General features: G+C 68.1%; 47 protein-coding genes (1 of these 47 only partly in view). 30 read left to right on the top strand and 17 right to left on the bottom strand.

All coding sequences use genetic code 11. The features are described 5' to 3' along the window. Together AC1Q6E_RS27010 and AC1Q6E_RS27005 are read right to left on the bottom strand one after the other, a co-directional pair. Window positions 1-849: the 5' portion of an alpha/beta hydrolase gene (locus tag AC1Q6E_RS27010; protein ID WP_492573893.1), read on the bottom strand. 129 nt of this gene lie to the left of the window's left edge; 849 of the gene's 978 nt are visible here — the first part of the coding sequence; its start codon is at window positions 847-849; its stop codon lies off the left edge, out of view. Further along, complete coding sequence (locus AC1Q6E_RS27005; protein ID WP_296560373.1) at window positions 846-1,838, bottom strand: Bug family tripartite tricarboxylate transporter substrate binding protein; 993 nt, start codon at window positions 1,836-1,838, stop codon at window positions 846-848. The genes AC1Q6E_RS27010 and AC1Q6E_RS27005 overlap by 4 nt, the downstream gene beginning before the upstream one ends. Before the next feature lie 123 nt (window positions 1,839-1,961). Here AC1Q6E_RS27005 and AC1Q6E_RS27000 point away from each other — a divergent pair, with 123 nt between their 5' ends. Next, the gene (locus AC1Q6E_RS27000; protein WP_492573892.1) at window positions 1,962-2,951 is read left to right on the top strand and encodes a LysR family transcriptional regulator; all 990 of its coding nucleotides are present in this window, start codon (window positions 1,962-1,964) and stop codon (window positions 2,949-2,951) included. On the opposite strand, the gene AC1Q6E_RS26995 is transcribed toward AC1Q6E_RS27000, so the two are convergent. Together AC1Q6E_RS26995 and AC1Q6E_RS26990 are read right to left on the bottom strand one after the other, a co-directional pair. Next, window positions 2,917-4,098: a Rieske 2Fe-2S domain-containing protein gene (locus AC1Q6E_RS26995; protein ID WP_492573891.1), complete on the bottom strand. Its 1,182-nt coding sequence runs from the start codon at window positions 4,096-4,098 to the stop codon at window positions 2,917-2,919. The genes AC1Q6E_RS27000 and AC1Q6E_RS26995 overlap by 35 nt on opposite strands. A gap of 22 nt (window positions 4,099-4,120) precedes the next feature. Further along, window positions 4,121-5,140 carry a Bug family tripartite tricarboxylate transporter substrate binding protein gene (locus AC1Q6E_RS26990; RefSeq protein WP_492573890.1) on the bottom strand — a complete coding sequence of 340 codons (1,020 nt, stop codon included), beginning with the start codon at window positions 5,138-5,140 and terminating at the stop codon, window positions 4,121-4,123. A gap of 170 nt (window positions 5,141-5,310) precedes the next feature. Here AC1Q6E_RS26990 and AC1Q6E_RS26985 point away from each other — a divergent pair, with 170 nt between their 5' ends. After that, window positions 5,311-5,913 (top strand): MarR family winged helix-turn-helix transcriptional regulator, encoded by a 603-nt coding sequence (locus AC1Q6E_RS26985; protein ID WP_492573889.1) that lies wholly within the window; start codon window positions 5,311-5,313, stop codon window positions 5,911-5,913. A gap of 7 nt (window positions 5,914-5,920) precedes the next feature. Here the strand turns inward: AC1Q6E_RS26985 and AC1Q6E_RS26980 are convergent, their stop codons facing one another. Beyond that, window positions 5,921-6,808, bottom strand: coding sequence for a LysR family transcriptional regulator (locus tag AC1Q6E_RS26980; RefSeq protein ID WP_152792445.1), 888 nt, complete (start codon window positions 6,806-6,808; stop codon window positions 5,921-5,923). A gap of 90 nt (window positions 6,809-6,898) precedes the next feature. Here AC1Q6E_RS26980 and AC1Q6E_RS26975 point away from each other — a divergent pair, with 90 nt between their 5' ends. The 6 genes from AC1Q6E_RS26975 to AC1Q6E_RS26950 all read left to right on the top strand — a co-directional run bounded on the left by AC1Q6E_RS26975 (window position 6,899) and on the right by AC1Q6E_RS26950 (window position 13,347). Then, a complete protein-coding gene (locus AC1Q6E_RS26975; RefSeq protein WP_492573888.1) occupies window positions 6,899-7,654 on the top strand; it encodes an SDR family oxidoreductase in 756 nt (251 codons plus the stop codon). A 13-nt stretch (window positions 7,655-7,667) separates the two neighbouring features. Beyond that, on the top strand, window positions 7,668-8,876 hold the full coding sequence (locus AC1Q6E_RS26970) for a 2-methylaconitate cis-trans isomerase PrpF family protein (RefSeq protein WP_492573887.1): 1,209 nt from the start codon (window positions 7,668-7,670) through the stop codon (window positions 8,874-8,876). A 27-nt stretch (window positions 8,877-8,903) separates the two neighbouring features. Beyond that, window positions 8,904-9,887 carry a tripartite tricarboxylate transporter substrate binding protein gene (locus tag AC1Q6E_RS26965; protein ID WP_152792442.1) on the top strand — a complete coding sequence of 328 codons (984 nt, stop codon included), beginning with the start codon at window positions 8,904-8,906 and terminating at the stop codon, window positions 9,885-9,887. 116 nt (window positions 9,888-10,003) lie between these two features. After that, complete coding sequence (locus AC1Q6E_RS26960) at window positions 10,004-11,179, top strand: ABC transporter substrate-binding protein (RefSeq protein WP_492573886.1); 1,176 nt, start codon at window positions 10,004-10,006, stop codon at window positions 11,177-11,179. Between the two features lie 67 nt (window positions 11,180-11,246). Then, window positions 11,247-12,179, top strand: coding sequence for a LysR family transcriptional regulator (locus AC1Q6E_RS26955; RefSeq protein ID WP_152792441.1), 933 nt, complete (start codon window positions 11,247-11,249; stop codon window positions 12,177-12,179). 106 nt (window positions 12,180-12,285) lie between these two features. Then, the gene (locus tag AC1Q6E_RS26950; RefSeq protein ID WP_492573885.1) at window positions 12,286-13,347 is read left to right on the top strand and encodes a Rieske 2Fe-2S domain-containing protein; all 1,062 of its coding nucleotides are present in this window, start codon (window positions 12,286-12,288) and stop codon (window positions 13,345-13,347) included. A gap of 17 nt (window positions 13,348-13,364) precedes the next feature. Here AC1Q6E_RS26950 and AC1Q6E_RS26945 read toward each other — a convergent pair whose 3' ends face one another. The 8 genes from AC1Q6E_RS26945 to AC1Q6E_RS26910 form a co-directional block, all read right to left on the bottom strand. Then, window positions 13,365-14,615: an MFS transporter gene (locus AC1Q6E_RS26945; RefSeq protein ID WP_492573884.1), complete on the bottom strand. Its 1,251-nt coding sequence runs from the start codon at window positions 14,613-14,615 to the stop codon at window positions 13,365-13,367. A 56-nt stretch (window positions 14,616-14,671) separates the two neighbouring features. Next, the gene (locus AC1Q6E_RS26940) at window positions 14,672-15,415 is read right to left on the bottom strand and encodes a peptidylprolyl isomerase (protein ID WP_492573883.1); all 744 of its coding nucleotides are present in this window, start codon (window positions 15,413-15,415) and stop codon (window positions 14,672-14,674) included. Between the two features lie 10 nt (window positions 15,416-15,425). Continuing rightward, complete coding sequence (gene narI, locus AC1Q6E_RS26935; RefSeq protein WP_492573882.1) at window positions 15,426-16,115, bottom strand: respiratory nitrate reductase subunit gamma; 690 nt, start codon at window positions 16,113-16,115, stop codon at window positions 15,426-15,428. After that, on the bottom strand, window positions 16,108-16,776 hold the full coding sequence (gene narJ / locus AC1Q6E_RS26930) for a nitrate reductase molybdenum cofactor assembly chaperone (protein WP_492573881.1): 669 nt from the start codon (window positions 16,774-16,776) through the stop codon (window positions 16,108-16,110). The genes narI and narJ overlap by 8 nt, the downstream gene beginning before the upstream one ends. After that, window positions 16,773-18,317, bottom strand: coding sequence for a nitrate reductase subunit beta (gene narH, locus AC1Q6E_RS26925; protein ID WP_492573880.1), 1,545 nt, complete (start codon window positions 18,315-18,317; stop codon window positions 16,773-16,775). The genes narJ and narH overlap by 4 nt, the downstream gene beginning before the upstream one ends. Window positions 18,318-18,333: 16 nt before the next feature. Continuing rightward, entirely contained in the window at window positions 18,334-22,083 is a 3,750-nt protein-coding gene (locus AC1Q6E_RS26920) for a nitrate reductase subunit alpha (protein ID WP_492573879.1), read from the bottom strand. A 314-nt stretch (window positions 22,084-22,397) separates the two neighbouring features. After that, the gene (locus AC1Q6E_RS26915; protein WP_492573878.1) at window positions 22,398-23,564 is read right to left on the bottom strand and encodes an ABC transporter substrate-binding protein; all 1,167 of its coding nucleotides are present in this window, start codon (window positions 23,562-23,564) and stop codon (window positions 22,398-22,400) included. Then, on the bottom strand, window positions 23,561-24,616 hold the full coding sequence (locus tag AC1Q6E_RS26910; RefSeq protein ID WP_296560399.1) for a Rieske 2Fe-2S domain-containing protein: 1,056 nt from the start codon (window positions 24,614-24,616) through the stop codon (window positions 23,561-23,563). Before AC1Q6E_RS26910 ends, AC1Q6E_RS26915 begins: the two co-directional genes overlap by 4 nt. A 206-nt stretch (window positions 24,617-24,822) precedes the next feature. Between AC1Q6E_RS26910 and AC1Q6E_RS26905 the strand changes: the two genes are divergently transcribed. Continuing rightward, a complete protein-coding gene (locus tag AC1Q6E_RS26905) occupies window positions 24,823-25,569 on the top strand; it encodes a GntR family transcriptional regulator (RefSeq protein ID WP_296560401.1) in 747 nt (248 codons plus the stop codon). A 21-nt stretch (window positions 25,570-25,590) separates the two neighbouring features. On the opposite strand, the gene AC1Q6E_RS26900 is transcribed toward AC1Q6E_RS26905, so the two are convergent. Beyond that, window positions 25,591-26,115, bottom strand: coding sequence for a GlcG/HbpS family heme-binding protein (locus AC1Q6E_RS26900; protein ID WP_152792437.1), 525 nt, complete (start codon window positions 26,113-26,115; stop codon window positions 25,591-25,593). 41 nt (window positions 26,116-26,156) lie between these two features. Further along, a complete protein-coding gene (locus tag AC1Q6E_RS26895; RefSeq protein ID WP_296560404.1) occupies window positions 26,157-27,131 on the bottom strand; it encodes a tripartite tricarboxylate transporter substrate binding protein in 975 nt (324 codons plus the stop codon). 119 nt (window positions 27,132-27,250) lie between these two features. On the opposite strand from AC1Q6E_RS26895, the gene AC1Q6E_RS26890 reads away from it, so the two are divergent. Further along, window positions 27,251-28,174, top strand: a complete 924-nt coding sequence (locus AC1Q6E_RS26890) for a LysR family transcriptional regulator (RefSeq protein ID WP_492573877.1) — start codon at window positions 27,251-27,253, stop codon at window positions 28,172-28,174. A 21-nt stretch (window positions 28,175-28,195) separates the two neighbouring features. Here AC1Q6E_RS26890 and AC1Q6E_RS26885 read toward each other — a convergent pair whose 3' ends face one another. Beyond that, the gene (locus AC1Q6E_RS26885; RefSeq protein WP_152792434.1) at window positions 28,196-28,630 is read right to left on the bottom strand and encodes a MarR family winged helix-turn-helix transcriptional regulator; all 435 of its coding nucleotides are present in this window, start codon (window positions 28,628-28,630) and stop codon (window positions 28,196-28,198) included. Window positions 28,631-28,694: 64 nt separating this feature from the next. On the opposite strand from AC1Q6E_RS26885, the gene AC1Q6E_RS26880 reads away from it, so the two are divergent. From AC1Q6E_RS26880 to AC1Q6E_RS26795, 18 genes are all read left to right on the top strand, one after another. After that, complete coding sequence (locus AC1Q6E_RS26880; RefSeq protein ID WP_492573876.1) at window positions 28,695-30,527, top strand: chloride channel protein; 1,833 nt, start codon at window positions 28,695-28,697, stop codon at window positions 30,525-30,527. Between the two features lie 3 nt (window positions 30,528-30,530). Next, window positions 30,531-31,697 carry a D-alanyl-D-alanine carboxypeptidase family protein gene (locus AC1Q6E_RS26875; protein ID WP_296560407.1) on the top strand — a complete coding sequence of 389 codons (1,167 nt, stop codon included), beginning with the start codon at window positions 30,531-30,533 and terminating at the stop codon, window positions 31,695-31,697. An 87-nt stretch (window positions 31,698-31,784) separates the two neighbouring features. Continuing rightward, a complete protein-coding gene (locus AC1Q6E_RS26870) occupies window positions 31,785-33,398 on the top strand; it encodes a sensor domain-containing diguanylate cyclase (RefSeq protein WP_492573875.1) in 1,614 nt (537 codons plus the stop codon). 82 nt (window positions 33,399-33,480) lie between these two features. Continuing rightward, entirely contained in the window at window positions 33,481-34,725 is a 1,245-nt protein-coding gene (locus tag AC1Q6E_RS26865) for an MASE1 domain-containing protein (protein WP_492573874.1), read from the top strand. An 8-nt stretch (window positions 34,726-34,733) separates the two neighbouring features. Then, window positions 34,734-36,050: an HdeD family acid-resistance protein gene (locus tag AC1Q6E_RS26860; protein WP_296560413.1), complete on the top strand. Its 1,317-nt coding sequence runs from the start codon at window positions 34,734-34,736 to the stop codon at window positions 36,048-36,050. Between the two features lie 240 nt (window positions 36,051-36,290). Beyond that, entirely contained in the window at window positions 36,291-36,578 is a 288-nt protein-coding gene (gene groES / locus AC1Q6E_RS26855) for a co-chaperone GroES (RefSeq protein ID WP_087781765.1), read from the top strand. Between the two features lie 62 nt (window positions 36,579-36,640). Next, window positions 36,641-38,296 (top strand): chaperonin GroEL, encoded by a 1,656-nt coding sequence (gene groL, locus AC1Q6E_RS26850; RefSeq protein WP_152794115.1) that lies wholly within the window; start codon window positions 36,641-36,643, stop codon window positions 38,294-38,296. A gap of 162 nt (window positions 38,297-38,458) precedes the next feature. Continuing rightward, a complete protein-coding gene (locus AC1Q6E_RS26845) occupies window positions 38,459-39,439 on the top strand; it encodes a GNAT family N-acetyltransferase (protein WP_492573873.1) in 981 nt (326 codons plus the stop codon). Window positions 39,440-39,829: 390 nt separating this feature from the next. Next, on the top strand, window positions 39,830-40,303 hold the full coding sequence (gene bcsD, locus AC1Q6E_RS26840; RefSeq protein ID WP_152794119.1) for a cellulose biosynthesis protein BcsD: 474 nt from the start codon (window positions 39,830-39,832) through the stop codon (window positions 40,301-40,303). Window positions 40,304-40,310: 7 nt separating this feature from the next. Next, window positions 40,311-40,712 carry a hypothetical protein gene (locus AC1Q6E_RS26835; RefSeq protein WP_492573872.1) on the top strand — a complete coding sequence of 134 codons (402 nt, stop codon included), beginning with the start codon at window positions 40,311-40,313 and terminating at the stop codon, window positions 40,710-40,712. Window positions 40,713-40,747: 35 nt separating this feature from the next. Further along, the gene (gene bcsA, locus AC1Q6E_RS26830; protein WP_296559722.1) at window positions 40,748-42,958 is read left to right on the top strand and encodes a UDP-forming cellulose synthase catalytic subunit; all 2,211 of its coding nucleotides are present in this window, start codon (window positions 40,748-40,750) and stop codon (window positions 42,956-42,958) included. Beyond that, window positions 42,955-45,249: a cellulose biosynthesis cyclic di-GMP-binding regulatory protein BcsB gene (gene bcsB, locus AC1Q6E_RS26825; RefSeq protein ID WP_492573871.1), complete on the top strand. Its 2,295-nt coding sequence runs from the start codon at window positions 42,955-42,957 to the stop codon at window positions 45,247-45,249. The genes bcsA and bcsB overlap by 4 nt, the downstream gene beginning before the upstream one ends. 17 nt (window positions 45,250-45,266) lie before the next feature. Next, complete coding sequence (gene bcsZ / locus AC1Q6E_RS26820; RefSeq protein WP_152794125.1) at window positions 45,267-46,490, top strand: cellulose synthase complex periplasmic endoglucanase BcsZ; 1,224 nt, start codon at window positions 45,267-45,269, stop codon at window positions 46,488-46,490. Continuing rightward, on the top strand, window positions 46,466-50,803 hold the full coding sequence (locus AC1Q6E_RS26815) for a cellulose biosynthesis protein BcsC (protein ID WP_492573870.1): 4,338 nt from the start codon (window positions 46,466-46,468) through the stop codon (window positions 50,801-50,803). Before bcsZ ends, AC1Q6E_RS26815 begins: the two co-directional genes overlap by 25 nt. A 40-nt stretch (window positions 50,804-50,843) precedes the next feature. Then, window positions 50,844-51,506, top strand: a complete 663-nt coding sequence (locus AC1Q6E_RS26810; RefSeq protein ID WP_152792760.1) for an SGNH/GDSL hydrolase family protein — start codon at window positions 50,844-50,846, stop codon at window positions 51,504-51,506. Then, on the top strand, window positions 51,503-52,156 hold the full coding sequence (locus tag AC1Q6E_RS26805; RefSeq protein ID WP_152792761.1) for an alginate O-acetyltransferase AlgF: 654 nt from the start codon (window positions 51,503-51,505) through the stop codon (window positions 52,154-52,156). Before AC1Q6E_RS26810 ends, AC1Q6E_RS26805 begins: the two co-directional genes overlap by 4 nt. 33 nt (window positions 52,157-52,189) lie before the next feature. Next, the gene (locus tag AC1Q6E_RS26800) at window positions 52,190-53,599 is read left to right on the top strand and encodes an MBOAT family O-acyltransferase (protein ID WP_492573869.1); all 1,410 of its coding nucleotides are present in this window, start codon (window positions 52,190-52,192) and stop codon (window positions 53,597-53,599) included. Then, on the top strand, window positions 53,599-54,741 hold the full coding sequence (locus AC1Q6E_RS26795; RefSeq protein ID WP_492573868.1) for an alginate O-acetyltransferase AlgX-related protein: 1,143 nt from the start codon (window positions 53,599-53,601) through the stop codon (window positions 54,739-54,741). Before AC1Q6E_RS26800 ends, AC1Q6E_RS26795 begins: the two co-directional genes overlap by 1 nt. 22 nt (window positions 54,742-54,763) lie before the next feature. Here the strand turns inward: AC1Q6E_RS26795 and AC1Q6E_RS26790 are convergent, their stop codons facing one another. Continuing rightward, on the bottom strand, window positions 54,764-55,687 hold the full coding sequence (locus AC1Q6E_RS26790; RefSeq protein WP_296558358.1) for a Bug family tripartite tricarboxylate transporter substrate binding protein: 924 nt from the start codon (window positions 55,685-55,687) through the stop codon (window positions 54,764-54,766). A 209-nt stretch (window positions 55,688-55,896) separates the two neighbouring features. Here AC1Q6E_RS26790 and AC1Q6E_RS26785 point away from each other — a divergent pair, with 209 nt between their 5' ends. Together AC1Q6E_RS26785 and pyrF are read left to right on the top strand one after the other, a co-directional pair. After that, entirely contained in the window at window positions 55,897-56,289 is a 393-nt protein-coding gene (locus AC1Q6E_RS26785) for a diacylglycerol kinase (protein ID WP_152792765.1), read from the top strand. 87 nt (window positions 56,290-56,376) lie between these two features. Further along, complete coding sequence (pyrF, locus tag AC1Q6E_RS26780) at window positions 56,377-57,204, top strand: orotidine-5'-phosphate decarboxylase (protein ID WP_296558343.1); 828 nt, start codon at window positions 56,377-56,379, stop codon at window positions 57,202-57,204. Window positions 57,205-57,450 lie beyond the last annotated feature (246 nt).

The following is a 57,450-nucleotide window of genomic DNA, read 5'->3' as shown; positions in this document are numbered from 1 at the left end:
GGCGGCCGCAAAGCCGCGGATGCGGGCGCGCATGCGCGGCCAGCGAGGATCGGTGTCCATGTTGTCGCCCATCACGATCAGCGTGGGAACGCGGTAAGGGCGATGCGACTCCAGCGCGGGGATGCTGGCCGGCTCCAGCGCCACCACGGCCCTCACCAGATCCGGACGCGCGTGGGCGGCGCGCAGGCCGAACACGCCCGCTTGCGAATGGCAGACCACGATGGCCGGGCCGGTCTTCTCCAGCAGGGCCAGGTAGCCCGCCAGCACGGCCGCGTCGGTGCGGGTCCAGCGGGGCACCATCTGGCGCACCAGGCTGTCGAAGGCCTCGACCGGAAAGCAGGTGTTCGCATAGGGCCGCGACGAACGTTGCCCCGCCTCGCCAGGCTGGCCGATGCGGAACCGCTCGTAGATGTCCTCGGCGGTCTGGATGACGGGCGCCTCGGGCCAGACCTCGGGCACGCGGGCAAAGCCCGAGCGCCCGCGCTCGACGGCATCGCACAGATAACAGTCCCAACCGCGCCGCACGAAGTAATGCAGCCAGCCGGGCCGTCCGTCCGGCGTCGTCTCCCAGGCCGCCCCCGTCATGCCGCCGCCGTGCCAGAACAGGATGGGCGGCCGATCCGGCGCGGGGTCGGCCAGGAAGTACTGCGCGTACATCTGCTCGACCCGGTAGTGGCCGTTGGGGTCCACCCGCACGGGCTGCCCGCCTTCGGCCATCAGCAGCTCGCGCGGCGGCAGGCCCCGCAGTTCGATCTCGCGTCCGCCGACGTGGAAAGCGCCCATGTCGCGCAGCCGCAAGGGGCCGGCACGCCCGGGCCGGGCATCGCCGGCGGCTGGCTCCCTGCTCATTCCGCGCGGATCTTGTTGGCCTGGATGATGGCTTTCCACTTCTCGTTCTCGCCTGCGATGAACCGGGCCAGGTCCTGGCGCGAGCCCGGCGCGACGTCCACGCCCAGTTGCTGCATCCGCGTCCGCACGTCCGGCGCCTTCAAGGCCGCCACGAAGGCCTGGTTCAAGCGGTCCAGCACCGCCTCGGGCGTGCGCGCCGGCGCCATGATGCCGAACCACGGGGTGATCAGGAAATCCGGCACGCCCGCCTCGGCGAAGGTCGGCACGTCGGGGATCGACGGCGAACGCTTCTCGCTGGCCACCGCCAGCGCGCGCAGCTTGCCCGAGCGGATGCTGGGCAGCGACGCGGGCAGGTTGTCGAAATACATGTCGACCTGGCCGCCCAGCAGGTCGGCCGCGACCTGGCCGGCCCCCTTGTAGGGGATGTGCGTGAGCTGGATGCCGGCCTTGGTGTTGAGCAGTTCCGTCGCCAGATGGGCCGAAGTGCCGATGCCGGACGACGCCGAGTTGAGCTTGCCGGGGTTGGCCTTGGCATAGGCGATCAACTCGGCCACCGACCTGGCCGGCACGCCGGGATTGACGACCAGCACGCTGGGCACGGTGCCTATCATGGCCACCGGCGAGAAATCCTTGACCACGTCATAGGGCGCCGGCGTGTACAACGAGGGCGCGACCGCGCAGCCGAACGCGCACATCAGCAGCGTGTAGCCGTTCGGCTCGGCCCGCGCCACGGCCTGGCCGCCGATGTTGCCGCTGGCGCCGACCCGGTTCTCGACGATCAGGGGCTGGCCCAGCGTCCTGGACAGGGTCTCGCCCAGCACCCGCGCCAGGATGTCCGGCGTGCCGCCCGGCGGATAGGGCACGACCACGGTAATGGGCTTGGCGGGGAAGTCAGCGGCGGTGGCGCCGCCGGCGGCGATGACGGCAAGGCCGGCGGCCAGCGCCGCGGCCCGGCTGCGGACGCGCGCCGCGTGCGGGATGGGTTGCATCGATGTCTCCTGTATGGCCTGTGGGCGGCCGGATGCGGGGCACTATATCCAGCCCCACGCCCGCCGGGCCAATGCCGGGATCGCAAGACACCCATACCATTATTGCTATAGTCTTTCCCCATCATGACCACCAGGCATACCACCACCGACCGCGCCAAGCTGCCCAACCTGCGGCGGATGGACATGAACGCGCTGCTGACCTTCGACGCGCTCATGAAGACGCGCAGCGCCACCGCGGCGGCCGCGCTGCTGCACAAGACCCAGCCGGCCATCAGCCGCGAGCTGGCCCGGCTGCGGCGCACGCTGGACGATCCGCTGCTGGTGGTGACCAAGGGCCGCTTCACGCCCACCGAACGCGCGCTGGAACTGCATGCCGTGGTGCGCGACGCGCTGGACCGCATCGAACACGCGCTGAGCCCGCCCGAGGCCTTCGATCCCGCCGGCGCCACCGGCACCGTCAACATCGGGACCGGCGCCCACATCGAACTGCTGCTGGGCGCGCCACTGCTGCAGCGCCTGCGCGCGGCCGCGCCGCGCCTGGTCGTGCGCTTCCAGTCGGTACACGGCGACTTCATCCCGGACGACCTGGACGCGGAACGCATGGACATCGCCATCGGCCTGTTCAGCGAAGTCCCCCGGCGCTTCCATTCCATGCGGCTGTTCGCCGACCGGCGGGTCTGCCTGCTGTCGGCCGCGCATCCCATGGCGCGGCGCAAGCGCCTGTCGCTGGACGACCTGGAACGGATCCAGTGGTTCGCCTTCGCGCAGATGTACGGACGCCCCACCAACTTCGACCGGCTGCTCAAGCCGCGCCATCGCGACCTGGCGTTCTCGGCCTACCTGTCGGGCTTCGGCATCACGCCCTACGTGCTGCTGGAAACCGACTACGCCACCACCCTGCCCGCCTGCGTGGCCGAGGTTCACCAGCGGCACTTTCCGCTGGCCACGATCGAACTGCCCGAGCCGCTGCGCGACATCGAGTTCTTCATGGTGTGGTCCAAGCGGCAGCACACCTCGCCCCTGCATACCTGGGTGCGGGGCGAGATCCTGCGCGTGCTGGAGGAAAGGACGGGGATCGCTATTCCAGGAAATTCCCCGCCGCGAAGACGATAGGCGGCGCCTCGCGGTCGAAGCCCACCCCGATGGGGTCGCCGCCGGCCGCCACGATCTCCAGTTGCTGCTTGAACATGCGCCGCAACAGGACCAGTCCGCGATCCGACGTCGCCAGGTTTTCCTCCGAATGCCAGGCGATCGGGCCCTGGCTGACCTGCGCCTCATAGTCCCCCGGCATGCGCTGGTGCTCCGCCTCGGTCAATTCTTCCCACAGCTTGCCGTTCATGCGCGACCTCGAACGCGCGATGTCGCCTTCGCGGCGCACCCGGCCCGCCGTATAGATCCGGAAGCTGGTGTCGTCGATGGGCAGCACCCAGCCCAGCGACTCCACGGTGCCGTAGTAGGCCAGCCTGGGGCTGGGGATCACCCGCAGCGTGGGCAGCGCGGCCTCGCCCACGCGGCGCAGCGTCTTGCCGTCGTCCAGCCGGCGTACCGCCGTGGCGCTGACGCCCGCGTCCGTGTAGTCGAACGCGACCTCGGGCATCACCCCCATCTGCGGCACGAACTGCGTGCCGCTGAAGCTCGAATGCAGGATCACGACGTGGAAGGGATCGACCACGTTCTCGAAGTGCTGGAGCCAGTTGCACGGGATGATCTGCGGGCCGCCTCCGCCTATGCTCTGGTCGTTGGCCTCGATGAACTCGCCCTCGGCCAGGTCCTCCAGCGCGGCATAGCGCGGCAGGACCGGCCGCCTGACAGGCGGCCCCATGTAGGCGAAGATCAGGCCGTAGCGCTCCTCGACGGGATACCACGGCTGGCGGATGCGGTCACGCGACAGGCCGCCCTGCGGCTCGCAGGGCTGGTCGGTGCAATGGCCTTGCACGTCGAACAGCCAGCCGTGGTAGCAGCAGCGTATGCCGCCGTCCTCGACGCGGCCGTAGTACAGCGAGGTGCCCCGGTGGGCGCAGTGCGGATACAGCAGCCCGGGCCGTCCCTGGCCGTCGCGGAACAGGATCAGGTCCTCGCCCAGTACGCGCACCTTGCGCGGCACTTCGCTGGCATCGGCCGACACGCCGATGGGATGCCAGTAGCGGCGCAGCAGCTCGCCCATGGGCGTGCCGCGCCCGACCTGCGTCAGCGTGGCGTTGTAGGTGGCGGGTTTGCGCTCGTAGGCCGTGCCGGCATCCGGCTGTGTCGTGGTCGTCATGGTTCGTCCTCGTGTCCTGGGTTCAGTTCTTCAGCGTCACCCCGGCAGCGTCCACCAATTGCTTGAAGCGGACGTAGTCGGCGCGGGCATTGGCCGTGAATTCGTCGGGCCGGTTGGCCACCGGCTGGAAGCCGATGTCGACGATGCGCGTGCGCACATCGTCCGTGCGGGTGGCCGCCTGCAGGCTGGCCACGAGCTTGTCGCGCACGGCGGGCGGGATGCCGGCGGTCGCGTAGGCGCCTATCCATCCTTCGAGCTCGAAGCCCTTGAAACCCTGTTCGAGAAACGTGGGAACGGCCGCGAGGATGGGCGCGCGCTGCCGCCCCGGCACGCCCAGGACCTTCATCTTTCCCGCCTGCGACATGTTGCGGGCGGTGCCCGGATTGGCCCAGGCCAGGTCCAGCCGGCCCGCCTCCATGTCCTGGTGGGCGATGGACTCCGTCTTGTAGGGCACGTGGATCAGCCCGGGGATGGCCTCGTGCCTGAGCAGTTCGCCGAACAGGTGGGCGATGGTGCCGGTGCCCCAGGTACCGTAGGTCAGGCTCGGGTGTCTTTTGGCATAGTCCGCCAGTTCGGCCAGGTTCGAGTACGGCGCCGAAGCGGCGGCCACCAGCACCGGGCCCGAGCCGATGGCGAGCTGGGACAGCGGCTGGAAGTCCCGGGCCGCGTCGTAGGGCAGTTTGTCGTGAAGAATGGGATTGTTGATATGCGTGGTCTGCAAGGTGATGAGCAGCGTATAGCCGTCCGCCGGCGCCTTGGCGACCGCATCGGCGGCCAGGATGCCGCTGGCTCCCGGCTTGGGGTCCACCACCACGGGCTGGCCCCAGGCCTGCCGCAGCTGTTCGGCGTAGGCCCGGGCCAGCAGGTCGATCGGACTGCCGCCCGGGCCGTAGGGAATGATGCGCACCGGGCGCGCGGGAAAGCCATTCGCGCCCGATGGCTGGGCATGGGCGGCGGCCGAGAACAAGACGAGCGCGGCGGCGGCGAGCCCCCGCGCGGCGACGCCGGCGCGGGCTTGCCAGCCAAGGCGGATACAGGACATGGTCGTCTCCTCCGGGCCTGGGGCGCGATGATCCGCCACGGCCCTATTTATATGCAATAGCAACGATATTTAAATTAACGATATATCATTGCATTGTCAACGATATGCAAAATCGATCCGCCGCGCGCGGCCACCCCCTATCATTGGCCTTTCGCCTTCCTGCCCGTACCATGCCCGCCGCCAAGAAGAAGCTCGCATCCTTCAAGACCCTGCCGGCGTTCCAGCTCGAGCGGCTGGCCGCGCTCGTAGCCAGCCGCAACGAACTGCGGCACCAGCGCCGCTTCGGCCTGCGCAGCGTCGAATGCCATGTCCTGGGCATCGTCGGCGCGCAGGCGCCCATTTCGCTGCGCCGGCTGTGCGCCGAACTCGGGTTGGACAAAAGCCACGGCAGCCGCCTGGTCGCCCGGCTGGAAGAGCGAGGATTACTCGAGCGCTGCGACGATCCCGCCGACAAGCGCTCGTTCTACCTGCTCCTGACGCCCCAGGGCATGGACATGCATGCGCACATCCATGCCGACGCCGTCGAGCGCAACGCCGAATGGCTGGAGGGACTGCCTGTCGCCCGGCGCGGCGTATTCCTCGAATGCGTCGCGCAATTGACGGCCCATTCCCAGGCCATACTGGCGCGGGAAGAAGCCGCGGCGGGGCAGCCGCCCGCCACCCGTCGGGATGACGGAGACACGATCGAGACCCGGGGGCTCCTGCTGGTTGAACGCACGAAGTTGCAACAGCTGCACGCGCAACTGGCGGAGCTGCTGGCCCGCGACAAGTAGCCCGGTCTCAACGCTTGCCCGCCATCCGCGGTACGCACTCGACGAAGCGGTCAGCCATCATCGGCTTGGACTGCGGTCGCCAGATCACCGAGATGTCGAGCGTAGGCAGAGTGCGAGGCGTCACCCGGCAATACCGCACTCCCCGGAACGCCGCGCGCCGCACCGAGCTGGGCATCAGCGCGACGCCCAGCCCCGCGGCCACGCACGACAGCATCGTCAGGCCGCGCTGCGCCTCCTGCACGATCAGGGGTTCGATACCCTCGCGCCGCAAGGCATACAGCGTGCGCGCCCGTACGGCGCCTTCCGTCTCAGGAGCGAGGATGAGGCCCCTGCTGGAAATCGCTTCGAGCGTAACCTCGTCCTCGCCGGGAGCGAATCCCTCGGGCACGACGGCCAGCAGGGGCTCGCTGGACACCAGTACGGCGCGAACCAGGCGGGTGGAAGAAATGGGTGAGCGGGTAAAGCCGACATCGATATGCCCTTCGCGCAGCGCGGCCAATTGCTCGGTGCTGTTGATCTCCCGCAGGTCCACCGACACATTCGGATAGCGTGCCCGGAACGCGGCCAGCGTGCGCGGCATGACTTCGTACAGCGCCGAGCTGATGAAACCCACGACGACGCGGCCGGACTGCCCCACGGCCAGCCGCCGGCCCATCGCTGCAAGCCCTTCCACCTGCGCGAGCACCTGGGCGGCCTCGTCCAGCCACAGGCGACCGGCGTCAGTCGCGATCACGCCGCGCCGGGAGCGCTTGAAGAGACGCATGCCCAGGGCTTTCTCAGCCTGGCTCAACGCCAGGCTGAGCGCGGGCTGCGCGATGCCCAGCCCCAGCGCTGCGCCACTGATGCTGCCCGCCTTGTCGATCGCGACCAATTGCCTGAGCGTCTTCGATTCCATAATTTCTTTTATATAGATCTATATTCTTTCAATTATGCAAAAGACGATTGCCGATGACTACTATCGCAACACGAACGACAAGGAGAACGCATGGATCTGCAGTTGCGCGACCGCACCGCGGTCGTCACGGGCGCCAGCCAGGGGATAGGAAAGGCCACGGCCATGGGCCTGGCCATGCAGGGGGTACGCGTCGCCCTGGTGGCGCGGCGCCGTCCTTTGCTGGAAGAGATCGCCGACGGCATCACGGCCGCCGGAGGTCCCGCCCCATTCATAATCGAGGCGGACCTCTACCAGGAGACCGCGGTCGAGCACATCGTACGGTCAACCCAGTCGGCCTTCGGCCATATCGACATCCTGGTCAATGCGGGCGGCGGCAGCCGGCCGCTGGATTTCGACGCCGGTCCCGACCTGTGGCTGGAGGGCATGACACTGAACTTCTTTCGCCTGCGCGAACTGACCCAGACCGTCGTTCCCGGCATGCGCGAGCAGCGATGGGGACGCGTGGTCAACATCACCGGCACGTCCGAACCGAAGATACTCAATGCAGCCTTCAGCGCGAAGGCCGCGGTGCACGTCTGGGCCAAGGGCCTCTCGCGCCTGGTCGCCGCGGATAACGTCACGGTCAACTGCCTGCAGCCCGGACGCATCCGCAGCGAACAGATGAAACTGCGCTACCCCACCGTGGAAAGCGAGCTGGAATTCGCGCGGCACGAAATCCCCGCCGGCCGTTTCGGCGAGGCCGAAGAACTCGCCAACCTGGCGGTGTTTCTCTGCTCTGCACGCGCGGCCTACATCACCGGCACGGTCATCCCGGTCGACGGCGGCATGTCCCGCTACGCCTTTTGACGACGAGGCAACCATGACCAGCCATGCTTCCGACCGTGGCGACACCGGCTGGTGGCAGCGGGTTCGCCGGCGGGGCGACCAGGTCGGCATTCCCTGCGTGTTCATGCGCGCGGGGACCAGCCGCGGCGCATTTCTGCGCGAGGAAGACCTGCCCAACGGAGCCGCGTTGCGCGAGAAGCTGATACTCGCCATCTACGGCAGTCCGGACTTCCGCCAGATAGACGGCTTGGGCGGCGCGACCTCGCTCACCAGCAAGGTCGCCATCGTCGGACCGCCGACCCGGCCCGACGCGGACGTGGACTACACCTTCGGGCAGGTCCGCATCGACGAGGCCCGTGTCGACTTCAAGGGCAACTGCGGCAACATCTCGTCAGGCATCGGCCCCTTCGCCATCGAGGAAGGCATGGTGCCCGCCACCTCCCCGGTCACGGCGGTGCGCATCCACCTGACCAACTCAAGCGCGCTGCTGGTGGCCGAGGTTCCCGTGGCCGACGGCCTCTGCCCGGTACAAGGAGACGCTCAAGTGGCTGGCGTTCCGGGGCGCGGCGCCCCCATCATGCTCGATTGGGCCGACGTGAGCGGCACCCTCGGACGCGGATTGTTGCCCACCGGCCAGGCATGCGAGCGCCTGCCCACGGCCATCGGCGAGATCGACGTCTCCATCGTCGACGCCGGCAACGTGACCGTTTTCGTCCGCCCGTCCGTCTTCGGCTTGCGCGCACCGGACTTCGCCACGCAGCGCCTCGATGCCGAGGCGCTGCGGCGCATCGAAGCGGTCCGCCATGCCGCCGCGCTGCGCCTGGACATGGTCGAGCAGGGCCAGCGGGCGGCGGACGTGACGCCCACCATTCCCAAGCTGTACATGGTCGCCGCACCCTGCGACTACATCGACGCCAACGGCCTGCCCGTCGCCGCCGAGGACCATGACCTGCTGGGTCGCGGCATGAGCATGGGCATGCCGCACGCCGCCTATGCCGGCACCGTGGCCGTCTGCACCGGCGCGGCGGCGCTCATCGACGGCACGCTGGTGAATGAAGCCGCGCGTCCCGCCCGCCTGTCCGGCGGCGGACTGCGCATCGGGCACCCCATGGGCATTCTCGAAATCCACGCCCGGGTCGACCAGACCGGCCCTTTCCCGACACTGGAACGCGCGGCGGTGGTCCGTACCGCGCGGCGCATCATGGAAGGCATCGTCTACGTACCGCTGAATCGATTGGCCTGACCGGAAAATCCGGCTGGAGGAGACATCATGAACCCAAGCAAGCGCAAGACTCTGTTCCTTGCGGCGGCAGTAGCCGCCTCGTCCCTGCTCAACGCACCGGCCATGGGCGCGGATGCCTACCCCGACAAGCCGATCCGCATGGTCGTGCCGCTGCCGCCAGGCGGCGGGGGCGACTTCCTGGCCCGCCTTCTGGCGGAACACCTGAGCAAAGAACTGGCGCAGACCGTCATCATCGAAAACAAGGGCGGCGCGGGCGGCAGCATCGGTGCCCAGTACGTGGCCCAGGCCGCGCCCGACGGTTATACGCTGGTGTTTGCGTACACCGCCTCGCACAGCATCAATCCGGCCATCTCGAAACTGCCCTATGATCCGCTGGCGGATTTCACCCCCGTCGCGCTGGTGGCGCTCGCGCCCAACATGCTGGTCGTCAATCCGGGCGTACCGGCCAAGTCGGTCAAGGAACTCATCGCACTGGCCAAACAGCAGCCGGGCAAGCTGCGCTACGCGTCGGCCGGCACCGGCAGCGCGCCGCACATGTCGGGCGAACTCTTCAACCACATGGCGGGCACTTCCATGGTCCATGTTCCCTACAAGGGTTCCGGGCCCGCCATGAATGACGTCATCGCGGGCCATCTGGAATTGACCTTCGCGAGCCTGCCCGCGGGTCTTCCCCACGGCAAGTCGGGCGCGGTCCGCATGCTGGGCGTAACCGGCGCCAAGCGCGCATCGCTGCTGCCGGAGTTGCCGACCATCGCCGAATCGGGGCTGCCCGGTTTCGACACTGACCAATGGTACGGCGTGCTGGGTCCGAAGGGCCTTCCGGCGAACGTGGTCGCAACGCTCAATCGCGCGATAGCTGCCGCGCTCGAATCCCCCGACCTGCTCGACAAGGCGTCCAGGCAAGGGTTCGAGATCGTGCCGAGTACGCCAGAACAACTTGCCCAGCACATGCGGGCGGAAACGGCGAAGTGGAAGAAAGTGGCCGCCGACGCCAATATCCAGATCAACTGAGCCTGCCATTTCGGTGATAAATGCCGAGTATTTACGGTATTCGTTAGATCCGCCGCGGACCGGGTGATACCGTTTCCTGGACCGGCCTTGCGCCGACCAGCACAACGGAGACAACCATGCCCATGAAAACGCTCAAGGCGGCCGCACTCGCGTTCGCCGCCGCCTGTCTGCTTCCCGCCGCGGCCGCCCAGCCCCCCATCAAGATTGGTTTCCTGGGTGAGTTCTCCGGCCCCCAGGCCGGGCTCGGGCAGGACATGTACGACGGTTTCATGCTGGGCATCAAGCAAGGCGGCGGCCGCCTGGGCGGCGTTCCGGTAGAGGTCCTGCGCGAGGACACCCAGCTCAAGCCCGACGTCGCCGTCCAGGTCACCCGCAAGCTGATCGAGCGCGAGAAAGTACCCATCATCGCGGGCATTACGTTCTCGAACATCATGATGTCGGTCCAACCCCTGGCCACACGGCGCGAAGTCTTCGTGATCGGGACCAATGCCGGCCCCTCTCCCATCGCCGGCGAAAAATGCTCGCCCTACCAGTTCGTGGTGTCGCGCCAGGGCGACCAGCAGGCCGAAGTGCTGGGCAAGTACGCCACGCAGAAGGGCTACCGGCGCGTGATGCTGCTGGCTCCCAACTACCAGGCGGGCAAGGACGTGCTCGCGGGCTTTCGCCGCTACTTCAAGAACGAGGTGGTCGACGAGATCTACACCCCCTTGGACCAGTTCGATTTTTCGGCGGAACTGGCCCGCGTCTCGGCACAGAAACCGGATGCCGTGTTCGCGTTCTATCCCGGCAGCCCGGGCGTGAACTTCGTCCGGCAATATCGCCAGCTCGGCCTGGCCGACAGCACGCCGCTGATGTCGGTCGCGGTGGTCGACGGCGTGTCGCTGCCGGCACTGCGCGAAGCGGCGCTCGGCGTCTTGCTCGGGAGTACCTGGGGCCCCGACCTGGCCACCGAGGCCAATCACAAATTCGTGGCGGCCTTCGAGGCAGCCTATGGCCGGACGCCGTCCGAATACGCCGCCACCAGCTACGACGCCGCGCGCCTGCTCGATTCGGCCATCGGCGTTGTCAAGGGTAACGTTGCCGACAAGCCCGCCTTCATGGCGGCGCTGAAGGCCGCCCGCTTCGAGTCCATCCGCGGCGACTTCAAGTTCGGCCACAACCACTTCCCCATCCAGGACCTGCACGTGTTCCAGGTGGCACGCGACGAAAAAGGGCGGATCGGCCTCAAGACCGTGGAAACCCCGATGAAGGCCGCGCAGGATGCCTATCACAGCGGATGTACCATGCGGTGACCGTGCTCCTGCCCTGGCGAGCCTGTCCCGGCGGCCGGACACGCTTGCCTTCGAGGTAGCCCCGGTCATGAACCTGAACACCCTGGATCTGAATCTCCTGCTGGTTTTCGAAGCCGTCCTGCGTACCGGCAGCACGACGCTGGCCGGCGAACAATTGGGCCTGACGCAGTCGGCCGTCAGCAATGGATTGCGGCGGCTGCGCGCCGCGTTCGACGACCCGTTGTTCATCAAGACGCCGCAGGGCATGAGCCCGACACCCACGGCGGAGCGCCTGGCCACGCCGCTGCGTGAAGGGCTGGACCGCATCAGGCATGCGGTGGAAGATCGCGAGGATTTCATTCCTTCGATGGCGCAGCGCCGTTTCGTCCTGTATGCCAGCGATACCGGCCAGCGCGTCTTCCTGCCTCGCCTGCTGGCGCGGCTGCGCCGCGACGCGCCAGGCGTGCAATTGATCACGCACCAGGTGCCGGCGCGAGACGCGCCGCCGCTGATGGCCAGCGGAGAGATCGACCTGGCCCTGGGCTTCTTCCTGCATTTCCAGGCGGGGTTCTATCGCCAGAAGCTGTTCAGCGACCATTACGTGTGCATGGTCTCGGCCGACCACCCCGCGATCCGGGACGACCTGACGTTGCGGCATTACCTGCACGCGCCCCACGCGGTGTACCGCCCCGCGGTCGGCAGCCACGCCTTCTTCGAAGACGTCATCGACAAGCTGTTCTCGGAACAGGATGTGCAACGGCAAGTGGTGCTGCGCGTCACCCATGGCCTGGGCCTGCCGGAGATCATCGCCGGCACCGACATGCTGGTGGCCGTTCCCGCCAGCCTGGCGCAGGCCTGCGCGGGCAGCCCAGGCGTGCGCTTCCTGCCGCTGCCGTTCGACGCGCCGCCGGTCGACATCACCCAGCAGTGGCATGAACGCTTCCACCGCGACCTGGGCCACGCCTGGCTGCGCCGGACCATCGCGGAACTGTTCCAGGACGGCGGCGCGCCGCCTGCCTGAACGCCGGCATTTGCAGCGGGAATCCGGAGTATTTCCACTATTCGTTGGCCGCGGCGGCGGCGCGCCGGTAGCGTGATGGCTTTCCACCGTTCACGGAAACACCGCCATGTCCGCGTCGTCCACTTCCCCCCTCATCCGCAACGCCTGGTATGCCGCCGCGACCTCGGCCGAGGTCGGCCGCACCCTGCTGGGACGCCATCTGCTGGGAACGCCCGTCGTGCTGTACCGGACCGAGGCCGGCGAACCCGTCGCCCTGCTTGATGCCTGCGCGCACCGGCAGTTCCCCTTGTCGCGCAGCGCGCTGGTGGGCGACGACATCCGCTGCGGCTACCACGGCTTCACGTTCGCCAGCAGCGGCGAATGCGTCCACATCCCCTCGTCGCCGCGCATCCCGCGCGACGCGCGCGTCCGGCGCTTCCCGCTGGTCGAACGCCACGACATGCTGTGGATATGGCCGGGCGATCCCGCGCTGGCCGATCCCTCTCGCATCCCCGACTGTCCGTGGCTGGACGGCTCGGCCAAGGTCTCGTACTACGCCCACCTGCGCGCCCACTATCAACTGCTGATCGAGAACCTGCTGGACTTCTCGCACGTGCCCTACGTCCATCACGACCAGCAGGGGCATCCGGAACTGGCCCGCGTCATCCCCCGCGCGCGCGAACACGGCGACACGGTGGTCAGCACGCGTGTCATGCGGGAATCCAGCACCCCGCCGCTGTGGTCGGACGTGATGGGACTACCCCTGGGCGCGTCCATGGACCATGACCAGCGCTTCGAATTCCGCGCCCCCTCCGCCGTCTGCATCCGCCAGGCCGTCTGGGCCTCGCAGGATCCCGGGCAACGCTACCCCTTCTCGACCACCCACTTCATGACGCCCGACGGCTGCGGCGCCACGCACTACTGGTCGTGGGTATCCCTGGAATGGGAAGGCGTGGATCCGGCCACGCTCGAACGCATGGACCGCGGCGCCCGGGAAGTGGCCGACCAGGACGTGGTCGCGCTGGAAGCGCAACAGGCCCTGCACGATCGCCTGCGGGACGGCGCTGTGGCCCATGGTGTCGTCAGCGTTCCCTTCGATGCCGGCTCGCTGCTGACCCGCCAGGTGTTGGTGCGCATGGCGGAGCGGGAACGCGAAACGGCGCCCGAGCCGCGTTCGGCCGCCTCCTGATGCGATGGGCGCGGCGCCTACCGGGACGGCGCCGCGCCCACGACCTCGCCCGAGATCTGCACCCGCCGGACCTCGGACAGGTACATGATGATCAGCGATACCCAGACCACGCCGTAGAGCAGCATGAAGCAGCTCGACCGCACACCCACGAGGTCGGCCAGGAAGCCGAACATCAGCGGCAGCAGGAAGCCGCCCAGGCCACCCGCCAGCCCGACCATGCCGGACACCAGCCCCATGTTCTCGGGGAAGTCGTCGGCCACGTACTTGAAGGTGGACGCCATCCCGAACGCGAACACCATGCCCAGCACGAACAGCAGCGCGGTGAACAGCCATATGGGCAGGTAGATGTGCAGGTTCGCGCTGCCGTCTATCGTCTTAATCACCAGCGTGGTGTCAGGGTAGGACAGCAGGAACAGGCAGATCCAGGCCACCCACAGGCACCACCAGGTCGTGTCGTGGGCACCGAAGCGGTCGGCCAGCACGCCGCCCACCGCGCGCAGCACCGAGCCGGGCAGCGAAAACCCGGCCGCCAGCCCCGCCGCCATGGCCAGCGACAGCCCGTACTCGGCCTTGAAGTACTGCGGGACCCACAGCGACAGCGCCGTGAAACCACCGAAGGTGATCGAGTAATACTGGCAGTACTTCCAGACCTTGGGGTTCCGCAGCACGCCAAGCGACTCGCGCAAGCCCGCGCCCTTCTTGCCCGCGCCCGGGTCCGGCTCGGCGGCCAACCAGAAGATCGCCGCGGTTGCCAGCAGCGCGACGGCATAGATCCGGGGTACCGTGCGCCAGCCGTACTGTTCCAGCAGCACCGGCGTCAGGAACAGGTTCACCGCGGCGCCCACGGTCCCGGCGCCGAAGAATCCCATCGCGAAGCCGCGCCGCTCGGGCGGAAAGAAGCGCGCGACGTAGGGCGTGCCCACCGCGAACGAAGCGCCCACGAGGCCCAGGAACAGCCCGATCGCCAGGAACTGCCAGAGTTGCTGGGCATAGCTGACGAAATAGACCGGCACCGCGCAGACCAGCAGCAGCACGGTCATGACGATGCGCCCGCCGAACCGGTCGGTCCATATTCCCAGCGGCAGGCGGAACACCGCGCCGGTCAGCACGGGCGTGGAGGTGAGCAGGCCGAAGCGGAAGGCATCCAGGCCCAGTTCCTCGCGTATCTGTATGCCCAGCACGCCGAACATCATCCACACCACGAAACACACCATGAAGGCCAGGGTGCTGGCATACAGCACCGAATACGCCTTGAATGGAGTCGTCATGAGCATTCTCCCGATCGACGGCCCGCCCCGTCCGGCGCCTGCGTTCCAACCACGCGCTATTGCAGCAGCGGCGAATCCGCCCCCTGCATCTCCAACCCCTTGATGTCGGCCTGGCCCACGAGCCATTGCAGATACTGGTGGGTGGCGCGGCGCTCGCTGGCGGCCTGCAGCCACTCGGCGATGCGCGCGTGCGCATCCTCGAAGGCCAGCTTGCGGCCCGGATCCCGGGCGCCGGTGCGCACGATGTGGAAGCCGTACCGCGTCTCGACCAGCCGGTCGCGCAGCGTGTGGGCTGGCATGGCGAACACCTCGGCCTCGAACTCGGGCACCGTCTCGCCGCGCCGCACCGCGCCCAGCGCGCCGCCGGCGGCGGCCGAGGGGCAGTTGGAGTATTGCCGCGCCATGCCGGCGAAGGCCGTCGGCCCCGCCTGCGCCAGGGCCTGCAGGATCTCGCCGGCCCGATGCCGCAGCATCGGCGCGCGGATGCCGGGCGTCAGCTGGAACAGGATGTGTTCGACCTCGACCCACGCATCGACCACGAAGCGCTCGCCGTGGGTGTCGTAGTAGCGGCGGCAGGCGGCCTCGTCGGCTTGCGGCGTGCGCACCTCCGCCGCCAGCACCGCCCGCACCGCCTCGTCTCCTTCCGTGCCGACGCCCAGCGCGCGGGCCCGCTGCACCAGCAGTTCCCGCAGCACCAGTTCCTGCGCGGCGCTTTCCATGGGATCGCCAGCCTCCTGGTGGCGCCGGGCTTCCGACGCCAGGTTCGCCTCGTCGATGACGACGCCGTTGACCAATATCATGTCGTCCCCCTCATCCGCGCGGCCGCACCAGTTGCCAGGCCCGCCCCAGGTAGGCGACCGAGCCGAATCCGCTCCACACGTGCACCAGCCGCGTGAACGGGAAGATCGCGAACAGCGTCATGCCCAGCACCATGTGCACGTGGTAGATGGCGGGCGTGCCCGCCATGGCTTCGGCAGCGCCGCCACGGAAGGTCACGATGCGCTGCGCCCACTCGCCCAGCGCGATCATGACGGCGCCGTCCTTGTGCTGCATCGAGGTCAGGATGGACAAGAGCCCGAGCGCCAGGACGACCAGGATCCAGACCAGGGTCAACCAGTCAGAGAAGCGCGAGGTCGCCGCGATGCGCGGCTCGGACCAGCGCCGCCAGATCAGCAGCAGCAGCCCCGCCAGGCAGACGAGCCCGAGGATGGCGCCCACGACGATCGCCATCGTCTGCTTGAACGCGGTGGAGACACCCATCGCGTGGTAGACGGCGGGCGGCGTCAGCAGGCCGACCAGGTGCGTGAAGAACAGCGAGATGATGCCGATGTGGAAAAGATTGCTGCCCCAGCGCAGCGTACCGCGCTTGAGCAACTGGCTGGAATCGCTCTTCCACGTGTACTGCCCGCGTTCGAACCGGGCCAGGCTGCCCAGCAGGAAGATCGCCAGCGCGATGTAGGGATAGATGGCGAAGAAGAAGTGGTGCAGGTAGTCACCCATGGTTTCCTCCCTTGCTGGGCCCGCGCGCCGCGCGCCGCGGATCGGATGCGTGGAAGCGCACCGGCTGCGGCTGGCCGTGCGCGCGCAGGGCAGGTTCGGTCAGGCCGGCATCGGGCCCGAACGTGACCATGCCTTCCTCCAGGTCGCCCTCGGGCGGCTCGGGCAAGGCCTGGGGCTGGACGTCGGTCAGGCGCCGCAGCACGTCGAAGACACGGGCATACGGACTGCCCGCCGCGTCGAGCTTTTCGCCGATGCGGGCCAGCACGTGGATGGCATCGCCCAGCAGGGCCGCCGCCTGCGGCGCGGGCAACTGGCCCAGGAACTCCAGGAACATCGGCACGTAGTCCGGCAGTTCCCCGGGCCGCGGCTCCAGGCCATGGCGCAGGTATTCCTCGCGCAGGTTCACCATGGCCTGCCCACGGTCGCGCGATTCGCCGTGGACGTGCTCGAACAGGTGCAGCGAATGGGCCGGGCGCCGGTCGAAGGTCGCCACGTACTCCTCCTGCAGCGCGATCAGGTCGGCCTTGCCTTCCATCATCGCGAACAGCGGCGCCAGCGTGGCGGCATCGGCCGGCGTCAGCGCCGACCGCAGTTCGGGCAGCGCCGCCACCATCTCGGCCTCGGGATAGGCCAGCAGGGCGGAAAGCACGGTATAGGTCATCGGCTGCGCTGCACTTCCATGAACGTCACCGGCTGCTCCGCGCGATCCCGCGGCGGCGCGCCGAACAACGAGGTCTGCGAGACGCCGTTCGAACAGCCGTCGCCGAAGGTAAAGCCGCAGGAGCCCTTCAGGTCGAAAGCGTTCTCGGCGTACTCGCGATGGGCGGTGGGAATGACGAAGCGGTCCTCATAGTTGGCGATGGCGAGGTAGCGGTACATCTCCTCGACCTGGGCCAGGCTCAGCCCGACCTGGTCCAGGATGTCGCGTCGCTCCTGCCGGTCCACCGTGCGCGCCCGCATGAAGGCGCGCATCGCCAGCAGGCGCTCCAGCGCCAGCGCCACCGGCGCCTCGTCGCCGGCCGTCAGCATGTTGGCCAGGTAGCGCAGCGGGATGCGCAGCGACTTGACGTCGGGCAGTTCGCCGAAGGAACCCATCTGCCCGCTGTGGGCGGCGGACTGGATGGGGGACAGCGGCGGCACATACCAGACCATGGGCAGCGTGCGATACTCCGGATGCAGCGGGAACGCGATCTTCCACTCCACCGCCATCTTGTAGGTGGGGGACACGCGGGCCGCGTCCAGCCAGGACTGCGGCACCCCGTCGGCCAGCGCCTGCGCGGCGACGGCGGGGTCGTGGGGATCCAGGAACACGTCCAGCTGGGCCTGGTACAAGTCCTTCTCGTGCTCGACCGCCGCCGCCTGCTCGATGCGGTCGGCGTCATACAGCAGCACGCCCAGGTAGCGGATCCGCCCCACGCAGGTTTCCGAACAGACGGTGGGCTGGCCCGCCTCGATGCGCGGATAGCAGAAGATGCACTTCTCGGCCTTGCCGCTGTGCCAGTTGTAATAGATCTTCTTGTAGGGACAGCCCGACACGCACATGCGCCAGCCGCGGCACTTGTCCTGGTCGACCAGCACCACGCCGTCCTCCTCGCGCTTGTAGATCGAGCCGGACGGACAGCTCGCCACGCAGCTGGGGTTCAGGCAGTGCTCGCACAGGCGCGGCAGGTACATCATGAAGGTGTTCTCGAACTGTCCGTAGATCTCTTTCTGGACGTCCTCGAAGTTGTAGTCCTGGGAGCGCTTCGCGAATTCCCCGCCCAGGATTTCTTCCCAGTTGGGGCCCCATTCGATCTTCTCCATGCGCTGCCCGGTGATGAGCGAGCGCGGCCGGGCGGTGGGCGCGGCCCGCTGTTCCGGCGCCGATTGCAGGTGGTCGTAGTCGAAGGTGAAGGGCTCGTAGTAGTCGTCGATCTCGGGCAGGTTGGGGTTGGCGAAGATGTTCGCCAACAGCTTGAGCTTGCCGCCCTGGCGCGGCTCTATCCTGCCGTCCGGGCGGCGGCGCCAGCCGCTGTTCCAGCGTTTCTGGTTCTCCCAGTCCTTGGGAAAGCCGACCCCGGGCTTGGTCTCGACATTGTTGAACCAGGCGTATTCCACCCCCTGCCGCGAGGTCCAGACGTTCTTGCAGGTGACCGAACAGGTATGGCAGCCGATGCACTTGTCCAGGTTCAGCACCATCGCGATCTGCGCGCGGATCTTCATCGTCGTCTCCCGTTGCCTAGCGAGTTGCCTGGGCGGCGGCCGGCGTGTCGAGCCAGTCGACCCGGGCCATCTTGCGAACGATCACGAACTCGTCGCGGTTCGAACCCACCGTGCCGTAGTAGTTCAGGCCGTACGAGAGGTGGGCGTAGCCGCCTATCATGTGCGTGGGCTTGAGCACGATCCGCGTCACCGAGTTGTGGATGCCGCCGCGGGTGCCGGTGATTTCCGACCCCGGCGTGTTCACGATCTTCTCCTGGGCGTGATACATCATCGTCATCCCCTGCGGCACGCGCTGGCTGACCACCGCGCGCGCCACCAGCGCGCCGTTGACGTTGTATGCCTCGATCCAGTCGTTGTCGGCGATGCCGGCCTTGGCCGCGTCGATCTCGGACATCCAGAGGATGGGCCCGCCCCGCGACAGCGTCAGCATGAGCAGGTTGTCGGTGTAGGTCGAATGGATGCCCCACTTCTGGTGCGGGGTCAGGAAGTTCAGCACCAGTTGCGGATTGCCGTTGTCGCGCGGGGCATCCAGCATGGGCTGGATGGAACCGGTGTCCACGGGCGGGCGGTAGGTGCACATGGCTTCGCCGAACGCGCGCATCCATGCATGGTCCTGGTAGAGCTGCTGCCGGCCCGTCAGCGTGCGCCAGGGAATCAGCTCGTGCACGTTGGTGTAGCCGGCGTTGTAGCTCACGTGGTCGGACTCCACGCCCGACCACGTCGGCGACGAGATGATCTTGCGCGGCTGCGCCTGGATGTCGCGATAGCGGATCTTCTCGTGCTCGCGCGGGGCCGCCAGGTGGGTGTGGTCGCGCCCCGTGACGGCGGACAGCGCCTCCCAGGCCTTGACCGCCACCTGGCCATTGGTTTCGGGGGCCAGGGTCAGGATGGCCTCGGCCGCGTCGACGTCCGTGTCGAGGCGCGGCAACCCGTGGCTAGGGCCGCTTTCGTCCACCGCATAGTTCAGTTGCGCAAGCAGGTCGCACTCGCTGTCCGCGTTCCACGAGATGCCCTTGCCGCCCACGCCCAGCTTGCGCGTCAGCGGGCCGAGCGAGGTGAACTGGCGGTACAGCTCGGGATAGTTGCGCTCGACCACGGTCATCGACGGCATGGTCTTGCCCGGCACGGGCTCGGTCTCGCCCCGCTTCCAGTCGCGCACGCCGTAAGGGTCGCCCAGTTCGCCCGGCGTGTCGTGCTGCAGCGGCGTCAATACCAGGTCCTGCGCGGGCGGCAGCTCGTCCCGCGCGATGCGCGCGAAGGCCGCGGCGATGCCCTTGTAGATCTCCCAGTCGCTGCGCGATTCCCAGACCGGATCCACCGCCGCCGACAGTGGATGGATGAAGGGGTGCATGTCCGAGGTGTTCAGATCGTTCTTCTCGTACCAGGTGGCGGTGGGCAGCACCACGTCGGAATACATGCAGGTGGTGGACATGCGGAAGTCCAGCGTGACCAGCAGGTCGAGCTTGCCCTGCGGGGCCTCGTCGCGCCAGGCCACCTCGTCGGGTTTCTGCTGGCCGGTCTCGCCCAGGTCCTTGCCCTGCACGCCGTGGCGCGCACCCAGCAGGTGCTTGAGGAAATACTCGTGCCCCTTGCCCGAGGAGCCCAGCAGGTTGGAGCGCCAGACGAACATGTTGCGCGGGAAGTTGTCGGGATGGTCCGGGTCTTCGCAGGACATCCTCAGGCGTCCGTCGCGCAGCGCCTGCACCGCGTAGGCCTCGGGCTCCTGACCGGCCGCGCGCGCGGCCCGGACGACCTCGAGCGGATTGGTCTGCAACTGCGGCGCGGACGGCAGCCAGCCCATGCGTTCGGCGCGCACGTTGAAGTCGATCATGGTCCCCTGGAACTGCGCCGCGTCGGCCAGCGGCGACAGCAGGTCCTGCACCTTCAGCTTCTCGTAGCGCCACTGGTCGGTGTGCGCATAGAAGAACGAGGTGCCGTTCATGTGCCGCGGCGGCCGGGCCCAGTCCAGCCCGAAGGCAACGGTGGTCCAGCCTGTCTGCGGCCGCAGCTTTTCCTGGCCGACGTAATGGCACCAGCCGCCGCCCGACTTGCCCACGCAGCCGCACATCACCACCAGGTTGATGATGCCGCGATAGGCCATGTCCATGTGGTACCAGTGATTCAGGCCCGCGCCCAGGATCACCATGGACCGGCCCTGCGTCTTGTCGGCGTTGTCGGCGAACTGACGCGCCACCGTGACGACATCGTCGCGCCGCACGCCGGTGATGCGCTCCTGCCAGGCCGGCGTGCCGGGCACGTCGTCATCGTAGGACGCCGCCACGTTGCCGCCGCCCAGGCCACGGTCCAGCCCGTAGTTGGCCATCAGCAGGTCGTACACCGTGACCACCAGCGTCTCGCCCTCGCGGGTCGCCACCCGCCGCGCCGCCATGTTGCGCACCAGGACCTCGTCGTGGTCGGTGCCCTGGAAATAATCGTGCAGGGCCCCGCCGAAATAGGGAAAGGCCACCGGCACCACGTCGTCGTGGCTGCCGACCAGCGACAGACGCAGGCTGACATCGCCGCCCGAAGCGTCGCGGGATTCCAGGTTCCACTTGCCCTGGTCGCCCCCCTCCTTCTGGCCCCAGCGAAAGCCCACCGACCCCAGCGGCGCGACCAGCCGCCCCGAGTGTTCGTCGATGGCGACCGTCTTCCAGTCCGGATGATTGCCCTGGCCCAGTGCGTCGGGCAGGTCCGCCGCCCGCAGGAAGCGTCCGGCCACATGGCGGTCGCCGTGGCGCTCCAGGCACACCAGGAAGGGCATGTCGGAATACCGGCGGCAATACTCGCGGAAATACTCGCTCTTGCCGCCCAGGTGGAATTCCTTGAGGATGACGTGCCCCATCGCCAGCGCCAGCGCGGCATCGGTCCCCTGCTTGGGATGCAGCCAGATATCGCCGAACTTCGAGCCTTCCGCGTAGTCCGGGAAGATCGACACGATCTTGGCGCCGCGGTAGCGGGCCTCGACCATGAAGTGGGCGTCGGGCGTGCGCGTCTGCGGCACGTTCGAGCCCCACATCATGATGAAGCTGGAGTTGAACCAGTCCGCGGACTCGGCCACGTCGGTCTGCTCGCCCCAGGTCTGGGGGCTGGACGGCGGCAGGTCGCAATACCAGTCGTAGAAGCTCAGGATGGTGCCGCCCAGCAGCGAAAGATAACGGCTGCCGGCCGCGAAGGACACCATGGACATCGCCGGAATGGGCGAGAAGCCGACGACCCGGTCGGGGCCGTAGCGCTTGACGGTATACGCGTTGGCGGCGGCCACCAGTTCGTTGGCCTCGTCCCAGGTCGTGCGCACGAAGCCGCCCAGGCCGCGCATGGACTTGTACTCGGCCGCCAGCGCCGGCGTGGTGCAGATGTGTTCCCAGGCCTGCATCGGCGCCATCGTCTTGCGCGCCTCGCGCCACATGCGGGCCAGGCGGCCGCGCAGCATGGGGTACTTCAAGCGGTTGGCGCTGTACAGATACCAGGAGTACGACGCGCCGCGCGAACAGCCGCGCGGCTCATGGTTGGGCATGTCCGGCCGCGTGCGCGGGTAGTCGGTCTGCTGCGTTTCCCAGGTAACGATCCCGCCCTTGACGTAGATCTTCCAGGAACAGGAGCCGGTGCAGTTCACCCCGTGGGTCGAGCGCACGATCTTGTCGTGCTGCCAGCGGTCCCGGTAGGCGTTCTCCCAGCTCCGGTCCTCGCGGACGACGGCGCCATGGCCGTCCGAGAACGACTCCCTGGTCCGGCTGAAATACTTGAGACGATCGATCAGATAACTCACCCCGGCACCTCCAGACGTCATCGACGGCCACCGCCCGGTTGGGCGGAACGGCAAGGCGGAAGGTGGGAATGCGCTAGGAAGGCGGCGTTGCTTCGGCGCTCCGGGCGGGGCGGGAAGGAACGGCAAGGCGTATGCGCGGCGGGAAAAGCCCTGGACTGCTGGCGCCAGGCACTGGCGCCCCCTGCACCCGAGAAGAGATCATGGGAAATCTTCCTGTCTCGTTGGCGGCATGCGCCGCACGATGGTAGCGCGGGAACTACGTTAACAAGTGTTTCGGCCGATAGTCAACGACGCGCGACTATCAGCCGGGTGGTTCAATCCATCCGGCACTCCTGCGCGAAGGAGTCGCGGCTGCGCTCGAAGATGACGCCCTTGCTGGAAAGCGCGGCCTTTCCATCCGCCCCCTTGACCACGTCCACCCGGTAGAACGGCGAGATCGGGAACTGGTTGGTGTTGAACGCGAAATACCCCCGCACCGACTGGAAGTCCGCTTCCTTCAGGGCCACGCGGAACGCCGCCTTGTCCTCGACCTGGCCGCCGGTGCGGCGCAGCGCCGAGGCGATCAGGCGCGCGGCATCGTAGGACTGGGCCGCATACAGGGAAGGCTCGCGTCCGTACTTCTTGCGAAAGGCCTCGGCGAACGCGCGATTCGCCGCATTGTCCAGGTCCGGCGCGTAGGGCGAGCTCGTGACCGCGCCCAGCGCCAGCTCGCCCAGGGCCGGCAGCGTGGAGCCATCGATGGTCGAGACCGAGATCATCGGTATCTTCGCCATCAGGCCGGCCTGCTGGTACTGCTTGGTGAAGTTCACCCCCATGCCGCCCGGATAAAACGTATAGATCGCATCCGGCCTGGCCGCGGCCAGCGTGGAGATCTCCACTGAATAGTCCGGCTGGTTCACCCGGCTGAAGGCCTCGCCCAGGATCTCGCCCTTGTAGGTGCGCTTGAACCCTTCCATGGCGTCCTTGCCCGCCTGGTAGTTGGGCGCCAGCAGATAGACCCGCTTGAAGCCCATGCGGTTGACCAGTTCGCCGGCCGCCTCGTGCAACTGGTCGTTGTTCCACGACGTCGAGAAAAAGAAGGGCGAACAACCCTTCCCCGTAATGGGCGTCGGGCCGGCGTTGGACCCGATCAGGAAGACCTTGCCGGACGTGATGGGCCGATGCACGGCCATCATGACGTTCGAGAACACGATGCCGGTCACGATGGGGACCTGGTCCCGCACCAGCAACTGGCGCGCGATCTGCACGCCCTTCTCCGGCTTCATCTCGTCGTCCTCGCGCAGGACCTTGACCTCGACGCCGCCCAGCCGGCCGTTCTCCTGGTCCACGGCCAGCATGAAGCCGTCGTACTGGTCGGCGCCCAGCGCCGCGCCCGGGCCCGAGAAGGTCGACAGGAAACCGATCTTCACCGGTGCCGCCGCGGCCGCGCCGCAGGCGAACAGCGCGGCCAGAACGAGGGATCGCGATACGTGCATGGTCATGCTCCTGGAGTGTGGCCGGCTTCGGCCTGGGTTTCCGCCGCGATCATCCGCTTGACCGCGCGCCGCATGTGGATCCGGGCCGCGTCCGAGACGATATCGATCAGGCCCTGTTCGCCGCGGTCGGTCAGCATGGCCTGCTGCGCCTCGACGATGGCCTTGTCTTCGCGGAACGCCGTGTCGATCTCGTGGAACAGCGCGTCGGTCGCGCCGGGGTCGTCCTGCCGGTAGCCATTGGCCGCCGACCAGAAATAGAAGCAGGTGGTCTCGGTTTCCGGCGTCAGCCCGTGGAAAATGCGCAGCGAGAAACCCGGCTGGTCGCGGTTTTCCACCGCGCCCTTGCCGCTGTCTATGCCGCCCGTCCATTGCAGCACCGTGCCCGGCACGATGTACCGGAACTCCATCCACCGATCGATGCGTTCGGCCAGGGACACCGCCTTGGTGTAGGTGGGAGGTGGCGCGGAGTCCATCAGCCAGCGGATGAAGTGCAGGCCGTCGTCGGCGGGTGTAACCGTCATCCTGGCCTCGACGTGCGCCTTGGGATTGCCGCCTATGGTGTTCTTGTGGACGAACGCAAGATGGGTGAGATCCATCAGGTTGTCCACCAGCAGCATGGAACTGGCCTTGACGTGATAGACCTGGCACTTGTGCGGCCAGGCGGCGTGATCGTTGTGGAAGGGATAGGAGACGATCCTGGCGGGATCGGCCTGCTCCGGCTCGCCCATCCATATCCACACGAGTTCGTCCCGCTCGACCACCGGGAACGACTGCACCCTGGCCTTGGGCGGGATCGAGGCCTGGCCGGGAATCCGGACACAGGTCCCGGCCGCGTCGAACACCATGCCGTGATAGCCGCATTCCAGGCCCTCCGGCACGACCTGGCCGAACCGCAGCGGCGTGCCGCGATGGCAGCAGCGGTCGAGCAGCGCGGCCACCTTGCCCGTGCCCGGATCCCGGAACAGCACGACGGGGACGCCGCACAGGGTGCGGGAGAAGGGCGCGGCCTCCACCTCGCTCGCCCAGGCGGCAACGTACCAGGCATTCTTGACGAACATTTCGCCTCCTTCGGCGGACGATGAGGAAATTTTCTATGGATTCATGTTCCTGAATTCTCAATTAGCGTATACGTAAATCTTTGATAAAACAATTTTTTGCTTATTTTTTAAGCATAAACCCCTATTAACGTATACTCAGCGTATTCAAAAATCGAGGCTAGAAGGTTCTGCACCATAATTGCGGCTTCCCCGCCCCCTGCGCTCACATGGACATCGATCCCAACCTGTCGCAAACCGAAAGAGCCGTCTACGGACTGCGCGGCCTGATCGTGCAAGGCAAGCTCAAACCCGGCGACCGGGTGCTGGAGCAGGCACTGGTCGACGCCTTCGGCGTCTCGCGCACGCCGGCCCGCGCCGCCATGCAGCGCATCAGCGAGGAAGGGCTGATCTCGCTCCTGCCCTCGGGCGGCTATGTGGTGTCCAGCTTCACGGAAGACGACGTGTTCGACGCGATCTCGATCCGCGGCACGCTGGAGGGCATGGCGGCGCGCATGGCCGCCGAGAAAGGCGCGCCGGCGCGCGTCCTCAAGGCCATGCATGAATGCCTGGAAGAACTGGATGCGGTGGTGGGATCGCCAGACGTGGCTGCGCGCCAGAACGACTACGTGGTCCTGAACGACCGGCTGCACGATCTGATCTGCGGCGCCGCGCAAAGCCCCATGGTGGCCCGGGCGCTCCAGCGGCTGGTGGCCATTCCGTTCTCGGTCAACAACTCGTTCACCGACGTTCCCGCGTCGGCCGAGGCCAGTGTTCGGGACATCCTGCGCAGCGCGCAGGAGCAGCACCGCAACATCGTCGACGCCATCGAGAACCGGGAGGGAACGCGCGCGCAGGCGCTGATGATCGAGCACTCGCGCTCGACGTGGAAATACCTCAACCTGATGCTGCACCTGCCCGAGCCGGTCTCGTTGCCCGGCGGGCTGGAAGCCGCGCTGCGCGCCCGCCGTACCTGAGGCGGACGCGGCGGCGCCTGCCTACAGGGCGCGGTCGCCCAGGCCCACCTTGGCGTAGATCTCGTTGACGTGCCGCTTCACGTCCTCCGGCGTGTCATCGGTCGCGGGCTTGTGCGCCCAGCCGGCCTTCTCGCGCGCGTAGCGCCCGATGACCTCGTCCTGGTCCGAGGTCGCGCCGCTGATGCCGTAGGCGCCGACCATCTCGTCGCCCTTGAATACCGGCGCGCATCCGCCCGAGGCCACGATCTGGCCGTTGGTGAACACGGAGGCGTTCATCAGCATCTGCGGATTGCGCTCCTTGAACCACTGCTGGATGATCAGCCCGTCCTGGAAGCGCGGGCTCATGGAGCGGAACGCGGCCACGGTATAGGCCTTGCCGCGCGCCGTGTCCGGAGTGATGAAGCCCGCGTCGTCCATGCGTTCGAGCGCGATCAGGTGCCCTTCGGCGCTGACGATCGCGATCGACACGGGCACGCCCATCTCCAACGCTTTCTCTTGCGCGGCGCGCATGAACTCCCGGCATTCGGCCAGTTGGATTCTTGCCATGCTTGTCTTGCTCCTGTGGTGATGATGAGGCCCGCCTGGGGCTATTCCAGCTTGACGCCCGCCGCCTGCATGACCTCGGCCCACTTGTCGACCTCGGCGCGGATGTAGCGGGCGGTTTCCTCGGGGCCGGCCTTGACCGGTTCGATGCCCTGCGCGCGGAACTGCGCCCGCAGATCCGGGGTATCCAGCGCGGACTGGATGGCCGCGGACAGCCGCTGCCTGACCGCCTCGGGGGTGCCCGCCGGCACCGCCAGGCCGAACCAGACGGACGTATCGAAGTCCTTCAGGCCCAGCTCCGACAAGGTCTTCAGGTCGGGAAGCGCGGCGATGCGGTGCTTGCTGGCCGCCGCCAGCGCCACCAGCTTGCCCGACTGGATGTGCGGCAGGGCGGTGGACGCGGGCGCGAACATGATGGCGACCTGGCCGCCCAGAAGATCCGCCATGGCCGGGGAACTGCCCCGGTAGGGCACGTGCAGCAGCTGCACGCCCGCCTTGTTGGCGAACAGCTCTCCCGCCAGATGCGGCGAGGTGCCGTTGCCCGACGAGGCGAACGTGATGTCGCCCGGCCTGGCCTTGGCCGCCCGGATCAGATCGTCCACCGACTTCAGGTTGCGGGAGGGATGGGCGACCAGCACGTTCGGCACGTTGCCGACCAGTCCCACCGGGGCGAAGCTCTTGACCACGTCCACCAGGCCGGGATTGCGCGAACTGGAGTTGATGGCGTTGGCGATGGTCACGACGAACAGCGTATAGCCGTCGGCGGGAGCATTGGCGGCGGCGCGCGCCGCGATGTCGCTGCTCGCGCCCGGCCGGTTCTCGACCACGACGCTCTGGCCCAGATCACTGGCCAGCCTGCCCGCGATGAGGCGCGTGCCCACGTCCGTGGAACTGCCGGGCGGAAAGCCGACAAGTATCTTGATCGGCTGCGACGGGTACTTGTCCTGCGCGCCGGCCGCCGCCGGCACGCACGCGGATGCGGCCACGCAGAACGCGGCCAGCCATGTGCGGTGATTCATCGTGTCTCCCTGGACCGGGGCCGGTCCGCCCGGCCGCTCTCATGCTGAATGGCCGTATTACACGATCCCGCGACTTATAATTCAAACGAATATTTCTTATCCAGAAATGAGTTGATCTCATGAATTTGACGGTACGTCAGTTGCAGGCCTTCGTGCTGGTCGCGCGGCTCGGCAGCTTCACCAAGGCGGCCCACGCCATGCACGTCACGCAGTCCGCGCTCAGCCTGCTGGTCCGTGAACTGGAAACGGGACTCGGCACGCGGCTGGTCGACCGCACCACGCGCAGCGTCAGCGTCACCGCCGTCGGCCGGGAGTTCCTGGCCAGCGCCGAGCGCATCCTGGACGACATCGGCCACGCCATCGCCAACGTCGACCAATGGGTGGCGCATCAGCGCGGGCGCGTGGTCGTGGCCGCCCCGCTGGTACTGTCCGGCACGCTGCTGCCGCCGCTGGTCGCCGACTTCAGGGCCAACCATCCCGGCATCGAACTGGTGTTGAAAGATTCGCTGCCGGACGAAGTCCTGCCGCAAGTGCGCAGCGGCGCCGCCGACCTGGGCATAGGAACGTTCCGGCGCACCGAGGCCGAGCTGCAGCACACGCAATTGTTCGAGGAATCGCTGGTCGCGATCTTCCCGGTGGACCACCCGTTCGCTCGCGAGCGGCGCCTGCCATGGCGCCGGCTGGAACAGGAGCGCGTGCTGACGCTGCCGCGCGGCAGCGTGTTCCGCGAACTGGCCGAGCGAGGCTGCAACGCGGCGGGCATGACGCTCGATCCCGCGGAGGAAGCCACCTACGTCGGCACGCTGATCGGACTGGTGTCGGCCGGGCAAGGAGTGGGCATCGTGCCCGGCTACGCGACCGCCCTGGCCGACCAGCGCATCATCGCCTGGAAGTCGCTGCACGATCCCGTCGTGCGGCGCGAGGTCTCCATCGTGCATCGCGCCACCGTGGCGGTCTCGCCGGCGGCCCAGGCCTTCATGGCGTTCGTCCTCGCGCATGCCGGCATCCGGCGGCTGCGCCGCGCCGCTTCCGCCAAGGATTGAACGACAACGACGGCGAGCCGCTCAGCCCGGCTCGCCGTCGTCGAACCGCGCGAGCAGCCGGGTCAACAGAGGCTTGATCGCCCGCAGTTCCTCCAGATGCGACGCCGACAGATCCTCCAGCAATTGCTCGGCATGCACCGTCAGGACCAGCCGCACCTTGCGGCCGTCTTCGGGATCCGCCATGCGCGCGACCAGATCCATGCGCACCAGGCGGCCGGCAAGCTCGGCGGCCGAATGCGGCCGGATCAGCAGGCGATCGGCGATCTCCCCCACGTACAGTCCGTCGCGCCCCGGCGCGCCCTTGATCGCGAGCAGCGCCTGGTGCTGCTGCGGCGCCAGGCCGATCGCATGCGCAGCGTCTTCGCTGAACGCGATGAACCGGCGCAGCGCATAGCGGAACTCGGCCAGCAACGCATAGTCGGCCGTCGACGGGCGAGGGCCCGAAGCGCGCGGCAAGGAGGGATTTTTCTTCACCGGCGCATTCTAATATATATCGTGATACGATATATATGGCGCCCTCATGTCCGAGGCGTCTCGTCCCTCCCCCTCCTTCATCATGTCTCATTCCGTTCCCTCTTCCCGGCTCGGCGATTTCACGACCGACCGCCGAGTCCTGCTGCTCATGGCCCTGGCCACGGTCATCGGCCTGTGCAGCGTCGGCGCCGCCTGGCTGCTGCTGCGGCTGATCACGCTCTGCACCAACCTCGCCTACCATGGCCGCCTGTCGCTCGAAGACCTCCCCATCGCCGGCGCGCCGCTGGGCTGGACCTCGGTGTTCGTGCCCGTGGCGGGCTGTCTCATCATCGGTTTCATGGCGCGCTATGGATCGGAGAAAATCCGCGGCCACGGCATCCCCGAAGCCATGGAGGCCATCCTGATCGGCCGCAGCCGCATCCAGCCCAAGGTAGCGGTGCTCAAGCCGCTGTCGTCGGCGGTATCGATCGGCACCGGCGGTCCGTTCGGCGCCGAAGGGCCCATCATCATGACGGGCGGCGCCATCGGCTCGCTGCTGGCGCAGATGGTCCACATGAGTTCGGCCGAGCGCAAGACGCTGCTGGTGGCCGGCGCCGCGGCGGGCATGACGGCCATCTTCGGCACGCCCGTGGCGGCGCTGCTGCTGGCGGTGGAACTGCTGCTGTTCGAATGGAAGCCCCGCAGCTTCCTGCCGGTGGCCGTGGCCGCCGTCGTGGCCGCCGCCATCCGTCCGCTGTTGATGGGCGCCGCGCCGCTGTTCCCTTACGTCGGCTCGGTCGATGTCTCGGCCGCCCACGTGCTGGCCTTCGCCGCGCTCGGCATCGCCGCGGGCCTGGGGTCGGGCGTGCTGACGGCGCTGGTCTACGCCGCCGAGGACGGCTTCGCCAGACTCCCCCTCCACTGGATGTGGTGGCCCGCCCTGGGCGGTCTCGTCATCGGGCTGGGTGGCCTGATCGAACCCGCCGCGCTGGGCGTGGGCTATGACAACATCCGGCACCTGCTGGCCGGCGACCTGGCGCTGCACGCGGTGCTGCTCCTGCTGGCGGTCAAGGTCGTCATCTGGGCCGTGGCCCTGGGCTCGGGCACCTCGGGCGGCGTGCTGGCCCCGCTGTTGATCTTCGGCGGCGCGCTGGGTGCCCTGGCAGCGCCCTTCATGCCGGAGGCGGCGCCCGGCTTCTGGGCCCTGCTGGGCATGGCGGCGATGATGGGCGGCACCATGCGCGCGCCGCTCACCGCCACGCTGTTCGCCGTGGAGCTGACCGGCAACTTCGGCGTGATGGTGCCCGTGCTGACCGCCTGCGCGTTTGCCTACGGCGTGACGGTGCTGCTGCTCAAGCGCTCCATCCTGACCGAAAAGATCGCCCGCCGCGGCCATCACGTGACGCGCGAATACCACGTGGATCCATTCGATCTCGTGCGGGTGGCCGACCTGATGACGCGGCAGGTGGAGACGCTGCCGTCGTCGATGACGGTGGGCCAGGCCATGGAGCACTTCACGACGCTGGAACGCCGCCATACCAGCTACCCCGTGGTCGATGCCCAAGGCGTGGTCGTGGGCGAGGTCACCCGCGCCGACAGCCTGGCGTGGACCGTCGAACAGGAAGACCGCCACCAGGCCGTGGGGGAACTGCTGGCCGGCCGGGAACTTCTGGTCGGTTATCCGGACGAACTCGCCAGCCAGTTGGCCGACCGCATGGCGCTGGCGGGCGTGGGACGCGTTCCCATCGTCGACCGCGCCGGCGGAAAGCTGGCGGGGCTCGTGGGCCGCAAGGATCTGATGCGGCTGCGGGCGCTGCGCCTGGCCGAAGAGCGCGACCGCATGGCCTATTTCCGATGGAATACGAACGCTGGTCGCCAACCCACTCACGACATCCGATAACACATGCCCCTATCGAAGATGGCGGCGGCGCTGGCCTGCGCCCTTTGCACCGCCGCCCACGCCCAGCCCGTTCCCGCCGCTCCTCCCGCCCCCGCCCTGGCCGCCCGCGCCTGGCTGCTCCTGGACGCGACCAGCGGCCAGGTGCTGGGCGCGCACGACCCCGACAAGCGCATCGAGCCGGCCTCGCTCACCAAGATGATGACGGCCTACGTCGTGTTCCAGGCCCTGCGCGACCACGGCGTGGCCCTGGACACCCGGGTCACGGTCTCGACCCGGGCCTGGAAAGTGGCGCCGGGCAGCTCCCGCATGTTCCTCGAACCCGGCAAACAAGCCACGATCGACGAACTCCTGAACGGGTTGCTGGTGCAGTCGGGCAACGACGCCGCGATCGCGCTGGCCGAGGGGGTCGCCGGTTCGGTCGAGGCCTTCGTCGCACGCATGAACCAGCAGGCCGGCAGGATGGGCCTGGCCTCGACCCACTTTTCCAACCCGCACGGGCTGCCCGACCCGCAGACTTATTCGACCGCGCGCGACCTGTCCATGCTGGCGGCCCGGATCGTGCGCGACTTTCCCGGCCTGGCCGGCACCTACGATGCCACCCGCCAATACACCTACAACCGGATCACGCAGCCCAACCGCAATCGCCTGCTGTGGCTGGACGCGAGCGTGGACGGCATGAAGACCGGACACACGGAATCGGCCGGATACAGCCTCGTGGCGACGGCGCGGCGCGCCAGCGGCAATGTCCAGCGGCGGCTGATCTCGGTCGTGGTCGGCACCGCCTCGGACCACGACCGCACCCGGCAAAGCCGCGAACTGCTGGAGTGGGGCTTCCGCAGCTTCGAGACGGTGCGGCTCTATGCGGGCGGCACCCCGGTCGGGTCGCCGCGGATCTGGAAAGGCACCCGCTCGACCGTCCCGATTGGCTTCGAGCGCGACACCTACGTCACCGTACGCCCGGGTGCCCGGATCGAGCGGACGCTGGTTCCGGCCTCGCCGCTGGTCGCGCCGCTGGCGGCGGGACAGCGCGTGGGCGAGCTCGAGGTGCGCGTCGACGGCGAACCGGCCTGGCGCCTGCCGCTGGTCGCCCTCCAGCCGGTGCGGGAAGCATCGTGGTTCGGCCGCACCTGGGACGGACTGCGCCTGTGGCTGCACGGCCTGGGCGCCTGAGGTCCGCACGGATTTTGCAACGGATGCCTCGCATGGTAGGCTGGGCAAAAACAAGGGAGCGGGCCAGGCCGTCCCGCTCCGTGGCAGATGACATCCGTTCCAGCGCAGTCCTCTTCATCCGATATGCCGGCCAGCCATGCCCGGCGCAGCAGGACGATCTCGATACGTGTCGGCCTGCTCGCCCTGGTCGTCGTCTGTACGCTCCCCGCCACGCTGGTCGCGGGCCTTGCGGTGTACGAAACCTATGCGCTGCGCAAGACACGCATCTACGAAACCACCGTATTGACCGCCCGCAGCCTGGCCTCCGACCTGGACCAGGAACTGGAAGGCATCGGCGCGGGCCTGCGCGTGCTGGCCGGATCCAGCGACCTGGTGCGCAACGACCTAGCGTCGTTCCAGCAGCGCGCCATCGAAGCGCTCAAGTACCAGGACATCGATCGATACGTCCTGACTGATCTCCACGGCAACGAAATACTCGACACCTCGTCGGCCCCACCCGGCACCCTCACGGGCCACGCCCGGCTGCCGGACCTGCCGCATGTCTCCCGCGGCGGCAGCCATCCCATGGTGGCAAGGCTCGCGTCGCCGCGCGGACGGGGCGTCACCATCATCGTCGGCGTGCCGGTCACGATAGAAGACGAGGTCCGCTATCTGCTTTTCGCCGACCTCAGTTCGAACCGCCTGGGCATCCTGATGAACCGCCATACCTTGGACGAAGGCTGGGTCGCCGCCCTGCTCGACCGCGATGCGACCATACTGGGCCGGACCCGCGAAGAAGCGCGCTTCGTCGGCGAACGGGCGGTGCCGTCGTTGGCCGACGCGGTACAGCGCCAGCACGAGGGCACGCTGCCCAGCCAGACCAAAGAAGGCATCCCCGTCTTGACGGCATTCAGCCACCTGGCCACGACGCCCTGGGCCGTCGTCGTCGGCGCCCCCACCGCCGCGTTCACGGCCGATCTCTACCGCGCCATGGCCTGGGTGGCCGGCGGCGGCTTGCTGGCCATCCTGTTCGGCCTGGGGCTTGCCTACCAGTTGGCGCGCCGCATCGAGCAGGCGGTGGGCAACCTCGTGGAGCCCGCCCTGGCGCTGGGCGCCGGCCATCGCATCAGTGTGGCGCCGCCGCACTTCAAGGAAACGGCGGCCGTGGCCGAAGCCATCGAGCACGCCGCCGATACGCTCGAACACGCGCGCCAGCTCGCCTATTACGACCCGCTCACCAAATTGAGCAACCGGGTCCTGTTTTCGGAATTGGCCCGGCGCGCGATCGCCGCCGCACAGCGGTCCCGGACGTCGCTGGCCCTGGTCGCCATCGATCTCGATCACTTCAAGACCGTCAACGACGTCCACGGCCACAGCACGGGCGATACCGTGCTCCAGATCGCCGCGCGCCGCATGGTCGACGCCGTCCGCCGGTCCGACGTGGTCGCGCGCTACGGCGGCGACGAGTTCATGGTATTGCTGGACGGCACGGGCCCCGCCGCCGCCGAGGCCGTCGCCAACAGCCTGGTGGAAGCGCTGTCCGAGCCTTACCCCGGCGTCTCGCCCCGGGTCAGCGCCTCGGCCGGCATCGCGGCCTTCCCGTCCTCGGGCACCACGCTGGAAGCGCTGATCAGCCGCGCCGACGCCGCGCTGTACGCCGCGAAGTCCCACGGCAGGCATCAGGCGGTACTCGACCCGGGCGCCGAAAGCGCCGGCCGTTGACCGGCCGTGCCATCTTTATCCTTATACTTTCGCCTGGGCAGAGCCGTCTCGGCGGCCACAAGAACAACCACCGGACCCCTCCATGCCTTTCGCAAGCCTGCTTGGACGCATCGTGCTCTGGGCCGCGCTGTATGTAGCCTGCGCCCATCTGTCGTTCGCCCTCGACGACCCCCTCACGCAAATATCCTTCGTCTGGTTCCCGGCCGGCGTGGCCGTCGCCGCCCTCTTCGCCATGCCACGGACGGCCTGGGCGGCCCTGACCGCCGCGCTGTTCGCCGCCGACCTGGGACTTTCGGCGCTGACCGGCCACCCCCTGGTCCCCTCCGCCTGGCTTGCCGCCCTGTCGCTCGCCTCCACGCTGGGCATCGCCTGGTTCTCGCAACGCTACGCCCAGGGCCGGGACGACCTGCACGCGGTGCTGGGATGGGTGGCCATCACCTTCGTGGCCAGCGCCATCGCGGCGGTGGCCGGCAGCGCGGGGCTGGCGCTGATCAAGCGCGAAATCCCGTGGGATGCGGTGTCCGATCTCGCATGGATCTGGTGGGCGGCCACCGTGACCGGTGTGCTGTTCGGCGTCTCGGTGCTGATGGGATTCATGGGCTTTCGCACGGTCGAAGCCCCGCCGGGACCGATCGGCCGTACCGTGGGCATCACCGCGTGGCTGCTGCTGGCGGCCATGACCTGGTACGTGTTCGGCGTGCACCGCCCGTCCACGTCCGCGGCACCGCTGCTGCTGGGGCTGGCCTGCATCCCGCTGGCACTGGCCACCGTGGTCACGCTCAGCGGCGGCAACCGGATGGGGTCGCTGGCCGTGCTGACCATGGCGGCCATCGTCATCTACCACTCCAACGCCGGTCGCGGCCCCTTCTTCCTGCGCGGCTTCCTGCCCGGCGAACCCCTGCTGCTGGTCCAGTCCTATCTGGTGTCGGTCGCCATGCTCCAGGTCTTCGTACGGATGCTGACCCGCGGCATCCGGCGCCCACGCATGGCCGGCGCGCATGATGCCGGCGGCCGCGAGACCCTGTACCGGCTGGACCTCTCCTCGGGCACCATCATCTGGGATGCGCCGCCCGACGCCCGTCCCGGCCCCGGAACGCTGGACGAAGTCCTGCGGCAGGTCCATCCGGACGACCGCCAGGGTTTGCAGGAACGCCTGCGCGCCGCCGACGGGACGCCCGGGCTGGATCGCCCCTTCCCGTTTCGCCTGGCGACCGCGCCCGGCCAGTGGACGACCGTCGTCGACCTTAACCGCGGGGCCATGATGGGCCCCGACGGCGCCTTCATCATCGGCAGCTGGCAACTGCCCACGCCGCACTCCGGCGCCTAGAGGAATCCATGATCCAGCTCGCCCTGCTTCTCTTCGGCGCCGGCTTCGCCCGCAGAAACGTCCATCTGCTGATCCTGATCGGCTTCGCCTGGGCCGCCCTGGGCGCGATCATCGCCCTGGACGGCATGGACGGCGTTCGCTACTTCCCGCTGACGCTGTTCGGCGCCCTGCTCCTGGTGGAAAGCCTGGTCACGCTGACCGTCGCAGGCAGCGGCATGGGCGCCCAGAAAGCGGTCCTGGCCTTCAAGGGCGGCATCTTCCTGCTGATCGCGCTGCTGATCCTGACCGGCGGATCGGTCAGCAACCTGCTGCTGGCCATCATCCTGGGCCTGACCTACTTCGTGCTGGGCGTGTTCCAGATCGCCTCGGCCTGGGTGCTGCGCTACGACCGCTGGCGCCTGTCCGTGCTCGGCGGCTGCGCCCAGGTCCTGTTCGGCCTGTTCCTGTTCCAACCCTACCCCAGCCACTACGCCGGCACCGTCTCGTACTTCATCGGCATCACCATGCTGGCCGCCGGCATCAACACCATGCGGGTCGCCGCCCGGGCCCGGAAGCTGAGCGAACAGTCATCCATGTTCGACCTGCTCGCCCCCCTGGACCTGCGCGCGGCGGACGCGGATGCGAATCCGCCGCCTTCCCCGCAGCCACCCGCGCCGGACGGCCCCCTGACCGTCCATGTCTGGACCCCCGTGGGCTCGGCCAAGGACAAGACCGTGTCGCGGCCGGTATTCAACCGCTACATCGCCGCGGTCGACGTGCAGGGCGTGATATCGACCGGGCACGCCGCCATGGAAGCACCGCCGTCCACCTATATCAGCCTGTATCCGGCGGTAGACATCGACCGCTCGCCCTCCGAATTCTTCAACCTGCTGAAGGCGGTCAAGGAAAACGACGTCCCGGGCAAATTCCAGCCCGACTACCCGACCGAGTCCAAGGCCTGGTGCCCGTCGAACTGGCAGGTCAGGTTCGACCGGTACGACCACCAGAAACTCCAGGCCTTCTGGCAACGCTACCGCGGGCAGGAGATCTACAACCTGACCCGGCGCAACTGCTCCAGCTCGGTCTCGTACGCGCTGGAATCCGCGCTGGACGGCGTGCTGGACGACCGCAGCCGGAGCGTGCGGCAGGTGCTGCGCACCCTGTTGATGCCCGAGCTCTGGATCGCCGCGCAGGTCCGCCAGCGCGCCCAGGTCATGGCCTGGACGCCCGGCCTGACGCTGGACTACAGCCGGGCGCTGCGCGCGGTCATCCATCCGGTCCAGAAGTCCTGGTTCTCGCGCTTCCTGGCGGCCGCCACGCGCATGACCTCGCGCAGCCGGGCCTGAGCCGGGACGGGCCCGGGTGGAATAAGGGCTGTCCCGGATGCCCTCCCCCTTGAAAGCCCCCCATGCCATCCCTATAATTAGCACTCGATTGCCAAGAGTGCTAACAACGCTGCTCACGCGGCGCCAGGCCCTCCTGGCAACAGGCTGAGGCACCGCGTTTCTACGCGGCACCGGCTAAATGCGGCTTTCCAGCCTCTTTTTCTGACAATTAGACGTCAACTTCGAACATCAGGAGTTTGTATGGCCCTCCGTCCCCTGCACGATCGCGTGATCGTCAAGCGCCTGGACAACGAGCGTAAAACCGCGTCCGGCATCGTCATCCCCGACAGCGCTGCCGAAAAGCCCGACCAGGGTGAAGTCCTGGCCGTCGGCCCGGGCAAGAAGACCGAAGACGGCAAAGTGCTGCCGGTCGACGTCAAGGTCGGCGACAAGGTCCTGTTCGGCAAGTACGCCGGCCAGGCCGTGAAGGTCGACGGCGACGAACTGCTCGTCATCCGCGAAGAAGAAATCCTGGCGGTGATCCAGTAAGCCTCCTCGGCCTGCTGTCCGATCCCCCGGTATTCAACACAATCATCCAAGGAATTTCGTAAATGGCTGCCAAACAAGTCCAGTTCGGTGATGACGCCCGCGCCCGCGTCGTCCGCGGCGTAAACGTCCTCGCCAACGCCGTCAAGGTCACCCTCGGTCCCAAGGGCCGCAACGTGGTCCTGGAGCGCTCCTTCGGCGCCCCCACCGTCACCAAGGACGGCGTGTCCGTCGCCAAGGAAATCGAACTGAAGGACAAGTTCGAGAACCTGGGCGCCCAGCTCGTCAAGGAAGTCGCTTCCAAGACCAGCGACAACGCCGGTGACGGCACCACCACCGCCACCGTGCTGGCCCAGGCCATCGTGCACGAAGGCCAGAAGTACGTGACCGCCGGCCTGAACCCGATGGACCTGAAGCGCGGCATCGACAAGGCCGTCGCCGCCGCCATCGAAGAGCTGAAGAAGATCAGCAGGCCCTGCTCGTCGAGCAAGGAAATCGCCCAGGTCGGCTCGATCTCGGCCAACAGCGATTCGTCGATCGGCCAGATCATCGCCGACGCGATGGAAAAAGTGGGCAAGGAAGGCGTCATCACCGTCGAAGACGGCAAGTCGCTGGAAAACGAGCTGGACGTCGTCGAAGGCATGCAATTCGACCGCGGCTACCTGTCGCCCTACTTCATCAACAACCCCGACAAGCAAGTCGCGGCCCTGGACGATCCCTTCGTCCTGATCCACGACAAGAAGATCAGCAACATCCGCGAACTGCTGCCCGTCCTGGAACAAGTCGCCAAGTCGAGCCGCCCGCTGCTGATCATCGCTGAAGACGTCGACGGCGAAGCCCTGGCCACCCTGGTCGTCAACAACATCCGTGGCATCCTGAAGACCACCGCCGTCAAGGCCCCTGGCTTCGGCGACCGCCGCAAGGCCATGCTGGAAGACATCGCCATCCTGACCGGCGGCACCGTGATCTCGGAAGAGACCGGCCTGTCGCTGGAAAAAGCCACCCTGCAAGAGCTGGGCCAGGCCAAGCGCATCGAAGTGGCCAAGGAAAACACCACGATCATCGACGGCGCTGGCGACAGCAAGGCCATCGAGGCGCGCGTCAAGCAGATCCGCACCCAGATCGAAGAAGCGACCTCGGACTACGACCGTGAAAAGCTGCAAGAGCGCGTGGCCAAGCTGGCCGGCGGTGTTGCCGTGATCAAGGTCGGCGCTGCCACCGAAGTCGAAATGAAGGAAAAGAAGGCTCGCGTCGAAGACGCCCTGCACGCCACGCGTGCCGCGGTGGAAGAAGGCGTGGTGCCCGGCGGCGGCGTAGCCCTGCTGCGTGCCAAGCAAGCCATCGTTGCCACCAAGGGTGCCAACGCCGATCAAGACGCCGGCATCAAGATCGTGCTGCGCGCCATTGAAGAGCCCCTGCGCACCATCGTGTCGAACGCCGGCGACGAACCCAGCGTGGTCGTCAACGAAGTGCTGAACGGCAAGGGCAACTACGGCTACAACGCGGCTACCGGCGAGTACGGCGACATGGTCGAGTTCGGCGTGCTGGACCCCACCAAGGTCACCCGCACCGCCCTGCAGAACGCCGCTTCCGTGGCTTCGCTGCTGCTGACGACGGAAGCCACCGTGGTCGAGCTGGTCGAAGACAAGCCTGCTGGCCCCGCCGGTGGCGGCATGGGTGGCATGGGCGGTATGGGTGGCATGGGCGGCATGGACTTCTAAGCAAGTCCCTTCCGCTGATCCCGGGTCCGCCCGGGACGCTGCCTCGAAACCCGCGAGCGTCCGCGCTCGCGGGTTTTTTCTTGCCTTCGCGTTACCCAGGCTTGACGGGGTTGCGCATCGCAACTATATTGGTTGCGATGCGCAACCCCGGAGAAATGGCCCATGCAGACCATGGATGCCTCCCCCCTTCCCCAAGACACCACCATCCAGGAACTCCGCGAGTTTTCCCGCAAACTGGTGCGCGAACTGGGATTCATGCGAGCCACCCTGGCGGATACGGATCTTGCGCCTTCGGCGGTCCATGCCATCCTCGAAATCGGAGCCGCGCCCGGCATCAATGCCCGGGACCTGGGCCATCTCCTGAAACTGGACAAATCGAACACGAGCCGGCAGTTGGCCAGGCTCGAGGCGGACGGCCTGCTCAGGCGCCAGGCCGCTGGCGATGATGGACGTTCGTCCTCGCTCTACCTGACTCCCCCGGGACAAGCGCTGCGAGAGAAAATCGATCGGTACGCCACGGCCCAGGTATCGGATGCGCTGCGGCGCATCGTTCCCGCCGACCAGCAGGCGCTCGTTCGCGCGCTGGCCCAGTATGGAGAGGCCCTGGCCCAGGGCGCCGGCGCCGATACGACGCCCCCGGCCACGGCATCCGGCATCCAGGAGGGCTATCGGCCCGGTTGCATCGGCGATATTGCCGGCCTTCACGCGAGGTTCTATTCGGACCACTGGCGCTTCGGCCTTTTCTTCGAAAAGAAAGTGGCGACCGAGCTGGCGGCTTTTGCCGAAACGCTGCCCGGCGACGGCAAGGCCCTGTGGCTACACGTGGAAAACGGCCGCACCCTGGCCTCGCTGGCCATCGACGGCAATCCGGCGGCGGGCACCGCCCATCTGCGGTGGTTCATCGTCGACGACGCCCTGCGCGGTACGGGCATCGGACGGCAATTGATGTCTCACGCGATGCGATTCGTGGACAGCCGCTTTCAGGAAACCTATCTTTGGACGTTCAAGGGCCTGGACGCGGCGCGCCACCTGTATGAGTCGTTCGGCTTCCGGCTGGCGCAGGAGTCGGAGGGCGAACAATGGGGGGCGAGAGTCACCGAACAGCGTTTCCGCCGCCTTCGCCCGGGAGCCGATCCGGGCTGACAGGGCCTGGCTGCCCCGCCGGTCCCTCACGTATAAAGATGTAGATAAATAACATAAACAAAGATGAAACTGACGCAACAAAACATTGCGTGGGTCATGCATCTAGGCTAAATTCCCGTTGTCTTCTCTGATTTACCCTGGAGGCAGACGACTCAAGACGCAAGGTCATGCTTCAAGAATACGTGCCAGAAACACGTAGCTCCGCCTTGCCAGAATGGGCGCAGACCCCATGAAGCGAATCCCCCCGACCTACTGAGGCCCTTGTCCCGTGCCCTCTCAGGGGACGCCCTCACCCGTACCCGCATTCCTTCGCATTCCGTCGCTCGAGCGCCTGGAAGCGTTGTGCATTGGCACGTGCGGACGAATCGATTACCCAGACAAGGATTGCCCATGGACGCCACTTCATCCGTCATCAGCTATCTTTCCGGCCGCCAATGCGCAACGCAGTGGAAGATCTTCCTGCTATCGACCGCGCAAGAACTGGCCGAGAAATTTTCCGCCGCCGAACTGCGCACCTTCATGCGCAGGGTGGGCGGCCGCTTCGGCCGCGAACTTCCCGTACCGGCCTGCGCCACGCTGGATGACATCCAGCTGGCCATGAGCCAGATCTGGACCCGCCTGGACTGGGGCTGGGTCCAGATCACCGACGAGACCGACCATCTGCGCCTGCAGCACTACTGCGCCCCCCTCGAAGCCGCGCTGGGACGCGAAGCGCTGGCCTGGACGCCCGCGTTCCTGGAAGGCGTATACCAGCAATGGTTCGAACAATTGGGCGCCGGCGACAGGCTGCGCGTTTCCCAGATTTCCGATTTCGACGGCATCAGCGGCATAGGCTTGCGCCTGGGGTCGCCGGCCTCGACCTGAGGTGGCCATGGACACATCCAATCATCCCGAAGCGGGGGACACCCCCCAACCCGATCCGACGCCACCGGCCGCGAGCCGCTGGCCCGCCCTGGCCCAGCGCCGCGCGGCGCCGGTCGCTGGTAGCGTCGCGGGCGGGCAGGCCGCCGAACCCGTTTCCACGGTGTACGTCCCGCCCACCCGCTTCCATCCCGCCGACGAATCGCCCTTGCACCAGGAAACGGCCGCGACCCCGGCTGCCGGCCATCCCGTCATCGGGATCGACGCCGCGGCCGCGCCCTTGCCTGCCCCGGCTCCGGCCGCCGACGAACCGATCACCGGAATATTCAAACGCCTGCGCGGCTACGCCGACGACAGCCAGCCCGGCCCCCAGCACATGCCGGCGCTGTTCCAGCGCCTGCTCAGGAATTAATCCATGAAGCCGAGCAAGCCCCGACGGAGGCCAGCGTGAGTCCGTTGCCGCCAGCCGTTCCCACCGTCCACCAGGCTCCGGCGGACGCGCGCGCCGACCGCGTGGCCGCCCTGCCGCTCTGGAGCCACCGGATCGTCCGGATCGTGCTGGCCGCCGTGGCCTGCTTCAGCCTGGCCGTGGTCATCACCGCCCCGCTGGAGGCGCTGCCGCAGCTGCTGCTGTCACTCACCGCCCTGGTGGCCGCGCTGCTGCTGCGCAACGTCGCAGGACGCCTGCCCACCGTATTGATGGTGCTCCTGTCGGCGACGATGTCGCTGCGCTACATGTACTGGCGGCTGACCTCGACGCTGGACTTCCAGAGCTGGCTGGACATCGCCTTCGGCTACGGCCTGCTGCTGGCCGAGATCTATGCCCTGTCCGTGCTGCTGCTGGGCTACCTGCAGACCATCTGGCCGCTGCGCCGGCTGCCGGCGGCCATGCCCGCCGACCCGGCGAGCTGGCCGTCGGTGGACATCCTGATCCCGACCTACAACGAGCCGCTCGACGTGGTGAAGCAGTCGGTGCTGACCGCCATCTCGCTGGACTGGCCCTCGGACCGCCTGCACATCTACGTGCTGGACGACGGCCGCCGCAAGGAATTCCAGGACTTCTGCTCGGAACTGGGCGTAGGCTACATCGCGCGCAGCAATAACGAATCGGCCAAGGCCGGCAACCTGAACGCGGCGCTCGAACTGACCAGCAGCGAATTCGTCGCCGTGTTCGACTGCGATCACATCCCGACCCGCTCCTTCCTGCAGATCAGCATAGGCTGGTTCCTGAAGGATCCCAAGCTGGCGATGCTGCAGACCCCCCACTATTTCTTCTCGGCCGATCCGTTCGAGAAGAACCTGCACACCTTCCGCGCGGTCCCCAACGAGGGCGAACTGTTCTACGGCCTGGTCCAGGATGGCAACGACCTCTGGAACGCGGCGTTCTTCTGCGGCTCGTGCGCGGTCCTGCGCCGCAGCCAGCTGGAGGAGGTGGGCGGCATCGCCACCGAGACCGTGACCGAAGACGCCCACACGGCGCTGAAGCTGAACCGGGCGGGGTACAACACGGCCTATCTGGCCGTCCCCCAGGCGGCCGGGCTGGCGACGGAGAACCTGTCCCGCCACATCGGCCAGCGCGTGCGCTGGGCGCGCGGCATGGCGCAGATCTTCCGCGTCGACAATCCGCTGTTCGGCAAGGGCCTGAGCCTGAGCCAGCGCATGTGCTACCTGAACGCCATGCTGCACTTCTTCTATGGCCTGCCGCGCCTGGTGTTCCTGACCGCTCCGCTCGCCTTCCTGTTCTTCGGCGCCCATGTGTTCCAGGCTTCGGCCCTGATGATCACCCTGTACGCCTTCCCCCACCTGATCCACGCCAACCTGACCAGCTCGCGGATGCAGGGACGCTTCCGCCACTCGTTCTGGAACGAAGTCTACGAATCGGTGCTGGCGTGGTACATCATGCGGCCGGCCATGCTGGCCCTCATCAACCCCAAGCTGGGGAAGTTCAACGTCACGGCCAAGGGCGGCGCCCAGGGCAAGGCGTGGTTCGACTGGGACATGGCCAAGCCCTACCTCGTGCTGCTGGCCCTGAACATCGGCGGCCTGATCGCCGGCCTGATCTCGCTGGCCTTCGCAGACTATGACTCGGGCGGCCTGTTCACCCTGGCGATCAACCTGCTCTGGACCGTCTACAACATCATCATCACCAGCGCGAGCATCGCCGTCGCGCGCGAAGAGCGGCAGTTCCGCTCGCAGCCCCGCGTCGCCGCGCAGATCCAGGCCATGCTGCGGCTGCCCAACGGCAAGACCATCGCGTGCAGCACCACCGACTACTCCGCGACCGGCCTGGGCATCCAGCTGCCGCCGGAACTGGAACGGCTGGAGATCGGGCAGGAACTGCACGTGGCCTTGTTCCGCGGCACCGAGCAACGGATCTTCCCCGCCACCGTGGTGTTCTCGACCGACCGTCACCTGGGCCTGCGCTTCGAGGCGCTGACCCTGCAGCAGCAGGTGGAAATGGCCGAAATGACCTTCGCCCGCGCCGACACCTGGGCCGAGAACTGGGGGCAGAACACCCCCGACGCGCCGCTGGTCGGCCTGCGGGAAGTCGTGCGTATCGGCCTGCTCGGCATGAAGCAACTCGCCCTACACGGAGGCCAGGCCCTGCGCGGCCGGCTGGCAGCCCGTCCTATCCACACCCGGATGAAGAACCGATGACAACCAGAAATCTTTCGCGCAAGCGCGCGTATCCGACTTCCGCCAAGCCGCTCTCGGTGATGCTGGCCGCCGCCCTGCTGCTGAACTCGCTGCCGCTGCAGGCCTGGGCAGCCGCGGCCGGCGACGAGGCGCGCGCCAAGCCCGAACAACTGGTGTCGGGAGGCCGCAACTACGGCGTCACGCTCAAGCAGCTCGGCGCGGGCACGCCCATGGTGATCCGGGGCGTGGAAGGCAGCTTCAGCCTGCCCTTCGACATCCGCGCCGACGAGGTCGTGTCCTCGGCGCAACTGCGCCTGCGATATACCTATTCGCCCGCGCTGCTGGCCGACCTGTCCCACATCAACGTGCTGGTCAACGGCGAAGTCGCGGCCTCGGTTCCGGTGCCGAAGGACAGCGCGGGCGAGCCCAAGGAAACCGTCGTCGACCTGCCGTCGCAGCTCATCACGCAGTTCAACAACCTGAACGTGCAGCTCATCGGCCACTACACGATGGAGTGCGAGGATCCCCTGCACTCCAGCCTGTGGGCCAACATCAGCAACCGCAGCACGCTGGAACTCACCGTCACGCCGCTGGTGCTGGCCAACGACCTGTCCATCCTGCCGCTGCCCTTCTTCGACCGGCGCGACAGCCGGCCGCTGGCGCTACCCTTCGTGTTCGCCGCCGCGCCGGACAACACCACCCTGGAAGCGGCCGGCATCCTGTCGTCGTGGTTCGGGGCGCTGGCGAGCTACCGGGGGGCGCGCTTCCCCACCGCCGTCAACCAACTGCCGGCCAAGGGCAACGCCATCCTGTTGACCACCGGCGAAATGCGCTCGGGCGGACTCGATCTTCCCGCCCCCAGCGGGCCGACGGTCACCCTGGTGCCCAACCCCAACGACATGTACGGCAAGCTGCTGGTGCTGGGCGGCCGCGACGCCAAGGAACTCAAGCGTGCCGCCCAGGCGGTGGTCACCGGCAGCAAGGCGCTGACCGGCCAGCGCGCGGTCATCACCCAGTTGGCGGAGCTGGAACCGCGCAAACCCTATGACGCGCCCAACTGGCTGCGCAGCGACCGTCCGGTCAAGTTCGGCGAGCTCGTGTCCCCCGCCAGCCTGAACGTCTCGGGCTTCTCGCCCCCCACCATTCCCGTCGACCTGCGCCTGCCCCCCGACCTGTTCGGCTGGCGCGAGAGCGGCATCCCGCTGGATCTGCGGTATCGCTACACGCCCCAGCAGTTGTCGACCAGCTCGACCATGACCCTGGGTGTCAACAATCAGTTGGTGAAGTCCTTCCCGCTGCCGTCGATCGAACGCCTGAACGGCGGCGATGGACTGCTGGCCAAGCTCCAGACGGACAGCAGCATTCCCGTGCGCGCGCAGTTGGAACTGCCGCTCCAGTTGATGCCGCCACGGTCGCGGCTGCAATTCCGCTACCAGTACGACTACATCAAGGAAGGCCAATGCCGCGACGTGATCATCGACAACGTCCGCGGCGCGATCGAGCCGGACTCCACGATCGACATCTCCGGTTTCAGGCACTACATCGCCCTGCCTGACCTGGGCGTGTTCCACAACAGCGGCTTCCCGTTCACCCGGATGGCCGACCTGTCGCAAACCGCCGTCATTCTTCCTGACAACGCGGGCACGGCCGAGTACAGCGCCTACCTGGGCGTGCTGGGCCGCCTGTCGGAATCGACGGGCTATCCCGCCATGAACGTCACGGTCGCGCGCGCCGACCAGGTGTCGGGCCTGGCGGACAAGGATCTCCTGGTGCTCGCCTCGGGCGACAACCAGCCCCTGCTCAAGCAGTGGAGCAGCCTGCTGCCCGTCTCGCTGGCCGAGGGCAGCCGCCGCTTCAGCCTGTCGGACTGGGTCTACCAGGCCTGGAACTGGGTCGTTCCCAACCCGCGCGAGGAAACCGGCCAGGCGCGCAGCTCGCTGGCCTTCACCACCGACGGCGCCAGCGTGGTGTTCGCCGGCCTCGAATCGCCGCTGCGCAGCGGGCGCAGCGTGGTCGCGATCTCGGCCACCCGCCCCGAAGGCCTGGCCGAAGCCGTGGATGCCCTGATCGGCGAGGACCGGACCGAATTCATCCAAGGCAGCGTGTCCGTCGTGCGCGGCAAGCAGGTCGACTCGCTGGTCTCGGGCCCGACCTACTACGTCGGCTCGCTGGGCTTCTTCAAGAGCATCCAGTGGTACGCCGCCCGCCAGCCCTGGATCCTGCTGCTGCTTGCCGTGCTCGGCATCGCGGTGCTGGGCATCCTGGTCTACATCGCGCTTCGCGCCCGGGCGGCCCGCCGCCTGAACGCCTGAGCGATGCCGGTCGCGAGATGAGGGCTTACCCAACCATCAGGCGGCCGTCATGGCGCCTGGCCGCCATGGTCCTGGCGCTGTCGTCCGTGCTGGCCGCGCCGGCCGCCGCCCGCGCGGACGGCGTGGCCGCCTGCGCGCCCGCCTGGCCGCTCTGGCAGGCATTCGGGACGCACTTCATCCAGCGCGACGGCCGGGTGCTGGATGCCAGCACCCCGCGCCTGCATTCCTCGTCCGAAGGGCAATCCTACGGCATGTTCTTCGCCCTGGTGGCCAACGACCCGGCCGCCTTCGACAAGATGTGGCGCTGGGCCGTCGACAACCTGGCCGGCGGCGACATAGGCGCCCGGCTGCCCGCCTGGCACTGGGGCAAGCGCGAAGACGGCAGTTGGGGCGTGCTGGACGACAACTCCGCCTCGGACGCCGACCTCTGGTTCGCCTATGCGCTGTTCGAGGCAGCCGACAGATGGCACCGCGACGACTACCTGCGCGACGCGCGGGCCCTCGTCGCGCGCATCGAAGCCGAGGAAACCGTCGAACTGCCGGGCCTGGGCCCCATGCTGCTTCCCGGCCGCCGCAGCTTCGCGCGGCCGGACTCGCTCTGGCAGATCAACCCCAGCTACCTGCCGCTGCCGCTGCTGCGCCGGCTGGCCACGGTTTCGCCGTCGGGCCCGTGGGCCCGGATCGCGGACAATACCGCGGCCCTGCTGGCAGCCGTCAGCCCCAAGGGTTTCGTGGCCGACTGGGTCGCCTACCGCGGCGCATCGCCCACCAGCGGCCTGTTCGTGGTCGATCCCCTCAAGGGCGACCCGGGCAGCTACGATGCCATCCGCACCTACCTGTGGGCCGGCATGGCCCCGACCGACGATCCGCTGGCCGCGCCCATGCTCCAGGCCCTGCGCGGCATGGCCGCCGCGACCGCGAGTACCGGCACGCCGCCCGAGCGCGTACGCGCCATGACCGGCCGTACCGAGGGCACGGGACCGTTCGGCTTCTCGTCGGCGCTGGTACCCTATTTCACGGCCAAGAAGCAGCCCTGGCTGGCCGATCTGCAACGGCGACGCGCCCAGGCCCTGCTGGATGAAAGCCTGCGCACGGCCGGCCCCGGTCGCCAGCCTCCGTATTACGACGTCGTGCTCAGCCTGTTCGGATTGGGTTGGGCCGAAGAACGTTATCGATTTCTGAGCACTGGACAAGTGCAACTATCCTGGGAGAAAACATGTCCGCCCACCATCGCTCGCTAGCGGCCCGGCGCCGGGCCGCCCCAGGCCAGGGCGACGCCCCCACCGGGGGCCGCCGCCCGGCGGCCGGGGGTGGTTTCCTGACGGCCGGCCTGCTGGCCGCGCTTGCCATTTCCCCTGGCCTGAACGCGCAGACCCCGCCCGCGGCTCCGGCGCAGACGCCTCCGGCCACGACCTCCTCGCTGCTCGAACAAGGCCGCTACTGGCAGGCCCGCAACAACGATGCGCGCGCCGCGGAAGCCTGGGGACGCCTGTTGCAGGCGGAGCCCACGAATGCCGAGGCGCTGTACAACCTCGGCTTGCTCGAGCTGAAGGCCAACCGCCCCGCCCGCGCCCGGGAATACCTGGCGCAGCTGCGCGCATCGGGCACGGCCGACCTCGACGCGGCGCGTCTGGAGCAAGAGATCAACCTGCGCGCCGGCGATAATCCGAAAGCGCTCGAACAGGCCCGGCTGCTGGCCAGCTCGGGGGAACTCGACAAAGCCGTGGCGCAATACCGGACCGTGTTTGGCGGCAAGACGCCGCAAGGCCGGATCGCGCTGGAATACTACGGCTACCTTGGCTACACCAACGACGGCTGGGACGAGGCCCGCCAAGGCCTGGAACGGCTGCAGCGCGAAAGCCCCGACAACGTCCAGGTCTCGCTCACGCTGGCCAAGCTGCTGACCCGCAAGGAAAGCACCCGGGCCGAGGGCATCCGCCGGCTGGCCAGGCTGTCGTCCCGCCAGGACGTCGGCGGCGACGCCGACGAGAGCTGGCGGGCGGCGTTGACCTGGTACGGTGATCCCCGCCCCGCCGACGCGCCGCTGTTCGAGGCCTACCTGAAGGCGCATCCGAACGATACCGAGATCCGCCAGCAATACAGCCGCACGCGCAAGGCCGGCAGCAGCAGCACCGCGGCCCGCTCCGTGGCGCCCTCGCCGCAAGACGCGCAACTGAGCCGCGCCTTCAAGGAGTTGGAAGGCGGCAACCTCGACAGCGCCGAGGCCGACCTCACCGCCCTGCTCCAGGCCAACCCCAACCACGCCGACGCGCTGGGAGGCATGGGTGTCCTGCGCCTCAAGCAGGAGCGTCCCGACGAGGCCGTGGAATTCCTCACGCGCGCCACGCGGCAGCCGCGCGCGCGCGGTGGCTGGCAACAGGTGCTGGGCGTCGCCCGCTACTGGTCGCTCAACGCCAGCGCCGAACGCGCACGCGAGGCCGGCGAACTGGAGAAGGCGCAGCAGCAGTTGGAGCAAGCCGTCAAGCTGTCGCAGAACGACCGGACGGCCGAGGTGGCGCTGGGAGGCGTGCTGGCCGAACGCGGCCAATACACGCAAGCCGAGAAAATCTTCCGCGGCGTGCTGGCGCGCGACAAGGACAACCTTGCCGCGCTGCAAGGCCTGGTCAACGTACTGGCGCAGACCGACCGCATGGAAGAAGCGCTGCGGCTGGTTTCGCAACTGAGTCCGGCCGACCAGCAGAAGATAGGCAGCGTCGGCCAGTTGCGCGCCACCCAGGCACGCAACGATGCCCGCAAGGCGAGCGACCGGGGCGACTATGCCGCCGCGCAGCGGCTGCTGGAAGACGGCCTGCGCGCGAATCCCGACGATGCCTGGCTGCGCCTGGACCTGGCGCGCCTGTACCTGAAGACGGGCAGCATCGCCGAAGCGCGGGGCGTGGTCGACGGCCTGCTGTTGACCAACCCCGACGACCCCGGCGCGCTGCAGGCCAGCGCCCTTTTGTCCGCCGAAGTCCAGGACTGGGACGCGGCGCTCAAGACGCTGGACAGGATCCCGGCGCGCAACCGGACCAAGGACGTCATCGACCTGCAGAAACTCGCCTGGACCCAATACCAGGTGTCCCAGGCGGTCAAGCTCGCGCGGGCGGGCCAGCCGGACCAGGCCAAGGCCATCCTCGCTCAGCTGGAGCCCGAGGTGGCGCAGAATCCGGGCCTGCTCGGTTCGCTCGCGTCGGCCTACATCGACGCCGGCGACAACATGCATGCCCTGGGCATGCTGCGCCAGGCCGTGGCCCGCACGGCCACGCCCGACAACGACCTGCTGCTGCAATACGCGGTCGTGCTGCTCAAGACCGACCAGGACGCGGAGGCCGCGGGCATCCTGCGGCAGTTGCAGAACCAGACGCTGAACGATCGGCAGACCCGCAGTTTCGAAGACCTGCGCAAGCTCTATACCGTGCGCCAGGCCGACGCGCTGCGCCAGCGTGGCCGCATCGCCGACGCCTACGACGTGCTGGCGCCGATGCTGGCCAAGTATCCCAACGACCCGCTGGTCGTGGGGGCGCTCGCGCGCATGTACTCGGCGGCCGGCGACGGCGCCAAGGCCCTGGCCCTGCACCGGCAATTGCTGGAGAAGGATCCCGACAATGCCGAACTGCTGACCGCTGCCGCCCAGGCCGCGGTACAGGCCCGGAATACCGACTACGCCGAGGCCGCGCTGGCCAAGGCCGTCAGCCTGCAACCGCGCAACCCGACGGTACTGGCATCGGTCGGCCGGGTCTACAACAGCATGGGCAGGAGCGGCAAGGCGGCGGAATACCTGAAGGCGGCGCTGGCCGCGCAGGCCGCGGCCAAGGTCCCGGCCGCCCAGCAGACCGCGGCGGCACCGGCCCCGCGGGCCAACGACGACAATCCCTTCGCCAGCCTGCCCGGCCAGATCCGCAGCAGTCCACCGGCCCAGCGCGTGGCCGGCGCGGCGCCGACGGACGGAGCGACCGTCTCCTACGGCGGGCCGGTCTTCGGCGATCCGATCACCGCGCCCGCGGCCTACGCCGCGGCGGCACGCCAGGACGGCGGACGCGCGCCCGCGGCGGCCACGCCCACGGCCGCGCGTACCGCGCCCATCGCCGCGGCACGCGCCTCGTCCAGCACGGAACCCTCGCCGGTCATCTCGTCGGTCCGCGCCGACCTGGAGCCGGCGACCGTCCAGGCGCCCTTCGTCGCCACGGTGTCGGCACCGCCTCCGGGCACCGTCCCGCCGCCCTCCCCCGGGGCCATCCCCGATCCGGTGATCGGCCTCGAACCGGCGCCCACGCTGCCGCCCTCCCCCTTCCGCCGGCCCAGCGCCTCGCAGGCCAACCTGGCCACGGCCTCCACCGCGCCCGCGGCCCCCAGGACGCTGGAACAAGAACTGGATGCGATCCAGCAGGCCCGCAGCGCGACCATCACTGTCGGCACGACCGTGCGCCAGCACAACGGCGCGGGCGGCATGGGCCGCATGCTCGACGTGGAAACCCCGGTCACCGTGGACTTCCCCGTCGGCGACGGCCGCGCCTATGTCCAGGCCACCCCGGTCACGCTGCGCGCCGGCTCGGTCGGCAGCGACTTCCCGACCAGCAGCCAGTTCGGCGGCGGCCCGGCCGCGGCGAACGCCCAGCAGCAGGGCGCCGTCGGCGCGCCCGGCTCGCAGAACGCCAGCGGCGTGGGCGTCGCCGTGGGCTACCAGTTGTCGGGGCTGAAGCTGGACCTCGGCGTCACGCCTTTTGGCTTTCGCTACCAGAACGTCGTGGGCGGCGCCCGCTTCGACGGCGAAGTCGCCAACGAAGACGGTCCGCGCCTGTCCTATGGCGTCGAAGCGTCGCGCCGCGCGGTCACGGACACGGTCCTGTCCTACGCGGGGGTGCGCGACAGCCGGACGGGGGAAAGCTGGGGCGGCGTCACGGCCACCGGCGGACGCCTGCGCGGCGGCCTGAACTATGACGGCTACGGCTTCTACGGCAGCTTGGGCTGGCACAGCCTGAACGGCCACAACGTGCAGTCGAACAGCCGGCTGTCCGCCGGCGCGGGCTTCTACACGCAGCTCATCCGCGAACCCAACCGCAGCCTGACGACGGGCCTGGACCTCACCGTCTTCGGCTACGACAAGAACCTGGGCTATTACACGGTGGGCAGCGGCGGCTACTTCAGCCCCCAACGCTTCGTCGCGCTCAGCGTGCCGCTGGCGTGGGCGGAACGCCAGGGCCGCTTCAGCTATCAGGTCAAGGGCGCGATCGGCGTGCAGCATATCAAGCAGGACGCCGTGAACTACTTCTCGGACCCGGTCCGCCAGGCCCAGGCGCAAGCCATCGCCGCGGCCTACGGCACCCAGGCCAGCTACGCCGGCCAGAGCAAGACCGGCATCGGCTACGGCCTCGCGCTGGCCGCCGAATACCAGCTCGCGCCCAAGTGGTTCCTGGGCGGCAATTTCAGTATTGACAACGCGCGCGACTACCGGCAATACAAGGGCGGCGTCTATGTGCGCTACGCTCTCGAGTCGCAGACCGGACCGGTTCCCATGCCGGTCCCCCCCTTCGCCTCGCCCTACGCGAGCGAATAACCGAATCACCTGACTGCTGTAGGCATCACCGGAGTACGAAATGGTTTCATTGATCGCGGGCCTGACGATCCTCATCATCGGCGACAGCCACCTGGCCACCCCCAGCTACCTGATCGGGTCGCTGCACGATGGCCTGCTCCGGCAGGGCGCCAAGAGCGTGCACACCATAGGCGTGTGCGGCTCGACGCCCGCCGAGTGGCTCACCGCCACGCCGGGCTCCTGTGGCGGCGCCGAACGCATCGGCAGCGCCAAGGCGGTCGTGCAGGGCAAGGCTGCCACGACCGTCCCCATTTCGACGTTGATCGCCAAGGAAAAACCCGACCTCGTCGTCCTGGTCTTCGGCGACACGATGGCCGCCTATACCCAGCCGGATTTCCCCAAGACCTGGGCCTGGCAGCAGACGACCTCGCTGGTCAAGGCCATTTCCTCCACCAACACCAAGTGCGCGTGGGTGGGGCCGGCCTGGGGCAGCGAAGGCGGCAAATACGGCAAGACCTATCCCCGCGTGCAACTGATGTCGAAGTTCCTGGAGGCCAATGTCCCGCCCTGCCAATACATCGACTCGCTGAAGTTCGCCAAGCCCGGACAGTGGGCCACGATGGACGGCCAGCACTTCACCCAGGCCGGCTACAACGCGTGGGGCGCGGCCATCACGCAGGCGCTGGCCAACGCGCCGGCAACCAAGGGAGCCACCGGTAAATGAAATCCACCCTGATCGCAGCCCTGGCCTGCCTGCCCGCGCTGACCGCGCACGCGGCCGGCATCGCGCTCTATCCGACGGGACCCGCCCAGGACTCTGCCTTCGTGCGCTTCGTCAACGCCACGTCCGGGCCGCTGGAGGTCCAGGCATCCGGCACCAGCGCGACCCTGCCGCTGCCGGCGGACAAGCCTGCCTCCGGCTTCATGCCCGTGGCCGCCGGCAAGCCGGTAAAGGGCAACCTGGCCGCAAGCGGCCAGAGCCTGCCCGTATCCGTCACGGTCAAGCCGGGCGAATTCGCCACCGTGGTCGCGCTGGACAAGCGCGCCACCGTGGTCATCAAGGAATCTCCCGACGATTTCAACGCCGTGCGCGCCTCGCTGGCGCTCTACAACGCCGACCCGGCATGCCGCCAGGCGGGGCTGCGCACGGCCGGCCGCAATGTCGGCATTTTCGAGAACGTCGGCCAGGGCCAGGCCAAGCGCCGCCTGATCAACCCCGTGGCGGTGTCCGTGGAGCTGACCTGCGACGGCAAGCCGCAAGGCGCGGCCCAGGACCTGGGGCCGCTCGAGGCCGGCCAGCGCTATACGGTCCTGGTCGTTCCCGGTCCCCAGGGCTCCCGCACGCTGTTCGCCAACGACGCATTGACCCGCTGACCCCGCCTCCCGAGTCCCCCACAGGTCGTTCTCATGGTTTTTGCGTCGCTGGAATTCCTTACGCTGTTCCTGCCGCTCTTTCTGCTCGTCTACGCGGCTTCGCCGGCATCCTGGCGCAATGCCGTGCTGATGTTCTCCAGCTGGATTTTCTACGGCTGGTGGAGTCCGCTGCTGCTGTTGTTGTTCATCGCGCTCATCCTCGTGGGCTGGATAGGCGGCATGGCCATAGACAGCACCCGCACCGAGCGCCAGCGCATGCTGATGCTGACGGCGTTCATCACGATCAACCTGTCCGTCCTGTGCTGGTACAAATACGCCAACATCCTGGTCGAGACCTTCAACCAGATCCTGTCGTGGAGCGGCGCGATGCCCGTTCCCTGGCAGAAGATCGCGTTGCCCATCGGCCTGTCCTTCATCGTGCTGCAGTCGATTTCCTACCTGATCGACGTGCAGCGCCGCGTCGTGCCGGCCGACCGCAGCCTGGTGAACTTCGGCGCCTACCAGGCCATGTTCGTGCACCTGATCGCGGGCCCCATCATCCGCTACGACTGGGTGGCGCGCGAGCTGCGCGAGCGCACCGTCGACTGGCCCCAGTTCACGCAGGGCGCGCGCCGCTTCATGATCGGCTTCGGCATGAAGGTGCTGATCGCCGATACGCTCTCGCCCCTGGTGCAGACTGCATTCTCCCTCTCCGCCCCCACCTTCCTGGATGCCTGGCTGGGCTGCTTCGCCTACAGCCTGCAACTGTTCTTCGACTTCGCCGGCTATAGCGCCATGGCCATCGGCCTGGGCCTGATGCTGGGCTTCCATTTCCCAGAGAACTTCAACCATCCCTACCTGGCCTCCAGCATCCAGGACTTCTGGCGCCGCTGGCACCTGTCGCTGTCGAGCTGGCTGCGCGATTATCTCTACATCCCTCTGGGCGGCAACCGCAAGGGCGAGGTGCGCACCTACGTCAACCTGCTGCTGACCATGGCCATCGCGGGCCTCTGGCACGGCGGCGACAACTGGAACTACCTGCTGTGGGGCACCGCCCACGGCCTGGCCCTGGCGGGCACCCGGCTGTGGGGCCATGCCTCGCTGCCCGCGCCGCCCGCCGTGCTGTCGCGGGTACTGACCCTGCTGTTCGTCATGCTGGCCTGGACGCTGTTCCGGGCACACTCGTTCGGCTCGGCCCTGGACATGTATGCCGGCCAGTTCGGCCTGAACGGCTACGCGCTGGGCGATGCCCTGCGCGTCCAGCTCAGGCCCGCCCACGTGATGGCCATGGTCCTGGGCGTGCTGTGCGTCGTCTATCCGGCGGTCGAAGCCTGGCTGGCGCGCGACGGCCGGCCGGCACTGCTGCGCGCCTGGGACGGCGCCTGGCCGGTGGCCGGCTTCCTGCTGGGCTTCTCGCTGATCGCCAGCCGCGGCGCGGTCCCTTTCCTCTACTTCCAGTTCTGATGGACAAGACCTCTTCCCGCTCCGGCCCGCGCTACGCGCTCGCGGGCTGCGTCATGGCCGCCATGCTGGCGGCGGGCCTGCTGTCCAACGGGTACGGCCTGCTGGTGGAACGATTGCCGCTTACCCGCAGCGCGCCGGACTGGCCAGGCTTCCTGGCGGGACGGGTCACCGCCGAGATCGCCGACACCATGGCCAAGACGCCGCTGCCGGCCCGATCGGCCAGCCTGGAACGCGGCGTCAGCTGGCTGGCCGTGGGCGACCTGGGCCCGCGCGTGCGGCAGGGCTGCCCGGACTGGCTGTTCCTGGTCGACGAACTGGAGCCGCACGCCGGCGGCGACGATGCCATGCGGGCGCGCGCCCGGGAAGTCGCGGAGCTGCGGACACGGCTGGCCGGACTCGGCATCGAGTTGCTCGTGGCCGCGGTGCCCGACAAGACCCGAATCGCGGCCGGCGAACGCTGCGGCGTCTATCGTCCGGCCGCGCTGGAGGGGCGCCTTCGCGACTGGAACGAAGCCCTGCGGGCCGCCGGCGTGCGGACCGTGGACCTGGAATCGGCGCTGCGCAGGCTGCCCGTACCGGGATTCCTGCGCACGGATACCCATTGGAACGAGGCCGGCGCCGAAGCGGCGGCGGACGCCATCGCCGCGGCCGCCCGCGCGCTGCCGGCGGCATCCGAGCGGCTGCAACCGCGCCAGGCCTTCACCGTCACGCGCGGCAACCTGGAACCGCTGGAGGGCGACCTGATCAGGCTGGCCGGCATAGACTGGCTGCCGACCGCGTTGCTGCCGGCCCCGGACCTGGAACCGCGCACGGCCTTCGCGCCCGTGGCGGCCACCGCCGCCCCGGCCAGCGAGGACGACCTGTTCGGCGACACCGACCTGCCACGGGTGGCCTTGATCGGTACGTCCTACTCGCGCAACTCGAACTTCGTCCCCTTCCTGGAAGCCGCGCTGCAGACCCGCGTGGTCAACTTCGCCCGGGACGGCGGCGAATTCGCCGGCGCCGCGCGAGCCTATTTCAAGAGCGACGAGTTCCGCGGCACGCCTCCCCGCCTCATCATCTGGGAGATCCCGGAGCGTTCGCTGCAGCGCCCGCTGGAAGGCGAGACCGACATCTGGGAAAAAGCCGCCACGACGCGTTGACGCCGCGGCGGCCGGTACGCGGCTATTCCACCTTCGCGCCCGAGGCCTTGACCACGGTTGCCCAGGTATCCACCTCGTCCTTGATGAACTTGCCGAACTGCTCCGGCGTGGTCCTGGCGGTGACGGCGCCCAGATCCTTGAAGCGCTGCTGCACGTCCGGCTTGGCCAGCGCCTTCTGCACGGAGGCGTTGACCTTGGCGATGACCTCGGGCGGCGTGCCCTTGGGCGCGATCAGCCCGAACCACGACGACACGTCGAACTTGTCGTAGCCTGATTCCATCATGGTCGGCAAATCGGGCGCGGTGGCCGAGCGCTCGGCCGTGGTGACCGCCAGCGCCCGCAGCTTGCCGGCCTGCACGTGCGGCCAGGCCGAGGGCATGTTGTCGAACATCAGCTGCACCTGGTTGCCGATGAGATCGGTCAAGGCGGGGGCGCTGCCCTTGTAGGGGATGTGGGGAATGTCCACGCCGGCCCGCAGCTTGAACAATTCGCCAGCCATGTGGATGGACGTGCCGCTGCCCGACGACGCATACGAAAGCTTGTCGGGATGCGCCTTGACGTAGGCGACCAGCTCCTGCACGTTCTTGACCGGCAGCGACGGATTGACCACCAGGATGTTGGGCACCTTGATGACCAGCGCGATGGGCGCGAAATCCTTGACGATGTCGAAGTTCAGGTTCTTGTACAGGGTCTGGTTGATGGTGCTGGTGACGGCCACCATGTACAGCGTGTAGCCGTCGGGCTTGGCGCGGGCGACCAGCTCGGCGCCGATATTGCTGCCCGCGCCGGGCTTGTTCTCGACCACGAAGCTCTGGCCCAGGTCCTCTCCCAGTTCCTTGGCGATGATGCGGGCGGCGACGTCAGTGGTGCCGCCGGCCGAAAAGCCGACCACGACGCGTACCGGCTTGTCGGGGTACGAGGCCGCCGCGGCGGGGCCGGCGGACATCAGGGAAACCAGCGCGGCCAGGCCGGCCGCCCGGGCCGATGACGGGAAATGCCTCATGGGTGCCTCTCCTTCTTGTATCGATAAGGAATCTTGCGGAGGGATCTATGTCAACATCCTCGTCCTGCTCCGACCATTGTTGCAAACCCGGAGCGTGCGCCGCGGCGGCGTTTCGCTGTATCCTGCCGCCGATCCCCCTTTACCCCGCTCCGATGACCGATCAACAGCATTCCCCCTACAAGAGCACCGGCGGCCTCCAGCGAGTCTTCCGCGCCTGGCGCTATTCGCTCCAGGGCCTGGGCGCCGCGCTCAAATACGAAGCCGCCTTCCGCCAGGAAGTCGCGCTGGTGATCATCCTGGTGCCGGCGGCGGTCTGGCTGGGCCGCGACGCCACCGAGGTCCTGCTGCTGCTGTTCAGCATGCTGCTGGTGCTGGTGGCGGAACTGCTGAACTCCGCGGTCGAGGCGCTGGCCGATGCGCTGTCGGTGGAAACCCATCCGCTGCTGGGACGCGCCAAGGACCTGGGCAGCGCGGCCGTGATGCTGTCGCTGCTGTTCTCCGCCGGGCTCTGGATACACGTGCTGGCGGGCCGGCTGCTGGCCTGACCCGGCTCGCCCGGGGGCCGGCGGGCCGTTTCGCGCCGGCCCCCGGATGATCCTACAATGGCGGATCGATTCCGTTCCCCTTGCTCCATGTCTTTCACCCGCAAACTGACGCAGGCCTGGGCCTCGTCCGACTCCCTGCTGACCGTCGGCCTGGACCCGGATCCCGCCCGCTTTCCCGCCGAACTGCGCGGACGGGCCGACCGTATCTTCGATTTCTGCCGCGCCATCGCCGACATCACGGCGCCCTACGCGTGCGCGTTCAAGCCCCAGATCGCCTATTTCGCCGCGCGCCGCGCCGAAGACCAGCTCGAAGCGTTGTGCCGGCACATCAAGGAGCACCACCCGGACATTCCGCTGGTGCTGGACGCCAAGCGGGGCGACATCGGCTCCACGGCCGAACAGTATGCCGCCGAGGCCTTCGAGCGCTACGGCGCCGATGCCGTCACCGTCAGCCCCTACATGGGCTCGGATTCGATCGAACCGTATTTCGCGTGGCCGGACCGCGGCGTGATCGTCCTGTGCCGCACCTCCAACCCCGGCGGTTCGGACCTGCAATTCCTGGAAACCGGCGGCGAACCGCTCTACCTGCGCGTGGCGGGGCTGGTCGCTGAAAAATGGAACCGCCATGGCCAGCTCGGCCTGGTGGTGGGCGCCACCTTCCCCGCCGAGCTGGCGGCGGTGCGCGCGCGCATCGGCGCCGACATGCCGCTGCTGGTGCCCGGCGTGGGCGCCCAGGGCGGCGACGTGCGGGCCACGGTCGAGGCGGGCTGCAACGCCGCCGGCACCGGCATGATGATCAACTCGTCGCGCGCCATCCTCTACGCCAGCGGTGGCGACGACTGGCGCGAAGCCGCGGCGCGCGTGGCGCGCGAGACCCGCGACGCCATCAACGGCTTCCGCCCCCGCCGCGGCTAGGCTGCATCGACATTCATGAATGTCTGGGGTCGGGTTCTTGAACCGTCCTTGACCGGTGGGGTGGGGCGATCGCAGGTCCAGAGATGGCAAGTTTTTTTCTCATCGAACAAGACGACCGTGCTGAAACTCACGGGGCTAAGTGACTAACGGTGCAGGTCTTGTCCGGGGGGCCGGGGCCGGGGGGCGGGCGGGGCGCATTCGGAGCCGCCGGTGGGGACAGGGTGGACGGGGAAGCAAGGGCGCAGC

It is taken from the genome of Pigmentiphaga sp. MLSB6-MA01 (assembly GCF_058793475.1).
Note: the sequence above shows the minus strand (reverse complement) of the source record. Positions and strands in the feature narration are given on the sequence as shown.

Bases quoted from the DNA above. Each gene is read 5' to 3' on its own strand.
- AC1Q6E_RS26915 (WP_492573878.1), bottom strand. From the start codon at position 23,564: ATGACCATGCACGTATCGCGATCCCTCGTTCTGGCCGCGCTGTTCGCC.
- AC1Q6E_RS26815 (WP_492573870.1), top strand. From the start codon at position 46,466: ATGTCCGCCCACCATCGCTCGCTAGCGGCCCGGCGCCGGGCCGCCCCA.
- AC1Q6E_RS26990 (WP_492573890.1), bottom strand. From the start codon at position 5,140: ATGTCCTGTATCCGCCTTGGCTGGCAAGCCCGCGCCGGCGTCGCCGCG.
- AC1Q6E_RS26795 (WP_492573868.1), top strand. From the start codon at position 53,599: ATGGACAAGACCTCTTCCCGCTCCGGCCCGCGCTACGCGCTCGCGGGC.
- narI (WP_492573882.1), bottom strand. From the start codon at position 16,115: ATGGGTGACTACCTGCACCACTTCTTCTTCGCCATCTATCCCTACATC.
- AC1Q6E_RS26870 (WP_492573875.1), top strand. From the start codon at position 31,785: ATGACATCCGTTCCAGCGCAGTCCTCTTCATCCGATATGCCGGCCAGC.
- AC1Q6E_RS26805 (WP_152792761.1), top strand. From the start codon at position 51,503: ATGAAATCCACCCTGATCGCAGCCCTGGCCTGCCTGCCCGCGCTGACC.
- AC1Q6E_RS26865 (WP_492573874.1), top strand. From the start codon at position 33,481: ATGCCTTTCGCAAGCCTGCTTGGACGCATCGTGCTCTGGGCCGCGCTG.
- AC1Q6E_RS26910 (WP_296560399.1), bottom strand. From the start codon at position 24,616: ATGTTCGTCAAGAATGCCTGGTACGTTGCCGCCTGGGCGAGCGAGGTG.
- AC1Q6E_RS26790 (WP_296558358.1), bottom strand. From the start codon at position 55,687: ATGTCCGCCGGCCCCGCCGCGGCGGCCTCGTACCCCGACAAGCCGGTA.
- AC1Q6E_RS26880 (WP_492573876.1), top strand. From the start codon at position 28,695: ATGTCCGAGGCGTCTCGTCCCTCCCCCTCCTTCATCATGTCTCATTCC.
- groES (WP_087781765.1), top strand. From the start codon at position 36,291: ATGGCCCTCCGTCCCCTGCACGATCGCGTGATCGTCAAGCGCCTGGAC.
- AC1Q6E_RS26970 (WP_492573887.1), top strand. From the start codon at position 7,668: ATGACCAGCCATGCTTCCGACCGTGGCGACACCGGCTGGTGGCAGCGG.
- pyrF (WP_296558343.1), top strand. From the start codon at position 56,377: ATGTCTTTCACCCGCAAACTGACGCAGGCCTGGGCCTCGTCCGACTCC.
- AC1Q6E_RS26845 (WP_492573873.1), top strand. From the start codon at position 38,459: ATGCAGACCATGGATGCCTCCCCCCTTCCCCAAGACACCACCATCCAG.
- narJ (WP_492573881.1), bottom strand. From the start codon at position 16,776: ATGACCTATACCGTGCTTTCCGCCCTGCTGGCCTATCCCGAGGCCGAG.
- AC1Q6E_RS26810 (WP_152792760.1), top strand. From the start codon at position 50,844: ATGGTTTCATTGATCGCGGGCCTGACGATCCTCATCATCGGCGACAGC.
- AC1Q6E_RS26905 (WP_296560401.1), top strand. From the start codon at position 24,823: ATGGACATCGATCCCAACCTGTCGCAAACCGAAAGAGCCGTCTACGGA.
- AC1Q6E_RS26900 (WP_152792437.1), bottom strand. From the start codon at position 26,115: ATGGCAAGAATCCAACTGGCCGAATGCCGGGAGTTCATGCGCGCCGCG.
- AC1Q6E_RS26965 (WP_152792442.1), top strand. From the start codon at position 8,904: ATGAACCCAAGCAAGCGCAAGACTCTGTTCCTTGCGGCGGCAGTAGCC.
- bcsZ (WP_152794125.1), top strand. From the start codon at position 45,267: ATGAGGGCTTACCCAACCATCAGGCGGCCGTCATGGCGCCTGGCCGCC.
- AC1Q6E_RS26950 (WP_492573885.1), top strand. From the start codon at position 12,286: ATGTCCGCGTCGTCCACTTCCCCCCTCATCCGCAACGCCTGGTATGCC.
- AC1Q6E_RS26835 (WP_492573872.1), top strand. From the start codon at position 40,311: ATGGACACATCCAATCATCCCGAAGCGGGGGACACCCCCCAACCCGAT.
- AC1Q6E_RS26985 (WP_492573889.1), top strand. From the start codon at position 5,311: ATGCCCGCCGCCAAGAAGAAGCTCGCATCCTTCAAGACCCTGCCGGCG.
- AC1Q6E_RS26940 (WP_492573883.1), bottom strand. From the start codon at position 15,415: ATGATATTGGTCAACGGCGTCGTCATCGACGAGGCGAACCTGGCGTCG.
- AC1Q6E_RS27000 (WP_492573892.1), top strand. From the start codon at position 1,962: ATGACCACCAGGCATACCACCACCGACCGCGCCAAGCTGCCCAACCTG.
- bcsD (WP_152794119.1), top strand. From the start codon at position 39,830: ATGGACGCCACTTCATCCGTCATCAGCTATCTTTCCGGCCGCCAATGC.
- AC1Q6E_RS26975 (WP_492573888.1), top strand. From the start codon at position 6,899: ATGGATCTGCAGTTGCGCGACCGCACCGCGGTCGTCACGGGCGCCAGC.
- AC1Q6E_RS26995 (WP_492573891.1), bottom strand. From the start codon at position 4,098: ATGACGACCACGACACAGCCGGATGCCGGCACGGCCTACGAGCGCAAA.
- AC1Q6E_RS26875 (WP_296560407.1), top strand. From the start codon at position 30,531: ATGCCCCTATCGAAGATGGCGGCGGCGCTGGCCTGCGCCCTTTGCACC.
- bcsB (WP_492573871.1), top strand. From the start codon at position 42,955: ATGACAACCAGAAATCTTTCGCGCAAGCGCGCGTATCCGACTTCCGCC.
- AC1Q6E_RS26960 (WP_492573886.1), top strand. From the start codon at position 10,004: ATGCCCATGAAAACGCTCAAGGCGGCCGCACTCGCGTTCGCCGCCGCC.
- AC1Q6E_RS27005 (WP_296560373.1), bottom strand. From the start codon at position 1,838: ATGCAACCCATCCCGCACGCGGCGCGCGTCCGCAGCCGGGCCGCGGCG.
- AC1Q6E_RS26945 (WP_492573884.1), bottom strand. From the start codon at position 14,615: ATGACGACTCCATTCAAGGCGTATTCGGTGCTGTATGCCAGCACCCTG.
- AC1Q6E_RS26955 (WP_152792441.1), top strand. From the start codon at position 11,247: ATGAACCTGAACACCCTGGATCTGAATCTCCTGCTGGTTTTCGAAGCC.
- groL (WP_152794115.1), top strand. From the start codon at position 36,641: ATGGCTGCCAAACAAGTCCAGTTCGGTGATGACGCCCGCGCCCGCGTC.
- AC1Q6E_RS26895 (WP_296560404.1), bottom strand. From the start codon at position 27,131: ATGAATCACCGCACATGGCTGGCCGCGTTCTGCGTGGCCGCATCCGCG.
- AC1Q6E_RS26860 (WP_296560413.1), top strand. From the start codon at position 34,734: ATGATCCAGCTCGCCCTGCTTCTCTTCGGCGCCGGCTTCGCCCGCAGA.
- AC1Q6E_RS26785 (WP_152792765.1), top strand. From the start codon at position 55,897: ATGACCGATCAACAGCATTCCCCCTACAAGAGCACCGGCGGCCTCCAG.
- AC1Q6E_RS26890 (WP_492573877.1), top strand. From the start codon at position 27,251: ATGAATTTGACGGTACGTCAGTTGCAGGCCTTCGTGCTGGTCGCGCGG.
- narH (WP_492573880.1), bottom strand. From the start codon at position 18,317: ATGAAGATCCGCGCGCAGATCGCGATGGTGCTGAACCTGGACAAGTGC.
- AC1Q6E_RS26800 (WP_492573869.1), top strand. From the start codon at position 52,190: ATGGTTTTTGCGTCGCTGGAATTCCTTACGCTGTTCCTGCCGCTCTTT.
- AC1Q6E_RS26980 (WP_152792445.1), bottom strand. From the start codon at position 6,808: ATGGAATCGAAGACGCTCAGGCAATTGGTCGCGATCGACAAGGCGGGC.